The sequence below is a fragment of the Citricoccus zhacaiensis genome (assembly GCF_014645315.1).
Lineage (GTDB): Bacteria > Actinomycetota > Actinomycetes > Actinomycetales > Micrococcaceae > Citricoccus > Citricoccus zhacaiensis.
This window is the reverse complement of sequence record NZ_BMLQ01000005.1, coordinates 56,397-113,159: the sequence shown is the minus strand read 5'-3', so window position 1 is coordinate 113,159 and position 56,763 is coordinate 56,397. Positions and strand designations below refer to the sequence as shown.

Sequence of the window (56,763 nt, the reverse complement as noted above, 5' to 3'; positions counted from 1 at the left end):
GGAGGCCCTCGCGAAGATCAGGTCGCCAGCCAGGATGGCCACCGAGTTGCCCCACACCTGGTGGGCGGCCGGGGCGCCGCGGCGCACGGGCGCCTCGTCCATGACGTCGTCGTGATACAGGGTCGCCAGGTGTGTCAGCTCCATCACGACGGCGGCCGAGCGGACCTCCGCGGCCACCTCGCCGACCTGCCCCGCCCCGACCCCGGCCTCGCCCAGCAGCGAGGACAGGATGGTCAGCAGGGGTCGGATCCGCTTGCCGCCGGCCTCCAGCAGGTGCCGGGAGGTGTGGTCCGCCAGCTGGTCCGCATTGGTGACGGCCTCGGAGAGTTCGTGCTCGACCTGCTCGAGGGCGGTGGTGACCACGTCGAGCAGGTCGCCGTGCTCCGCGAGGGTCTCGAAGCCGGCGGGCAGGACCAGCCCGCCGACGGGGACACCGGGAAGGCCGGCGAGGTCGTCAGCGGGGACGCCGGAGGTGACGCCGGTGGAGACGTCAGCGCGGGATACGGGCTCGGGTGAAGTCACCGGGCCAGCCTAACCAACGTTGGCCGGGGTCGGCGCATCCGGGTCGGGCCGCAGGGCGGCCCCCATCGTCGTGGCGGTGGGGACCACGGACTCCAGCAGCCGCACCACTCGGTCCACCGGCGCGGTGCCCCTCTCGTCCACGAGGTTGGCCATGACCTGCACCACGGAGCGCAGCAGCGGCTTGACGCGCATGCCCGTGGCCAGGGCGGCCTTCAGCACGGCGGGGTGGCCGATCAGTTCGGCGAACCGGCTGCCGAGCGCGAAGTGCCCACCCCAGGTCTCCTGGGTGAGCACCGGATACCGGGCCAGCTCGGCCTCCCGGCCGGCCGCCGTCGGGCGCTGAAGGGCCGTGACGGCGAGGTCCGCCGCGATGCGGGCGGCCTCCATGGCGAAGGAGATCCCCTCGCCGTTGAAGGGGGAGACCATGCCGGCCGAGTCCCCGACGAGCAGCATGCCGGGCACATGCTGGGGCGTGCGGTTGAAGCCCATGGGCAGGGCGGCCCCGAGGATCCTCGAGGTGCGGGTCTCCTCGGACAGTCCCCAGGTGGCGGTCAGCGCCCCGGACCAGTCCTTGAGGATGGAGCGGTAGTCGAGCTTGCCGAACTGCGGGGAGGTGTCCAGGATGCCGAGGCCCACGTTCACGGTGCCGTCCCCCAGCGGGAACAGCCAGCCGTAGCCGGGCAGCAGGTTGCCCGCGGCGTCCGGCAGCTGCAGCCAGGACTCCATCCAGTCGTCGCCGTGGCGCGGGGCGCCCTCCGGGATCGAGTAGTAGGCGCGGACGGCCACGCCCATGGGACGGTCGTCCCGCTTGGCCAAGCCCGCGGAGACGGCGGTGCGCGTGGAGTTGCCGTCAGCGGCGATGACGATCGGGGCGTGGAAGTCCTTGAACTCGCCGGTCTTGCGGCCGCGGCCGTCCAGCAGCTCGGCACGCAGGCCGTTGACGGTGCCGTCCTCGGCGCGCAGCACGGTGGTGACGGAATGGCGTTCGAGGATGGTGGCCCCGGCCGCGCGGGCGTGCTGGGCCAGGAGCTCGTCGAAGTCGTGGCGGGTGCGCACCAGGGCGTAGTCGGGCCACGTCTGCGTGGACGGCCAGGGGACCTCCACCGCGCGGCCCTCGGCCACCAGCCGCAGCCCCTTGATGTGCTGCCACCCGTCCTCGGCGGCGTGCGGGATCCCCATGAGGTTCATCTCCCGCACCGCCTGTGGGGTGAGCCCGTCCCCGCACACCTTCTCGCGTGGGTAGGCCGTCTTCTCGAGCACCGTGACCTCGATGCCGGCGTTCGCCAGATGCCAGGCCGCCGTGGCCCCGGCCGGGCCGCCGCCGGCGATGAGGACTTGGGTCTGGGCGGGTGTCGTTGCGCTTTCCACCCCGCCATTCTCCCAGAGCACCGGCGCGCACCGGCCCAGGGCACTGACGGTAGGCTTGACAGGTCATGAACAACCCTGGATTCACGGCGCCCGCACCCCGATTGGCGTCCTGCACGTATAGCGCCCCCCTGCCCGGCGGGAACGGACTGGCTGATCTCCTGTCCACCGGCTCGGAGTGTGCCTGGATCCGCTTCGGTGAGGGCATGGTCGGCCTGGGAACCGCCGCCCGCTTCGCCACCACTGGACCCGGTCGTTTCGAAGCGGCCCGCCACTGGTGGATGGCCGCCACGGAGGCCGAGGCGGCTGAATCAGGGGCTGCGGACCGGAGCACCGTGCCCGACGACGGCCTGCCCCGGCGCTCCCCGCTCGCCTTCGCCGCGTTTGCCTTCGCCGACGACAGTCCTGTCGACTCGGTCCTCGTGGTCCCGGAGTTCGTCGTCGGCTCGGCCCAGGGGCGGTCCTGGCTGACCTGGCAGGTGGACCTCGACTCCCCCTGTTACGCCGAGAAGGCAGCCGCCGGCTGGCGGCCGGACCGGGCCGGCGCCGAACGGCGGCTGGGCGCGCTGCTCGCCGAGGCGGCCGGCCGGCGGCCGAACCGCGCCGGCTCCCCCGCGGGTACCGGGGCAGGATCCGCGGCAGACGGACTCGGACTCACCGACGGGGTGCTCTCCCAGGACGGGTACCGGGCCGCCGTCGTTCGCGGGGTGCGGCAGATCGAGGCCGGAACCCTGACGAAGATCGTGCTGGCCCGCGACGCCGTGGTCAGCTCCGCCGATCCCGTGGACGTCCCACAGGTGCTGCGCACCCTGGCGGTGCAGTACCGGGACTGCTGGACCTACGCCGTGAACGGCCTGATCGGCTCGACCCCGGAGATGTTGGTCAAGGTGGACGGGGACGTCGCCCGGGCTCGTGTGCTGGCCGGGACCCTGGACCGTGATGGGGCACCGGTCGGAACGGACGGGACCGACTATGCCCGTCAGCTGCTCACCGACGACCCCAAGCAACGCCACGAACATCGGCTGGCCGTGGACTCCCTGACGGAGCGCCTCGAGCCCTTCACCACCTCCCTCGAGGCCCCGGACGAGCCGTTCGTCCTCGAGCTACCCAACGTGTGGCATCTCGCAACTGACGTCACGGCACGTCTCGTGGGGGCGGAGGGCGCACGGCGCACGGGGCCCGGCGCGCTGGCACTCACCGAGGCGCTGCATCCCACGGCGGCCGTGTGCGGCACCCCGCGCGAGGCTGCCGCCACGCTCATCAACCGGCTGGAGTCCGAGGACCACGGGCTGGACCGCGGACTCTTCGCCGGACCGGTGGGGTGGCTGGACGGCAATGGGAACGGCGAGTTCGGGATCGCCCTGCGTGGGGCCGTCGTGGAGGACGATCACACCGTGCGCCTCTACGCCGGCTGCGGGATCGTGGCGGCCTCGGACCCTGAGGCCGAGCTGGCCGAGACCCACGCGAAGATGCGGCCCATGCTGCAGGCGCTGGGGCTGCGGGCCTGATCGCCCGCCCCACCACCACCCCCGCATCACGGCCGCAGTTGGCGTCGAGACACGCCGATGAACACCACAGTTGGCGCTCTCGTGATCGGGGTCAGAAGGTCGCGCGGACCGCGGCCTCCACCTGGCCGCGGACGCGGGGACGGGCGGAACGGTCCGAACGCAGCTCGAGCACCCGGCGGCCCGGGCCCGGGCTGCCACCGAGGGTGGACAGCAGGTCGTCCTCGCTGTCCACCGGGATCCACTCCAGGCCGTAGGCGGCACACAGGGCGCGCACCTCCACGTCCTGCGGGGTGCCGAAGAAGCGCTCCACCACCTCGGCCATGCCCTCGCGCTGGGCCACCAGGCCGTGTTCGAGCCCGGCGAAGATCGCCCCGCCCGCGTCATTGACCACCACGATGTCCAGGTCCGGTTCCCGCTCCCCCGGCCCGACCAGCAGGCCCCCCACATCATGGAGCAGGGTCAGGTCACCGCACAGCAGCACGGTGCGCTGGCCGGTGCCCAGCGCGACGCCGGAGGCCGTGGAGACCGTGCCGTCGATGCCGGCGAGCCCGCGGTTGGCATAGACGATGGACTGCGGCACCGTGGGCGGACGCCAGGACAGGTCCACGTCCCGGATCACCGAGGACGAGCCCAGCACGAGGGGGCCACGGACAGTGCTGGCCACGAGTTGGCTGGTGCGCAGCGCGCCGGGCCGGCCGACCTCGTCATGCCGGGTCGCCAGGGCGTCGTCCAGCGCGGCCTGCGCGCGCACCCCGGCCTGCTGCCAGTCCGTCAGCCATCCGGCGGGGCCATGGCCGGCGACGACGGCCAGCTCCCCCAGGTCTTCCACTGGACGTTCGCGGCGGGCACCGGGCTCGAACCAGGCCACCGGCTCGGGCTGGTGGAACGCCGTGGCCAGGTCGGCCCGGGCCAGGAGTGCGGAGACCTGCCGGGTCAGGGTGGGCCGGCCAAAGAGGATGACCTGCTCGATCCGGGCGGCCAGCGGATGGGAGTCCTCCCCCAGCCCGCCGGCGGACCCGAGGAGCCACGGGTAGGCGCCAATGGCGTTGTGGCCGAAGCGGGCGTTGGAGCTGGGCTCGGCGAGCAGGGGCAGGCCGAGCGCGTGCGCGAAGGCGGCGGGCAGGGGTCCGGACCCGTGGCCGGCCACCACCACGGTGCGGGACTCGTGCAGCTCGGAGACGTCCAGGTCCAGCTGCTCGGTCAGGTCCATGGGGTTCACCCGGACGGGGCCGGCGGGCTGGCCGGTGACCTCACCGACCCACGCCTCCGCGCCGGCGTCGTCCTCGGCCGGGACCAACGGCTCCCGGAACCGCAGGTTCAGGTGGATGGGGCCAGGTGCGGACTCGCGCACGGCGACCCCCGGCACGCCGGCGAACCCCTCCACGTCCTCGGTGTCGAAGCCACCGGCCGCGAGCAGTGCCCGGGAGACCACGGAGGCCAGGTGCTCCCGGTGCCGGCGCAGAGCGGTGGTGCGCGGATGGGCGTCTGCACCGGAGACCTCGGCAGCCTCCGCGGCCAGCCAGTCCGGGACCTCGTCCGGGTCCACCTCCGGGACGGTGTCCCCGCTCAGGGTCTGGGCGAAGCGCACATGCAGCGGGAAGAGCCCCTCCTGGCAGGTGGTCTGGTTGGCACCGGTGCCCTGCAGCTCCTCCGGGCGGTCAGCTGTCAGCGCCACCAGCTGGATCCCCGCGTGATCGGCTTCCATGAGGGCCGGCAGCAGGTTGCCCACGGCCGTCCCAGACGTCGTCACCACACCGACCGGCCGCCCCGAGGCCAGGGCCAGCCCCAGCGCGGTGAAGGCAGCCGAGCGCTCGTCGATGCGCACGTGGAGCCGGAGCCGGCCGGCCCGTTCGGCCTCGGCGAGGGCATAGACCAAGGGCGCGGAACGGGAACCGGGGGCGATCACGGCCTCGCGCAGGCCGCCGTCGACCAGCGCTGCGGTCACGGTCCGGGCCACCTGCAGGGCGTCCAGGGCCGGATTCAGGGTGGGCGGGTGATCCGGGGTTCGCTCCATGGTCCTCATCCTACGGAGGAAGCCTGAGTGGGAGGTTAACTCCGGTGCTGGTCTGGCTGGTCTGGCGGGACTGGCTGGTCCCTGAAACGCACCGTGACGCCACCCCCGTCACCACCACCGGCGTGGAGCCGGGCGTGGCTTCGGGGGGTGGCGTCACTCTGCGCGCCGCGGGTCAGCGGCCGTTGTTGCCCGTGGTCGAGAAGACCTGGACGACGGCCGGGCGCGGGACGGCGACCCGGTCCCCCTTCAGCGGGCCCTCCGGGACGAAGTCCGGGAAGTAGGAGGTGTGGGCCCCCCAGTCGCCGCCCTCACCGGGGTGCTGCACGGCCACGAACACGGAGTTGTCCTGATCGTGGATCACCGGGCCACAGGTCTCGGCATCGGCCGGCACCGCCAGGAACTGCTCCACGCGGCCGCGGTTGCGGCCCTCGAGGGAGACCTTGTGCAGGGCGTCCGAGTAGCCGATCTTGCCGGGCTGACCGTCCGTGGAGACCCAGAGGTTGCCCTCGGAGTCGAAAGCCAGGTTGTCCGGGCAGGAGATCGGTGAGACCTGGTCTGCCGGGAACCCGGAGAAGTACACCGAGTCGGATTTCGCCGGATCGCCGGCGAGCAACAGGATGTTCCAGTTGAAGCGCTCGGAGGCGTGGTCGCCGCGGCGTTCGATCATCTCGATGACGTGGCCGTCGCGGTTGCCGCCATCTGCCTTGGCCACCGGGTTGGCCTCGTCCACGCCGTCGAGGGTGCGGCCGGAGTTGTTGGTCAGAGCCAGATAGATCTTGCCGGTGACGGGATTGGTCTCCATGTCCTCCGGGCGGTCCATCTTGGTGGCGCCGACCTTGTCACCGGCGAGCCGGGTGTTGACCAGCACCTCGTCCACGGTCATGTCCGGGACCAGCGACTTGTCGTTCTTCACCAACGGGATCCAGCGGCCCCAGCCGTCGAAGTCGCCGTCCGAGGGAACGGCACCGGTGCCGTCGATCTCGGAGGCCGGGGAGTTGCCGGAGTACTGGGCGACGTAGAGGGTGCCCTCGGAGAGCAGGGTCATGTTGTGCTTCTTGTCGCCCTTGCGGTACTTCTGCTTCGAGACGAACTTGTACACGTAGTCATGGGCCTGGTCGTCGCCGGAGTAGACCACGGCGTGGCCGTCCCGGGAGATGACCGCGGTGCCGGCCTCATGCTTGAAGCGGCCCAGGGCGGTGTGCTTGACCGGGGTGGACCTCGGGTCCTCCGGGTCGATCTCCACGATCCAGCCGAAGCGGTTGGCCTCGTTGGCGTAGCCCTCGGTGTTCAGGTTGAAACGCGGGTCCACGGTCTCCCAGCGACGCGAGGTCGGCCCGGGCGAGATGCCGATGCGGGTCTGTTCCGGGGCCCCGGTGCCCACGAAGTACTGGTCGAAGTTCTCCTCCCCGGAGAGCACGGTGCCCCACGGGGTGGTGCCGCCGGCGCAGTTGTTCAGGGTGCCGAGCACCTTGGTGCCGGTGGTGTCGTCCTTGGTCTTCAGCAGGTCCGAACCGGCGGCCGGGCCGTCCACGGTGAACAGGGTGGAGCCGGTGATGCGGCGGTTGCGGCGGCCGCCCCGGACGTACTCCCACTTCTGGCCCTTGCCGCCGCGCTTCAGGTCCACGATCGAGAGCCCGTGGGCCTCGATGGCGGCCTCGATGACGTCCTGCGGGTTGGACTTGCGGTACTCCGGGGAGAACATGATGTTCTCGTTGGTGTACTCGTGGCTGTTCACCAGGAAGCCGGTGCGGTCGTTGCCGCCGTCCGAGAAGACATCGAGGTAGTCCGAGTTGTAGCCGAACTGCTTCGCCTGGGAGGCGCCTGTCTGGTTCTCCAGGTCGAATTCCGGCGAGTCATCGAACAGCGGGTCTCCCCAGCGGATGATGGCGGCCCAGTCGTAGCCGGACGGGACGGTCATGGCGTCCACGGTGCGCTCCACCGGGGCGATGGCCTCGAAGGGCAGCTTCCCGCCGCCCGTGGGGTGGAACCCGTTCGCGGCCTGGGCCACGGGGGCCTTCTGCAGTGCGGTGGCGCCGACGACCACGGCGGCGGCGAGGCCACCGCCCAGCCCGAGTGCGGCGCGTCGGGAGATCGCGGCGTTGGCGATGTCCCGGAAGTGCGGGTTGTCCGAGGTGTTCGGCACGGGGTGAGAACAGGCGCTGCCGCACTTGAGTTCACAGGTGATCGGCAGGCGGTTGCCGCGAGTGTGCCCGACCATGGGCAGGTGACGCTTCAGCATGGGTTTCCCTCTTCAGGTGGTGACGGTGGCGTTCACAAGGCCTTCACAGCCTGGCCTCGTCAATCCGCCGTCCGGTCACCGCCCGGTGACGTCCCGGTGAACACTGGGTGAGGTGTATTTAGGTCATGCCCGTGCCACTCAATTCGCCGTCGGGTGCGGTCAGGTCGCGGACAGCACCCCGTGGGCCTGCACCAGGCGTTGACGCCACCACTGTTGCCGGCCCTCGTCCGCACGCAGCCGCGCCAGGGCCGCGGGGTCGGGGACGGGGCGGGCACGCGAGGCACCGGACGCACCGGAAACACAGGAAGCCAGCCGGCCGGCGTCGGGAAGCCAACGCGGGACCACCACGTCCTCGGTGAACAGCGCCACGGTGCCCAGTCCGCAGGCGTAGGGCAGCGCGGGCAGGCTCGCGGCGAGCGCCACGCCGGCAGCGATCCCCACGGAGGTGTCCAGGGCGGAGGACACGACGGCGTCCAGGCCGGCCGCCCCGACGATGCCCAGGGCCCGCCGCACCCCGCCGAGGGGCTGGACCTTGACCACCACGAGATCCGCCGCACCGGCCCGGGCCACGGCGAGCGGATCCGTCTCCCGGCGCACGGATTCATCGGCGGCGATCCGCACCGGCGTCCCCGCGGCGTGGAGCGCCTCCCGCAGCCGGGCCAGCCCCTCGATCCCGGCCACGGGCTGCTCGGCGTACTCGAGTCCGTGCTCGGCGAGCCGCTGCAGGGCGGCGAGCGCCGTGGCGTGATCCCAGCCCTGGTTGGCGTCGATCCGCAGCGCCGCCCCCGGGCGCAGGCGTCGGACCTCGGCCACGCGGGCCACGTCCTCGGCCACCCCCTCGGGGCCGGTCCGGCCTGATTCCGCGACCTTCACCTTGACGGCAGGCACCTCACCGAAGGAGTCCAGCACCCGCCCGACGTCGGCCGCGGGCACCGCGGGTACCGTCGCGTTCACGGGGACCCAGTCCCGCACCGGCGTCGGCCAGCCCTGCCAGCCCGCCTCGATCGCGGCGGCCAGCCAGCGCGCGGACTCCTCCGGACCGTACTCCGCGAACGGGGAGAACTCCGCCCAGCCGGCGGGTCCGTGCAGCAGCATGGCCTCGCGCACGGTGACGCCGCGGAAGCGGGTGTGCATCGGCTGGGCCACGACGACGGCGCCCTCCAGGAGCTCGCCCACCTCCGGCAGCCGCGTTCCGTCCAGCAGGGGCGGGATCTCGGCGTGGGCGCCGACGGAGCTCCGGGAACCGAGGGGGTCGCGGTGTCGGTTACTGGATTCAGTCACCCCGCCAGTCTAGGAAGGCCAGCGGATCCGGCTACACCGCGGCGAAGTAGCCGAACTTGCGCGCCACGGACACCGCGCGGGCGTGATCGCCGAGGACGGACTCCAGGGCGTCGACCACCGAGGCTGTGGTCTCCGGGCGCAGGTTCCAGTCCTCGTCGAACGGGTCGTCCCAGCGCGCCCAGGCGTTGCCGGTGGCGGTGAGGGCCAGTGCCATCTCCTCGACGGAGCCGAAGGTGGCCTCGGGCTCCTCGAGACGGTCCTCCCAGCCGTCCTCACCCGGTGCGGTGAGGATCTTGCCGGTCAGACCGTCCAGGATGAAGGGGTCGGGGCCCTGCTTGGCCACCACGGTCCACTCGTCGTTCCAGTCCACCAGCAGCGCGCCGGTGCGGGGGTTCCAGCGGTAGCCGGCCTGTTCGTCCCAGAGCCGTTCCAGCGGGAAGAACAGAAAGGGCAGGCCAGCGGTGTCGATCTCGATCCACTCCGGCCCGACCTCCCGGTAGAACCGGGCGAGTTGGGGCGCCAACGGCGACTCCCCGGCCCAGTCGAGGGGTTCCTGGCGGCTCAACGGCCCGAAGACGGACAGGGCATGACGGACCGTAGCCAGCTCGGGAGTGGGACCCGCAAGGTGTGACATGGCCCCTACAGTAAGCCGGAACCCACACCTACGGTCCAGCATCCGCTGACCCCGGGATGACGATTCGGCGAAGAACACCCGACTCTGAGGTGGACGGTCGAGTGATGACCGCCACGGCCGGATGTTCGGAGTCCTCCCAGCCGTGTGGACCACAATGGCGTGCATGTCCCCTGCTGTCTCCGACCCCGCGGGCGCCGGCACCGGCCCTGGCCGGCGCGTCCGTGCTGCCAGTGCTGCCGGTGCCTCCGGCGCCGCCCGAGCCACCGTGTTGCTCCGGCCGGCCCGCAGCACGTGGGCCTGGGTACTGGCCGCCGCGGTGACCGCCGCGCTGCTGCTGTTGGTGTACTGCGTCTTCGTGACCACGCAGACCGGCCAGCTGGCCGAGTTCATGGCCCTGGAAGCGGCCACACACCGGCTCGAGGGGCTGCGAGGGTCCACCCTCGCCGTGCTCAACCGGCTGCCGGAGATCGTGGGCGTGGCCGGCGTCGGGGTGTTCCTGGTGTTGACGGTCTACCGGCGGCGCTGGTTCGCGTCCCTGGTGGCGGCGATGGCGTTCGGCGCGGCGAACCTGACCACGCAACTGCTGAAGAACTGGGTGCTGGTGCGCCCGGACCTGGACAACGGGGTGCCGTACTACACGGGTAATTCGCTGCCCTCCGGCCACACGACGTTCGCCGCGGCCGCCGTGGTGGCGGTGTTCCTCATGGTCGCCCCGCGGTGGCGTCCGTTGACCGCCGCCGTGGGGGCCGTGTTCGCCACCGCGGTGGGGGCCGGGACCTACATCGAGACGTGGCACCGCCCCGCGGACATGGTGGCGGCGTACCTGGTGGCCGCGTTCTGGGGGCTGGTGGCCGGTTACGTGATCCTGCGGAACGGGCCCGACTGGAACATCCGCGGCACCCGGTCCGCCCGCCACCCGCATCCTGGCGGACACCCTCTCTGGGATGCGGCCCTCTGGGCCGCCGGTGCCGCGATGCTGCTGGGAGCCTGGTGGGGTTTCGAGTCGGCCGGGGGCACCGCCGCCCTGACCGCCGAACCGGACTGGAATTCCGGCTGGCACTTCCTCTACGGCGTGCTGTTCGCCACCGGTCCGGGGCTGCTGGTCTTCGCGGCGCTCTCCGGCTTCTTCCGCTGGCAGTCCGGGCGGCGCCGGCTGGCAGCACCACGTGACTAACGGGCCACCAGGTCCGCCACCGAGCCGGGCCCCTTGGGGAGCGAGCGGGCGAAGATGACGGCACCGGTCGCCGCGATCGCCGCCACCGCCCAGATGCCGAAGGCCAGTCCGGCCAGCCCCGTGACGGCGGAGAGCACCGCCGGTCCGGTGAGCATGCCGACATCGGACAGCTGCCGCCACAGCGCCAGGAACTGGGGCCTGCCCTCCGGCGGCGAGTAGTCGGCTCCGAGCGTCATCACGATCCCGGAGCCGAAGCCGTTGCCCAAGCCCACCACCACGGCCACCGCGGCGAACCACCACGGGGATCCGGTCAACGGCACCAGTGCCGTGCCCAGGGCCAGTCCGGCCATGCAGGACACGGCCACCACACGGCGTCCCCGGCGGTCCATGAGGAACCCCGAGGGGTAGAACATCACCAGGTCGGCCAGCCCCGTGAGCCCGTAGACGGCCGAGGCCGCCGCTGGGCTCAAGCCGAGTTCCGTGGCCCACAGCGGGATCACCGCCGAGCGGCTGGCCCGCGCCGCGGACAGGCACATCACGCCGATCCCGGCGGTCAGCAGCACCCGGCGGTGCCGGCGCGCCAGCCACCGCATCGTGGGCCGGGGGCCCGGCCCGGTGGTGGCTGAAGGAGCGGGCACTGCGGTGGGCGAGGCGGGCTGGGAGCTGCCGGCCGGCGTCGTTCCCGGGACGGGCAGGTCCTTGATGGTGAAGCTCATGCCGGCGGCGAGCACCATGGCCGCCGTGGCCACCACAAAGGCTCCCTGCAGGCCCATGACGGTCTGCAGTCCGGCCCCGAGGAATGGCCCGGCGAACATGCCGATGCGGATGGTGCCGCCGAGGGTGGACATCGCCCGGGCCCGGTGACTGCCCGGGACGGCCACCGCGAGGTAGGACTGGCGGGCGAGGTTGAAGCCGGCGCCGGCCATGCCCACGATCACCAGGCCGGCGAGCAGCAGGCCGAGCCCGGTGTGATCCGCCACCGGCAGCCATCCGGCCACGGCGGCCAGCGTCACCAGGGCGCCGACGGATCCCACCCAGGCGGAGACGATGATCGTGGTGCGTTCGCCGGCACGGGAGGCCAACCAGGCGGCCGGCGCATTGGCCAGGAGGGAGCCGATGCTGACCAGGGTGACCGACGCGGCCGCCAGTGCCAGCGAGGCGCCGAACGCCGTGGCGGCGGGGGCCATGGCCGGCATGATGGCGCCGAGGCCCACCGCGTAGACGGCCGAGGGCGCATAGATCTGGAAGGCCTGTTCCAGCGGTCCGCCGCGGAACCCCCCGAATCGGCGACGCCGGCGCTCGGCTGCGGACATGGCTCGCCTTTCGCTGGATTCGGGAGCCACGCTACCGGAGCACGTCAGCCCGGCCGGTCAAGGGACCGGCCGGGCCAGCGCGGGACGGGCCTAGTCGAAGGACTCCGCGGTCTCGTAGCCCTGCCCGTTGTACTTCTGGACCACCACGGTGGACACGGCCGGCTGGCCGTCCTCGGTGGTGTTGACCGAGGTGCCCTCCAGCATCAGCGGGGCCTGCAGGTCCTCGATGCTGCGCAAGGCCTCCATGAAGTTCTCCCGGGTCGGTTCGGTCATGTTCTTGAAGGCCTCCTCCAGGGTGGCACCGACCATGTAGCTCCACATGCAGTGCGGGAAGTCCGGCGTGGTCGTGTACTCGGCGGCGTACTGCTCGAGGTTCTCCAGGAAGGTCACCACATCCTCGTCCTCGGCGAAGGCCGGGCTCTGCGGCGCCTTGGCGAAGGACACCGAGTAGAAGCCGTCCTCGGCGTCAGCGGCGGCCGGCTCGAGGATGGCGACCGGGCTGGAGGTGTTGGACGGCAGGAACCAGCTCGGGGACCAGCCCAGCTCGCGGCTCTTCTCGATCGAGGAGATCACGAGCGGGGTGATGGACATGGCGTTGAAGAACACGTCCGCGTCCGTCCCGGCGAGTTCGGTGAGCTGGGCGTCGACCGAGGTGTCTGTGGCCTCGTAGGTCAACTCCGAGACGATCTCGATGTTCTCCGAACCGGAGATGGCCTCCTTGAAGCCCTCGACGTAGCCTTCGCCGTAGTCGTCGTTCTGGGACAGGATGGCGACGGTCAGGTCCCCGTCGGAACCGGCCAGCAGTTCACCGAAGGCCTCGCCCTCGTTCTGGTAGATCGGCACGAAGCCCAGCTGCCAGGGGCTCTCGGTCTGGTCGCTGAAGATGGGGTCGCCGGTCTGGACGAGCACCTGGGGGACCTCGGAATCGATGGCGGCCTCCCGGTAGGCCCGGTTGGTGGGCGTGCCGAGGCCGGAGGTGAAGGCGAAGACGTCGCCCTGGTTCTGCTGGAAGTTGGACAGGGCCTTCTGCGGATCGTAGGTGTCATCGAACGCCTCGATCTCCACCGTGCGGGTCTTACCGTCCCCGAACTCGATGCCGCCGGCCTCATTGGCCGCGCCCATGTACGCGGCCAGGCCGGCCACCGTGCAGGTGCCCGGGCCGGCCGTGCCGCCGCTGAGCGGGGTGGTGACGCCCAGGGTGATGGCCTCGTCCGTGATGCCGGGGCTGGCTGCCGCGCCGCCGCCGTCTCCACCGCCGTCCGATCCGCCGCCGTCAGAACGGCCGCATCCGGACAGGGCCATGGCGGCGACGGCGCCCATGGCAACGGCACTGAGGACCTTCTTCTTCAGGATCATGGCGAGTCTTCCTTTACTGACGCGGTACTGGGTGGGGTAGTGGATGAAGTACTGGGAGAGGTGTTGGGTGGAGTACTGGGCGATGGGTCGGATGATGGCGCTGACGCCTCTGGGGGTGAGGAAGCTGGGGGCGACGAGCGTGATGAGCGGCCGGTCCAGCGGCGCAGCACCCGGGGCAGGCTGGCGATGCCGCCGGGCAGGATGAACAGCACCAGCAGCAGGATCGCGCCCTGGATGAGTGAGGTGAGCGTGGGGGCCACCTCGTTGGTGAAGTTGGGGACCAGCACGTAGTAGATGCCACCGATCAGCGAGCCGATGATGCTGCCGGCGCCGCCAACCACCATGGCGGCCAGCAGGCTGATCGAGTGGTGGAAGGCCAGGGTCTCGGGGGACGTGTACTGCACGACCACCATGTAGAGGAAGCCGCTGACACCGCCGACCATCGAGGCGATCGTGAAGGCGAGGACCTTGTACCGGTAGGGCGAGATGCCCATGGCCCCGGCCACGGCCTCGTTCTCCTTGACGATTCGGAAGGCCCGGCCGTACTTGCCGCGGACCAGGTTGAAGACCAGCAGGAAGGAGATTCCGCCGATGGCCAGCACGAGGTAGTACTGCCACTGGTCGTTGGCCAGCCCGGTCCAGTCGGGCGCGGAGGAGAACCGGGCGGAGATGCCCTGGGAGCCGCCGGTGACATCGCTGAGCCGCTTGGCCAGGGGGACGCCGATGATCGGCAGGGCGATGGTCACCATGGCGATCGCCAGTCCCCCGAGGCGCGCTGCCGCCAGGGCCACGATCAGGCCGACCACGCCGGGGATGACGACGGCGGCGAGGAACACCAGCGCGATGTTCCAGCCGTTCTCCACCCCGTAGGCGGTGACATAGGCGCCGAGGCCCAGGAAGAAGATCTGGCCCAGGGAGACCTGCCCCGTGTAGCCCATGATGACGTTCAGGCCGAGCACGGCGACGGCGAAGACGCCGATCCGCGCCAGCGTCTGGTTGACGGGGATGGGCAGCAGCAAGGGGGCCACCACGAGCAGCACCACGGCCACCAGGGCGAGGGTGAGCTGGAACCACGGCGTCCGGAGCAGTCCGGTCTTCTGCGCGCCCATCAGACTCGCACCACGGTCTTGCGTCCGAACAGACCCTGAGGCCTCAGCAGGAGGACCACGAAGAGCAGGATGAACGGCACGGCGATCTTCAGGTCATGGCCGATGATCGGCACGTAGACGGCTGCCAGGTTCTCCAGGACGCCGATCAGCCAGGCGGCGACCACCACCCCGACAGGGCTGGTGATCCCACCGAGGATGACGGCGGCCAGCGCGTAGACAAGGGTGGTGTCCAGCATGCCCGGGGTCAAGGAGAGCCGCGGTGCCACGAGGGCACCGGCGACCGCCCCAAGGGCGGCGGCCAGCCCCCAGCCGACCATGAGCAGCCGCCCGACCGGCAAGCCCGCGAAGGACGCGGACTGCCGGTTGTCCGCCACGGCCCGCAGGGCCAGGCCCAGCTTGGTCTGGCGGAACAGCAGCTGCAGCAGGACCATGATCCCGGCGATCGCCAGGAAGGTGCCGAAGGACCGCCAGCTGATCGCGGCACCCAGGAACGTGAAGGCCGAGGACGGGAACAGGGAGGGGAACTGCAGGTTGTTGTAGGACCAGAGCCACCCGCAGATGCCGGTGAGCAGGGTCAGCAGGCCCACCGTGACCACCACCTGGGTGTCCTCCGCCCGGCCCATGAAGCGGCGCATCAGGAAGCGTTCGATCAGTGCCCCGATGATGAACGAGGCCGCCACGGAGAGCAGGATGGCCACGATCAGGGGCAGCCCCAGCCCGAGGAAGGTGAAGGCGAGGTAGGCCGAGAGCACGGCCATGCCGCCCTGGGCGAAGTTGATCATGCCGGTGGACTGGTTGACCAGGACGATCGCCAGCGCGATCGCCCCGTAGACAGAGCCCATGGCGAGGCCGTCGACCACCAATTGGATGAAGGTTCCCATCATCAGCCTCCCAGGTATGCCTTGCGGATCTCGTCACGGCCCTTGAGCTCCGCCGAGGTTCCGCTCAGGACGCTGCGGCCCGTCTCCAGGACGGTCGCCGTGTCCACGATCGTGAAGGCGAGGTTGGCGTTCTGCTCCACGAGCAGCATGGCCACCCCGGTCTCCTCCCGCAGCACCCGGATCGCGTCATAGACGGTCTTCGCGGTGCTGGGGGCCAGCCCGAGGGAGGCCTCGTCCAGCAGCAGGAGCTTGGGTCGGGCCATGTAGGCGCGGCCCACGGCCAGCATCTGCTGCTCGCCTCCGGACAGGGCCGAGGCGTTCGAGGTGTAGCGCTCCTGCAGGTTGGGGAACAGCTCCAGCAGGTGGTCGATGTCCTGCTGGATCCGCCTGCGGTCCTTGCGCAGGTACGCGCCCACCTGGAGGTTCTCCTTGACCGTGAGGTTGCCCAGGGTCCCGCGTCCCTCCGGGACGTGGGCGATCCCGAGGGCGGCGACCTCATTCGGCTTCCGGCCGCGGAGGTCCTGGCCCTCGAAGCGGATCTGTCCGCCGGTCCTGACGGCGCCGCTGATGGCGCGCAGGGTGGTGGTCTTCCCCGCGCCGTTGGCGCCGAGGATGCCCACGGCCCCCCGCTCGGGGACGCTCAAGGAGACCCCGTGGAGCACTTGGACGGGGCCGTAGTGCGCCGTCAGGTCCGTGATCTCAAGCAGCGTCATCGCCGATACCGTCCCTCGTGTCCGTACTGTCGTTGCTGTCCATGCTGTCCTTGCCCAAGTACGCCTCGATCACCCGGGGATCGGACTGGGCCTGACACGCGGTGCCCTCCATGAGCTTGCTGCCGTGGTTCAGCACGACCACCCGGTCTGCCAGGGCGGAGATCACCCCCATGTGGTGTTCCACGATCACGAGCGTGATCTCGCCGGCGGCCTTGAGGCCGTGGATGGTCTGGATGAACGAGTCGACCTCGCCGTGGGACAGCCCGGCGGCGGGCTCGTCCAGCAGCAGCACCTGCGGCCGCGCCATCAGGGCCCGGCACAGTTCAACGCCTTTGTGCAGGCCATGGGAGAGTTCGTCCGCGCTGCGGTGCGCAGCCCAGCCGAGGCCGAGCTCCTCCAACCGGTCCAGCGCCTCGGCCCTCAGTTCGCGTTCGCTGCGGACCATCGGCGGCAGGCGCACGGCCCACGACGCCGGCCCGCCGGGCAGGCGCGCGTGTCCTCCCAACAGCACGTTGTCCAGGACGGTGGACTCCAGTTGCAGCGCCGGATGCTGGAAGGTCCGGGCGAGGCCGTGGCGGGACATGCCCGCCGGCCGGGTCTGGCTGATCTCGGCATCGTCGATCCGGATGGAGCCGGAGCTCGGCCGGTAGTGGCCGGAGATGCAATTGAACAGGGAGGTCTTGCCCGCGCCGTTGGGGCCGACCAGGCCGAGGACCGTTCCCGGTTCCACGGTGAAGCCGACGTCCTTCAGGACGGTCACTCCGCCGAAGTGGAGGTTGACATCCGCCAACGTCAAACGTGCTGCCATGTGCCCACTGACTCTTCCGGTGCAGGGTGAAGGGAGACACCACTCCCGTGGGAGTAGCGCAGACGGGCGAGGCCAGAGGGGGGTGATCCGGATCACAACCGCGTCTGGCTTGGATCGTAGGCGCATCCGGGCCGGATTGCCAACAATATTGGTGGCAATCAGGGGGACCGTGCCCGTTTCGTGACGTCCGGCCGAAAATCCCGTCGCCTGTGATCTCCCGCACAAGGCCAGCCTCAGAGCCTGCATGCCCACCTCGGCACCAGCCCGTCGCCGCTAACATGTCCTCCATGCCTTCGCCAGAGTCGCCCTCCTCCGCACTGGACACCGTGAACTCCGTGGACAGCACGGACACCCCTGGATCGACGAACGCCCTGGACCGGTTCTTCCTGATCTCCAGACGCGGCTCCACGGTGGCCCAGGAGATCCGCGGCGGCCTCGCCACGTTCCTAGCGATGAGCTACATCATCGTGCTCAACCCCCTGGTCCTCTCCGGCCCTGACGCCAACGGGGACACTCTCGGCATCGCCCGGGTGGCCGCGGTGACGGCGCTGGTGGCCGGCATCTCCACCATCGCCATGGGTGTGTGGGCCCGCCACCCCTTCGCCCTGGCCGCCGGCCTGGGCGTCAACGCGCTCGTGGCCATCACGGTCGCCACCACCACCGGGATCACCTGGCCCGCCGTCATGGGCCTGGTGGTGATCGCCGGGCTGGTCATGGTCCTCCTCGTGGCCACCGGCTTCCGGCAGGCCGTGTTCAATGCCGTCCCGGACGCCCTGAAGACCGCGATCGTGGTTGGCATCGGCCTCTTCATCGCCCTGATCGGCCTGGTCAACTCGGGCTTCATCCGCCGGGTGCCCGATGCCGCCGGGACCACCGTGCCGGTCGGGCTGGGGACCGGCGGGGAACTGGAGGGCTGGCCGGTACTGGTCTTCGTCGTCGGGCTGCTGGTGACCGCCGTACTCGTGGTCCGCAAGACCCGCGGCGCCATCCTCATCGGGATCGTGGTGGCCACGGTGCTGGCCAACATCCTGGAGGCCGTCTTCCACATCGGCCCGTCCGTGGACGAGGCGGGCAACGCCAACCCCACCGGCTGGTCCCTGGTGGCACCCTCCTTCCCCGAGTGGACCGCGCCGGACCTCTCCCTCGTGGGCCGGGCCGATCTCCTCGGCGCCTTCACCCAGGTCGGCCCGCTGATGGCACTGTTGCTGGTCTTCGCCATCCTGCTGTCCGTGTTCTTCGATGCCATGGGCACCTCCGTGGGCCTGGCCCGGGAGGCCGGCAACGTCACGAAGGACGGGGACATCCCGCACCTGAACCGCGTCCTCATGGTGGATGCCCTGGCGGTGTCTGCCGGCGGCGGCGCCTCCGGCTCCGCAAACCAGATCTTCGTGGAGTCCGGCACCGGCATCGGCGAGGGCGCCCGCACCGGCTTCGCCTCCGTGGTCACCGGCGTGCTGTTCCTGTTGGCGATGTTCCTGACACCCCTGATCTACCTGGTGCCGTTCGAGGCAGTGGCCCCCGCCCTCGTGGTGGTCGGCTTCATGATGGCCACCCAGGTGGTCCAGATCGACTGGGCGGACTGGGGTGCCGCCCTGCCGGCCTTCCTGACCTTCATCCTGATGCCGTTCACCTACTCGATCGCCAACGGCATCGGCGCCGGCATGATCGCCTACGCCGTGATCCGCACGGCGCAGGGCCGGGCCAAGGACGTCCACCCGCTGCTGTGGGTGGTGGCGGCGGCCTTCGTCGTCTACTTCGGCATGGGCGTCTTCCGCGGTCTACTCGGGTTGTGACTGCGGTTGTGACGCACTCCACAGTCACCCTGCGGTACGGTCTGAGTCGTTAAGAACCATTAACCCAACCAACCGCACCCCAGGAGCACCATGGAGTTCACCGACCGCACGTTCCTCGTCACCGGAGGGGCCTCGGGCCTCGGCGCCGCCACCGCCCGGGCCCTGCTCGCCCGGGGCGCCCACGTGGTGGCCGCCGACCTCAAGGGCACGCCCCCCGAGGGCGCCGTGCTCGTCGAGACCGACGTGACGGACCCCGCGCAGGTGGCCCACGCCGTGGAGGTGGCGGGCCAGCAGGGCGGGCCGCTGGCCGGCGTCGTGAACTGTGCCGGTATCGCCACCGCGGAGAAGGTGCTCGGCAAGCAGGGGCCGCATGAGCTGGAGTCCTTCGCGCTGACCGTGCAGATCAACCTCGTCGGCACGTTCAACGTGATCCGTCTGGCCTCCGAGGCGATGGCACAGAACGAGCCCGGGGAGGACGGCGAGCGCGGGATCATCATCAACACCGCCTCCGTGGCGGCCTTCGACGGACAGATCGGCCAGGCCGCGTACTCGGCCTCCAAGGGCGGCGTGGCCGCCATGACCCTGCCGATCGCCCGCGAGCTGGCCCGCCACGGCATCCGCGTCATGACGATCGCCCCGGGCATCTTCTGGACCCCCATGATGGCGGGGCTGCCCGAGGCCGCGCAGGAGTCGCTGGGCCAGCAGGTCCCGTTCCCGTCCCGCCTCGGCCAGCCGGAGGAGTACGCAGAACTGGCCCTGCACATCATGCAGAACCGGATGCTCAACGGGGAGACCATCCGCCTGGACGGCGCCATCCGCATGGCCCCGAAGTAAACTCCTCAGCCGAGAGCGGACCGCCCGCCCCCACACCCGGGGCCTGCGGTCCGTGCTGTTGAATGGCCTGTATGACTTCCGCGAGCTCCCAGCAGACCAGCACGGATACCACGACGCCGGCCGGCGTCTCCCAGCCCCCGGTGGCCGAGGCGCGGCCCGTGGCCCGCACGCACCACGGGCACACGTTCACCGACGACTTCGACTGGCTGCGAGACAAGGAGTCCGACGAGGTCATCGCGCACCTCAACGCCGAGAACGCGTACACGGCATCCGTGACGGCGGACCAGGAGCCGTTGCGCGCGGCGATCTTCGGGGAGATCAAGGCCCACACCGTGGAGACCGACCTGTCCGTGCCCTCCCGCAAGGACGGCTGGTGGTACTTCGTGCGCACCGAGGAGGGCCAGCAGTACGCCACCCACTGCCGCGTGCAGGCCACCGACACCGGCGACCGGCTGGCCGACTGGACCCCACCGGTGATCGAGCCCGGCGTGCCGGTGGCCGGCGAGCAGGTCATCCTGGACGGCAACGCCGAGGCCGAGGGTCAGCCCTTCTTCTCCCTGGGCGGGATCGCCGTCTCGCGGGACGGGAACCTGATGGCCTACGCCGTGGACCACGCCGCAGACGAGCGCTTCACCCTGCGCATCCGGGACCTGCGCACCGGTACGGACCTGGCGGATGAGATCCCCAACGTGTCCTACGGGCTGGTGTTCGACGCCACCGGCACCCGGGTGTTCTACACCGTCCCGGACGACTCCTGGCGCCCCTACCGGATCCTCGCCCACACCCTCGGCACCGGCGTGGAGCAGGACCAGCTGCTGTTCCAGGAGGACGATCCCGGCATGTGGTCCGGCCTCGGACTCTCCGCGGACCGTACCGAGTTGCTGATCTCCGTGGGCAACTCGGAGATCGCCGAGACGCTCGCCCTGGACCTGCCCGACTCCCCCGACGAGCCGCTGAGCGAGTTGCGGATGCTGGTCTCCCGGGACCTCGGCCTGCTGCACGACGTGGACCCGGTCACCCTGGACGGACAGCGTCACTACGTGATCGTGCACAACAAGGACTTCTCCAGCGAGGACGAGGAGCACGGCCCCACGCCCGCCCCGAACAACATGGTGTCCCTGGCCGCCCGGGACACGGTGACGGATCCGCGGTTCTGGCGCACCGTCGTCGGGCATTCCGCCACCACGAAGGTGGACGGCACCGCCGTCACCGCCACTCATCTGGCCCTGGGCGTGCGCCGGGAGACGACCCCGCGCACCCTGGTCATGCCGCTGGCCGGCCTCGGGACCGCGCAGCAGGCGGCCCCGGTGGAGCCGGACTTCGGCGAGGAGCTGTACTCCTGCGAACTCGGGGGTGCTCCCTTCGACTCGCCGTTCCTGCGGCTGGGCTATTCCTCCTGGGTCACGCCCACCCAGGTCCTGGACTACGAGGTCGACGGCTGGGAGAACTCGGGCCGGCTGCACCTGCGCCGGCAGGTCGAGGTCCCGGGCTATGACCCGGAGCAGTACCTGGTGGAGCGCTGGTGGGCCCCGGCCGAGAGCGCCGCAGGGGACGCCCGCAAGGCCGCCATCCCGCTGACCGTGATCCGCCGCCAGGACACCGAGTGGGACGGCTCGAACCCGTGTGTGGTCTACGGCTACGGCAGCTACGAGATGTCCATGGACCCGGGCTTCACCGCGGCGCGGCTGTCCCTGCTGGACCGGGGCGTGGTCTACGTGGTGGCGCACGTGCGCGGCGGTGGCGAGCTGGGCCGTGGCTGGTACGACCACGGCAAGAAGCTGCACAAGAAGAACTCGTTCACCGACTTCGTGGACGCCACCCGCTTCGTGGCCCAGTCCGGCTGGGTGGACCCGGACCGGATCGCGGCGATGGGCGGTTCCGCCGGCGGACTGTTGATGGGCGGCGTACTGAACCTGGCCCCCCAGCTGTACCGGGCCTGCGTGGCCCAGGTGCCGTTCGTGGATGCGCTGACCTCCATCCTGGACCCGGATCTGCCGCTGTCCGCCCTGGAGTGGGAGGAGTGGGGCAACCCCATCACCGATCCCGAGGTCTACCGGTACATGCAGGAGTACACCCCCTACGAGAACGTGCGTGCGGTGGACTACCCGGCGATCGCCGCCGTGACCTCCCTGAACGACACCCGGGTGCTGTACGTGGAACCGGCCAAGTGGGTCCAGCAGCTGCGCCGCACCGTCACCTCGGACCAGACCACGCCGCTGGCCGAGGGCGGTGCCCCGATCGTGCTCAAGACCGAGATGGACGGCGGCCACGGCGGCGCCTCCGGCCGGTACCGGGCCTGGGAGGACCGGGCCTGGGACTACGCCTTCCTGCTGACGGCCCTGGGTGCCACCGAGCTCCGCGCCTGATCAGCTCAGCCGCGATCGGGCGAGTCAGGTCGAGGTGTCAGTCCCGGTCCCGCTGGCGGACCGGGAGCGTGCCGGGCACCACGAGCCAGGTCAGGGCGGCGGCCAGCACCGGCACCCCGATCACGAGGACGGCGAGTTGCAGCCACGGGATCCACTCGACGGAGTAGAACTGCACGGCTCCGATCCCGATGACCGCGACCGCCCCCACGGGTACACCCAGCAGGGTGCCCAAGAGGGCACCGGTGAAGGTCTGGGCGGCCACCATCGACTTCCGGGTGCGGGGATTGGCGCCGATGGAGGACAGGACGGTCTGGTCACGCCGGGCGTCGGCCAGTGCCAGCCCCGTGGTCATGCCGGCCACCGAGATCACCAGCAGCGCGGTGGCCCCGGCGATGCCCCACAGCAGCGACTGCATTCCACTGCCACCCTGGAACATCGAGGACAGCCAGAGGTCCTCCGATCCCAGGACGTCACTGGCCAGGGCCTGCTGCTCCTCCGTGACCGGTTCGGCGAACCGTGCCAGCACCCCGTCGAGCACCATGGACTGGTCCATGCCGGCCAAGGCGGTGACCGGGATGATGGCGATCGGCTGGTCTCCCTCGAGTTCGGGCGCCACCACGGCGTCCAGGGTCACCGAGTGCTCCGCTTCCCACAGGACGTTGCGGCCCTGGACGGCGCTGAAACCGGTGGTTCCGGCCATCGGATCGCCGCTGGCCTCCATCTCCTCGATCCAGCTCCGGTCCTCCTCCCCGAGCTCCACACCCGGCACCCTGCTGACGTCCATGGTGAACTCGCCCAGGGTGATCCGGCCGTCGGCGTCCACGTACTCCGGGTCGAAGACCACCGCCTGCCCGGACCGCACGGCCGCCAGCGCGTCCTCATCCCCGCCGAACATCGGCAGCGGGACCGTCTCGGGGCGCAGCGGGTCGACCACCATGATGCTCGTCAGCGGGTCGGGGTCGAGGGGGCTGCCCATCATCCCCGCCTGGATCCCGCAGCTCACGCCGTCCGCGCGGGACATCGCCTGCCCGGCCTCATCCACCGCCAGGCGCCGGCCGTCCACGGTCGGCCCATCCGGGATGGGGATGTGGCAGCTGGAGCCCTCCGGATACAGCGGCAGGAGTTCGAAGCAGTCGGCCGCGTAGTCCACCGCGCAGGAGGACCGCGGCCGGTGGACCTGCCACTGCTCCACCATCCGGGGTGCTCCCGGAACGGCGGAGAGCCCCTGCAGCTCGTTCACCACGCCTCTCGCGCCATCGGTGTACAGGCCGAGGTCATCGGCCGTGGGCGCCTCACCATCCTCCGCGTAGCTGGCCTCCTGGTCCAGCGCGCGCTGGATCTCCGCCCGGTCCTGGACCCAGACATAGCCGGTGTCCGCCGTCGGCGCGCCCTGCCGACCACCGTCAAACCCGTGGGCCGTCATGGCGACGGAACACAGCACCGCAGCCCCGACGGCTGTGGCGGCCACCACGGCAGCCGCCACCGGCACGGTACGGGTCCTGTTCCGGTGGGCATCGCGTGCCGCCATCCGTAGGGACACCGGCAGCCGCCCACCCAGCCGCGCCAGTCCCGTGATGGCCGAGGGCAGCAGCATCAGCATCCCGAGCAGCAAGAGCACGGCCGAGCCGACGAACAACAGGGCCAGCAGGCCCAGGAGGCGATAGAGATCCCCGATGGTAGGCAGTGCCATCCCGACGACCATGGCCCCGGCCGCGATCAGCACCCCCGTGCCCACCAGGACCAGTCCGGCCACGAACAGACGGCGGCTCACTGGCCTGCGTTCTCCGGACGCTCCCTTGATGGCAGCCCAGGCGTCCTGCCGGGCGGCGGCCCGAGCCGGGATCCAGGCGGCGACGACGGCGCAGGACAGCCCCAGCACTACGGCGAGGATGACGACCCACCAGGGCACATGGGGGCCGTAGACCAGCACATGCCGGGTATCAGCGGCCCACAACAGCCCCAGGGCGAGGGCCACGCCGAGCAGGGCCGCGCCGAAGGCACCGGCCAGTCCGCACCAGAGTCCAGAGAACACCATGGTCTGACGCAGGGTGGCGGGCTCCGCGCCGGTCACGGAGAGCAGGGCGGTGGCCCGCCGCTGCTGGCGTGCCCCGACGGCGAAGGCCGCTCCGGCCAACAGCCCCGTCTCAGCCAGGGCCAGGACACCGATGAACACCAGGGGAAGGTAGATCATCCACCTCTGGGCCGAGGACCACATGCTGTCGAACGTCTCCCCGATCTCGCCGGGGTTCTCCATCACGGGGGCGAAGAGGACGCTGAAGCCCGCCTCGTTGAAGGCGCGGTAGGCGGCATAGTCATCCGGCACGTCGCCCGTGAGGTAGGCGGTGACTTCGCCGGACGCCTCGAAGGCCGCTGCGGCCGCGGATCCGGCGGGAACGTAGAGCACGGGATACCCGTCCTGCAGCGGCAGGATCAGGTCCATGGCCGAGGCCCACTGGTGGGTGCGATCCAGCTGGGTTCCGCTGATGGCCAGACTGATCGGGTCAGTCGAACCGGCCGAGCCTTCACTGGGCAGCTCCAGTTCGACTCGATCCGTGGGCGCCGCCTCCAGACCTCGGGCCTCGGCCCTCTCGTTGGCCGCGTCCAGTTCCTTCAGCAGGCCGGGGCTGGCCATGGCCTGCCCGTCCCCGGCGAGAGACCCGTCCAGCAGCTGGAACCGGCGATCCTCGCCCTGCAGGTCCGGACGGCCGAAGTCGGCGACGATGATCTCCACATCCACGCTCGAGCCGGGCACCTCGAGGGCACCACTGGCGCTCGTCACGAAGGTCGCCTCCGTGCCCGCCGGGACCGCGTCCTGGAGGGAGCAGCCGGCGGCCGGCTCGGCACTGGGCCCTGCACTGGACCCTGCACCGGAACCGGCGGCGGGAGCAGTGCTGGACTCAGTGCCGGACTCAGTGCCGGCCGGGCAGACCGGCCAGTCCTGGGCCGCTTGTTCCAGGGCGTCCAGGTCGATCGAGGCCCCGTAGGTGCCGTCGGCCGCGTCCTCCGCGTTGATCGCCCCGTACGGGTCGGTGGGCGACTGCAGGTCCGACTCCGAGAACTCCCCGGGCGCCAGGTAGCCGTCGAACCCCCACAGCCACTGCCGGTGTTCCTCGGCCGGGGTCGGTAGCGAGGTGGAGGCCGTGATCACTGAGCCGAAGGCCACCCCGAACACGGGCAGACCGATCAGCAGCAGGATCAGCAGGGTCCGCCAGGGGTGGCGGCGCAGGTCCCGTGCGGCCATGCGGGCCGCGGAGCGCCGGGAGCCCGCCGCGGCACCCGGGCGGGGCCCGACGTCGGCCCGGGCACGCTGACCCTCGGGTCCGGCGGCGGGTCCAGAAGGTCCAGCAGCACCGACAGAGCTGGCTGCCGGGGTCACGTCCGCGCTCACCGGATAGGGTCCGCGAGCAGGGAGTGGGGATCGTTCTGGGCGGTGGCCTGGTCCACCACGCGGCCGTCCCGCAGGAAGACCACGCGGTCCGCCCAGCCGGCATGCCGGGCCTCATGGGTCACGAGCACGACGCCGGCCCCGGCGTCCGCGCGGCGGCGCAGCACCGCCATGATCTCCTCGCCGGTGACGGAGTCCAGGGCACCGGTGGGTTCGTCGGCGAGGATCAGCGCCTTGTCCCCCACGATGGCCCGGGCGATGGCGACGCGCTGCTGCTGGCCGCCGGAGAGCTCGTCGATGAACCGGTTTGCCAGATCCTCGATGCCGACCTGGCGCAGGGCGTCCTTGGCCTGACGCTGCGCCTTGGCCGGCTTCACGCCGTCCAGTTCGAGCGGTAGGGACACGTTCTCGGTGGCATTGAGGGTCGGGATGAGGTTGTAGTCCTGGAAGACGTAGCCCACGGCGCGGCGCCGCAGCCGGGCCCGCTCTGCCGTCGAGAGCGCGCTCAGCGGGGTGCCGCGGACATAGATCTCCCCCTGACTGGTGGAGTCCAGTCCACCGGCGAGGGCGAGGAGGGAGGACTTGCCCGAGCCGGAGGGGCCCATGACGGCCACGAACTCTCCGGCGTTGACCGTGAGGTCGACCTCTCGGAGAGCCGCGACCACGGTAATGCCGTCGCCGTACACCTTGGAGACCTGGTGGAGTTCCAGGATCTGGCGGGGCGGCATGCCCTGCGTGACCGGGCGGACCGTCGGCTCCAGGGGATGCTGGGGGATGCTGTGCCGTGCCACGCCGGTCACCGGTCTTTCTGCTGGGAGGAGGTGTGGCGCCGCGAGGTGCCGGCCGTCGTCGGGACGGCGGTCCGGGAAGGCATCGCGGCTGGTGCGGGGGCTGACACTGCGGCCGGCACCGCCGGCAGCTGGCCGGAGCGGGCGGCGCGCAAGACGGCGGCCTCGCAGTGGTCGAGCCAGCGGATCTCCGCCTCCGCGGTGAAGATGAGGGATTCCAGGACGAGCAGGCCGGCCAGGTCCGCCGGGCGCGATTCCCCGCCGGTGGACCGTTTGGCCCGGGTGACGTCCTGCAGGGCCCGAAGCGTGGCCGAGCGCTGAGCCTGGATGACGCGTTCCACGTCCACGCCCGGGGTGGTCACGGCGATCGCGAGCTTGATGGCCAACTCGTTGCGCGGGGGGTTCGAAGGGCGCGAGGGCTGGGCGAACCAGTCCTCGGTCTCGGCACGGCCGGCCTCGGTGATGGCGTAGATGCGGTGGCCCGCGCCGTCGTCGCCCTGGTCCTCGATGAGACCGTCGCGCTCCAGCCGGTCCAGCGTGGTGTAGACCTGACCGATGTTCAGCGGCCAGGTGCTGCCCGTCCGCTCCTCGAACTCGGCGCGGAGGTGGTACCCGTAGCGCGGGCCCTGGGTGAGCAGGGCCAGCAGGCTGTGCTTGACGGACATGGATTCTCCTGGACTGAACGAACTCGTGGGGGTCGAACGCCGGAGCCGTCACACGCAATGGCCTACCGGGTATGCACACTCAGTATGCATACCCGGTAGGTCCGACGGCAAGTAGGAGAATCAGCCGCGCAGTTTGGCTCGCACCGCATCCACCTCGGCGGGCGTCACGCCGTGGGCGGTCAGGAGATCAGCCACGGCATCAGCATCGGGCAGCGAGGAGGCGAACTCCTCCAAGGCCTCGATCCGGCCGGAGAGGAACGCGTCGAGCTCCGTACCGTCGAGGTGCCGCTCGTGGGGATGGGGCACGGGGCTGATGCGGTGCCATTCGTTGATGCCGCGAGCGCCGGCATCGTACTGGGGTCCGACCAGGTCCCGGCGGCCGGCGAGCAACAGCAGCAGGGTGACCACCAGACCGGTCCGGTCCCGTCCGGCCGAGCAGTGCAACACCACCGAGCCGGGCGCGGCGGCGATGGCCGTGAACACGGCGGCCACACGGTCCGGGAAGTACCGGAGCGTGGCCGGATAGTACTGCGGATGGTTGGGATAGGGCGCCCCGTCGGCCAGCGCGGGGGCCAGATAGTCCTCATAACCGTCATGCGTGTGATCCTCCACGGGGCGGTGCAGGATCTCGATGCCGGCATGGGCCTCCTCGGACACCTCGGGATCGGTGGGGCGGCGCTGGCGCTCGGGTGCGCCGCGGAGATCGATCACCGTACTCACGCCGTCCCGGCGCAGTTGCTGCCACCCGTGATCCGTCAGCCATTCCTGCCGTCCCATCCGGTAGATCCCGCCCAGGACACGGCGGGCGTTGACGGCCCCCTCCCAGGTCACGGGGCCCGTGACATCCTCGCTCATGCATCCCACTGTGCCACTCTCGGCCACTTTTGCCGCCCCCGGTGCCGGCCGTGATGCACCTCACTCAGATTTGACCTACCCCCGACCGACTCGGCTACGGTCGATTGTCTGCAATCCCAGGTGGGCTTCCGGGTCAGCATTCCGGGGCCGTCCTCACCGGACTCGACTCCGGCGCCCCTGGTCCTCCCTCCCCGGGAGAGACCGGGCCTCACGCCCGATCGGCCCTGGAACACCCCTGGCGGGGTGAACCGCACCAGGAAGATCACCTGTGTCTGAAACAGAGTCCCATCCCTCGGTAGTTCTCCCCTCTGGCTCACCCCAGACGGCCCTGCAGTCCGGGCAGCCCCGGCGGCGCAACCGCTTCTCCAGGCCGACCCGTCCACCGCGGAAGAGGATCCCGGCCGCCGCCATCCGCAAGGCCACGGCCGCCTCGGCCCTCGGCAACGCGACGGAGTGGTACGACTACGGCGTCTACGCGGTGGCCACCGCCTACATCACGCAGAACTTCTTCCCGGGCGAGGGCGGCATGCTGCTGACTCTGGCGACGTTTGCGATCTCCTTCCTGGTCCGCCCGATCGGCGGCCTCGTCTGGGGTCCGCTGGGCGACAGGATCGGCCGCAAGGGCATCCTCGCGTTGACCATCCTGATGATGTCCGGTGCCACGTTCCTCATCGGCGTGCTGCCGACGTTCGAACAGGTCGGCGTCTTGGCCCCGGTCCTGCTGATCGTGCTGCGCATGGTCCAGGGCTTCTCCACCGGCGGCGAGTACGGCGGTGCGGCCACCTATATGTCCGAGTATGCCCCGGACCGCCGCCGCGGCTTCCTCGGCTCGTTCCTGGAGTTCGGCACCCTGGGCGGCTTCGCCCTGGGCACGGCGATCATGCTGCTGCTGGAGCTCCTCCTCTCCCCCGAGCAGATGTCCTCCTGGGGCTGGCGCCTGCCCTTCCTGCTGGCCGCCCCCATGGGCCTGATCGGCTTCTACCTGCGCTCCAAGCTGGATGACACCCCGGTCTACGAGGAGATGAACGGCTCGGCTTCCGGGCACACCGAGAACACCGCGCACGACGCCGGTGCCCCGGCCGACGCCCCCACCGCATCGGCCGCTTCGGCCGCCTCGGCCGGCCTAGCCACCGCGGACGGCACCCCGGCGAGCGAGACTCCAGCGCCGCCGTCGTTGCCGGCGCTGTTCCGCGAGCACTGGAAGCCGATGCTGGTGATGACCGGGCTGGTGATCTCGGTGAACGTGGTCAACTACACGCTGTTGTCCTACATGCCGACCTATCTGGAGCAGCAGATCGGCCTGCCGGCCGCGGCCGGGCTGATGGTCATCCTCATCGGCGAGATCGCCATGATGGCGCTGATGCCGTGGGCCGGCGGCCTCTCGGACCAGCACGGGCGCAAGCCGTCCTGGTTCTTCTCCCTGGGCGGGCTGATCCTGCTGGCCATCCCGATGTTCATGCTGATGGGCATGAACTTCGGACTGGCGATCCTCGGCTTCGCTGTGCTGGGCCTGCTGTACATCCCGCAGCTGTCCACGATCACCGCGACGTTCCCGGCCATGTTCCCCACCCAGGCCCGGTTCTCCGGCTTCGCGATCACCTACAACATCGCCACATCCCTCTTCGGCGGCACCGCCGCCCTGGTGAACGAGTGGGGCATCGGCGTGACGGGCGATGTGCAGTTCCCGGCGTACTACATGATGGCCGCCTGCGCGGTGGGCTTGGTCTGCGCCTGGTTCATGCGGGAGACCGCCGGTGCCTCCCTGCGCGGCTCCGAGGTCCCCGGTTCCATCGGTTCCGCCGTGGTCCCCGGTTCCCCGGCCGAGACGGCCCTCGAGGAGGGGCGCCAGCCCGAGCAGCGGACCATGGACGAGGAGCAGATGCTCACCCTGGCCGCCGAGGCCCGCGAGGCCGCCGCCACCGGCGCCGGCGGCGTGGCCATGCAGACGGACGGAACCGGTGCCGGAGTCGCTGGGGCCGACACAGCCGGGGACCCCGAGGACGGCGCCCGGGCTGGTGCGCCCGTTACCTGACGCTGGGTCAGGGATCCGTTGAGTCTGGACCTTTTCACGCGGAGACCCCCGTCTCGCGTGAAAAGGTCCAGACTCATGTGCGAGGTCCGGCTGCCTCCGTCTGGCTAGACTCGGCCGGGTGAACGGACAGCAGACGCCCCAGACCCCGACCGATCCCACCTCCGCAGCTGCTCTGCCGGAGAAGGTGTCGGACCTCTTCGACCCGCAGCACTGGCGGGTGGTGAACGGCTTCGACTTCGAGGATCTCACCTACCACCGCCAGGTGGAGCGGGACGCCTCCGGGGCGATCGTGCGGGACCTGCCGACCGTCCGCATCGCCTTCGACCGCCCGGAGGTCCGCAACGCGTTCCGTCCCGGCACCGTGGACGAGCTCTACCGGGCGCTGGACCACGCCCGCATGACCACGGACGTCGGCTGCATCCTGCTCACCGGCAACGGCCCCTCCCCCAAGGACGGCGGCCATTCGTTCTGCTCCGGCGGCGATCAGCGCATCCGCGGCCGGGACGGCTACCGCTACGCCGAGGGGGACACCGCCGAGACCGTGGACCCGGCCCGCGCCGGCCGCCTGCATATCCTCGAGGTCCAGCGGCTCATGCGGACCACGCCCAAGCCGGTCATCGCCGTCGTCAACGGCTGGGCGGCCGGCGGCGGGCACTCCCTGCACGTGGTGGCCGACCTGACGATCGCCTCACGGCAGCACGGGAAGTTCAAGCAGACCGACGCCACGGTGGGTTCCTTCGACGCCGGCTACGGCTCCGAGCTGCTGGCCCGCCACGCCGGCCAGAAGAATGCCCGGGCCATCTTCTTCCTTGGCCGCGAGTACTCCGCCGAGCAGATGGTGCAGATGGGCGCAGTCAACGAAGCGGTGGACCACGAGCGCCTCGAGGAGGTGGCCCTCGAGTACGCCGCGGACATCAACCGCCAGTCCCCCCAGGCCATCCGGATGCTCAAGTTCGCCTTCAACATGGCGGACGACGGCATGGCCGGTCAGCAGGTCTTCGCCGGCGAGGCCACCCGCATGGGCTACATGACGGACGAGGCCGTGGAGGGCCGGGACGCGTTCCTGCAGAAGCGGGACCCGGACTGGTCCAACTTTCCGTACTACTTCTGAGCGGCCGAGCGTCTCAAAGTGCGTTCCGTACGTGCGTTTAAGGATCCGTCAGATCCGTCCAACATCACCCCGCATGCCGTCGGACCCGAAATTCAAGGCCCTTCCTGACCGCCGCCCACTCGGCCGCAACCACAGAGTAGACGGCAGTGTCGCGAACATAGCCGTCGCGCTGGGCCTGTTGGCGGAGTACTCCGTCGAGCTTGGCGCCCAGCCGCTCGATGGCGCCGCGGGATGGGTTGTTCATCCAGTCGGTCCGGAACTCGACGGCGGCCACTCCCCACACGTCGAAGGCCTGTGTCATCATCAAGAGCTTTGACTCGGCGTTGGTCCCCGTGCCCGAGACGGAAGCGGCATTCCAGGTGGCTCCGATTTCCAGACGGGGAATGTTGTGGTCCACGTTCAGGAACGTCGTCATGCCGATGAGAACACCGTCGGACAGCCGCCGCGTCGCATAGGGAACCATCATGCCGGTCTCCTGCAAGCCCAGCCTCCGGTCGATCTCTGCCGCCATGCCCTCCGGAGTGGGAACATTCGTGTACCACAGCTCCCATTGCCGCCCGTCTGACACAGCCGTGCGCAAGCCCCGCGCATGGTCCACTGTCAGGGGTTCAAGGCCAACGAGTCGGCCGGTCATCGCAACCGGGCCTATGGTGCGGCTGGGCGTGATCATGGACCGATCCTAGTGTGGTGCCCCATGCCCTCGGGGTTACACCGCGCCGCCACTGGCTAGACTCGATCCGTGCCTGTGACCCCTGCCGACCTCGACCGCGCCCAGCGTGCGCTGACCGCCGCCCTGGACGGCTCTGGGCCGCCGGTGGAGTTCACCGCGGACGGCCGGGTGCTCCCCCGCCCCGAGGCCACCGATCCGTCGCGCGGCGGTGCCAAGGGGACGGTCGCCGTCGTGCGCACCTCCGGCTCCACCGGGACCCCCAAGCAGACCCTGCTCACGCGCGAGGCTCTGGCCGCCTCGGCCGCGGCGACCGCCAGGCGGATCGGCGGCGAGGGCCAGTGGCTGCTGGCCGTGGGCCTGCACTACGTGGCCGGACTGGCCGTGCTCTCCCGCTCCATCGCGGCCGGCACCACCCCAATCCCGATGGCCCCCGGCCCGTTCACACCGCAGTCCTTCGTGGAGGCCGTGGACAGGATGGAGCGCGGCACTGGTTTCCGCGCCGTGTCCCTCGTGCCCACCATGCTCTCCCGCCTCCTGGTGCCCGATGCCGGCCCCGGAGCCTCGAACCCTTCGGGCGCGGGCTTCGCCGGGGCCGCCGTGGACGCCCTGCGCACCTTCGACGCGATCCTCATCGGGGGTGCCCGCCTGCCGGACCGGGTCCGGGAGATCGCCGCGGAGGCCGACCTGCGGATCCACCTGACCTACGGCATGTCCGAGACCTGCGGGGGCTGCGTGTACGACGGCGTCCCCCTGGACGGCGTCACCGCCGACCTCGTCGGGGAGGACGTGCCGCGGCTTCGCCTGGCGGGCCCCATGGTCGCCGCCGGTTACCTCGACGACCCGGAGCGCACGGCCGCCCACTTCGGCGCCGGGTCCTTCCTGACCGAGGACACCGGCACCGTGGCCCCGCACCCGCGGCGTCCCGGGCAGCAGCTGCTCTCCGTGACCGGACGCGTGGATGATGTGATCAACACCGGCGGGGTCAAGGTCTCCGCCGCCCGGATCCAGCAGGTCCTGGAGTCCCTCCCCGGGGTCCACGCCGCCTTCGCCGGCGGGGTGCCCGACGACGAGTGGGGCCACCGCGTCTGTGCCGCCGTCGCACTGGCGCCGATACCTGCCCGGCCGGGGGCCGGCGTCGTGGGCCATCCCTTCAGCGAGGCCGCCGCCCGGGACGCGATCCGGGCCGAGCTGGGACCGGCCGCGGTCCCCAAGGACTGGCTGGTCCTCGATGAGCTGCCGCTGCTGCCAAATGGCAAGACCGATCGGCAGGCACTGCTGACCCGCTTCACCCCCACCCCCTGACGTTCCGGAAGGACCACCCCATGGCCACAGCCGCCCAGTGGATCGAGGGCGCTCGCCTGCGCACCCTGCCGATGGCGATCGCACCCGTGCTCATCGGCTCCGCCGCCGCCCACGCCCTGGGCGGCTTCCACCTGGGCCGGGCCCTGCTGGCGCTGCTGGTCGCCCTGGCCCTGCAGGTCGGGGTGAACTACTCCAACGACTACTCGGACGGCATCCGCGGCACCGACGACGAGCGCGTGGGACCGATGCGGCTGACCGGCTCGGGGGCGGCACCGGCCCGCACCGTCAAGGCCGCCGCGTTCGCCTGCTTCGGCCTCGGCGCCCTCGCCGGCCTGGCCCTGGTGGTCTGGGCCGGCACCTGGTGGCTGATCGCCGTCGGGGTGCTGGCCATCGCGGCCGCCTGGTACTACACGGGCGGCAAGAAGCCGTACGGGTACATGGGCCTGGGCGAGGTCTTCGTGTTCATCTTCTTCGGGCTGGTGGCGGTGCTCGGCACCACCTACACCCAGGCGCTGGCGCTGTCCGGGCCCGCCTGGGCGGGCGCGGTGGGCTGCGGGCTGGTCTCCACCGCGCTGCTGATGGCCAACAACGTCCGGGACATCCCTACCGACCGCGAGACCGGCAAGATGACGCTGGCGGCCCGGCTCGGGGACGCCCCCGCGCGCTGGTCCTACGTGGTGATGCTGGCCGTGGCCGTGGCGCTGCCGCTGTTCTTCACCGGGCAGCACCCCTGGCTGTGGCTCGTGCTGCTGACCGCCGCGGTGGCTGTGAAGCCCTCCCTCACGATGGTCCGGTCCACCGAGCGCCGGGAGCTCATCCCGGTGCTGAAGCTGACCGGGATCCTCGGCCTGGTCTACGCGGTGCTGTTCTCGGCCGGGTTGGTGCTGTAGCGGCTCAGGCTACTTGCCCTTCGGCTCCCACGGACCCGCATCGGAACCCGGCTCGAAGTACCGGCCCTCGGTGTAGGAGTCCTCGGCGTCCGCATCAGCCTGCTCGGACTTGAACTGCTCCCGCTTCCCCCGGCCCTCCCAGGCGCTGGCCACGTCACTGCCGGCGCCGGTGCGCAGGTCGTTGAAGAAGAGGTAGCCCGCGGCCAGCGCGATGACGGCCGCCGCGATGGTGGAGAAGATCCATCCGAGTCCGAGCAGCATGCAGGCGCCCCAGACCACGAAGAAGACGGCCAGGCGGATCACGGCATACTTGAAAACTCGCACCACGGCAGTCTACCGGGATCAGCAGGCGCACGATCGGCGCGCAGTCAGCCGGTTTAGCTGTGCCGGCACCGGTCCGTAGACTGGAGCCATGCCCCGCTTCCTCATCCCCCTCGGCATCGTCGCCGCCGGCCTCATCATCTATTCGCTGATCGAGTGCCTGATGACCCCGCGGCACCAGGTGCGGGCCATGCCGAAGGCCGTGTGGATCCTGATCATCGTGCTGGTCCCGCTGGTGGGTGCGCTGCTGTGGCTCTTCCTGGGCCGGCGTCGTGGGTCCTCGAGCGGCGGTGGCACCGCCGGCGGCCCGGCCCGTCCCCAGCGCCCGCAATCCCCTGACGACGATGCGGCCTTCCTGCGCCAGCTCGACGTCCAGCGCAAGCAGGCCGCACGCCAGGCCGAACTGGACCGCCGCGAGGCCGAACTGAAGGCCCAGGAGAAGCGGGAGCCGAAGGACAACGGCACCGGCGAGTCCGGTGGGTCCAACACCCCCAAGCCCGACGGCGGCGCCGACCAGTCCTGACGCCCCGCCCCGGGTGCCCGGCACCGTGGCGTGAACCGGGGCGTGAACCGCGATGGGGAGTTGTCCCCATCGCCGTGTCCCGTCATCGGTGTGAGGCTGAGGATCGTGGCACACGACATCCAGCCCGAGGGCATCCACTCCACCCTGGTCCGGGTGGCCGGAGACGGACAGATCCTGGACACGGCCGCCGTGACGGCCCGCTCGGCCGGGGATGACCTCTCCGGCGCCTTCGGCACGGCATCCACCGCGCAGACGGCCTTCTCCGTGTTCTGGACAGAGTGCTCCGGCACCGGTGAGCGCCTCTCGAATCTGATCCTGCACCAGGCCTCCTGCGTGGCCGATGCCGCCGAGGCCTTCATCGAGTCCGACGGCACCATGAGTTCCGACGGCCGATCGGCCATGGGTTCCCTGGCGGACATCACCGCACCCGCGGACGAGGGGTGATCCGCAGACCATGACCCTTCCCACCTTGGGGACCTACCCGGCGGTCGAGTCCGCGTGGGACACGCTCAGCGATGCGGCCGCGGACCTGAAGGCGGAGTCGAAGAACGTCCAGGAGTCCATGGCGGATGCCCAGTCCTCCTGGCAGGGGCTCCGAACGTGGTACCGGCATGATGACACCGAGGAGGCGGTGTGGACCGGGCTGGCCCCGCTCGAACCCCATGCCGAGGACTGGGCCGCCGCGCTGGCGTCCGCCAAGGAGGCCGTTGACGACTTCGTCGCCACCGGCAGGCCGCTGCAGACCGAACGGGAGGCCCTGGACCAGGAAGAGCCTGGGCTGTCCTCGCGCCGCAGTGCCGCCCTGTCCTCGGACGATGAGGCCGAGGTGGAGGAGGTCCGGGCGGCCATCCTCGCCTTCAATGAGCGGGCCACCAGCCTGACGACCGATTGGGCCAACGCCCAGGAGACCTTCGAGGCGGCGATCGGGGCCATCTCCATCGGCACCACGGAGGGGCTTCCGATCGTCAGCGTCTCCCGGGACGCGGAGACCCTGGACTGGGCGGCCATGACCAGCGAGTTGGACTCGATGTTCGGTGAGCTTGATCCCCGGAGCATCTGGCGGGATCTACGGGGCCTGACCGAGGAGGAACTGCGGGATTGGCTCGAGGCCAACCCAGAGGCGGCGCGGGCTCTGGCGGAGAACGAACTGCCCGGGAACCCGATCCCCGGTTCGGCCGAGGAGACCATGATCGAGGCCATGGCGGATGATGCGCAGCTCAGCGAGGACGGCATCGCCGGCATCCGCGTGGCCTGGCTGGGCCTGGAGGACCACGAACGCGAGCGCCTGATGCTGTTGTTCCCGGGCGTCATCGGCAACCTCAACGGCATCCCGCTGACCACGCGTGGGCGGACCAACCAGGTCACCGTGGCCGGACTGCGGGAACAGACACGGGAGCGGCTGGACGCGCACAACGGGGACAGGCCCAGCAACGGTCCCGGAGCAGCCAGCGACCGCCTGGAGTGGGAAGCCGAACAGGCCCGGCTCGGGACCGTGCTCGATGGCCTGGACCAGGCCTGGGCCGCCTACGCCCTCGACCCCCATCCCACCGACCCCGACGCGGCCGCCGGCTACACGACCCTCTTCGTCTCCACCGACGGCGCCGGCCAGATCGCCACCATGCGCGGGGAGCCCTCGACCAGGACCACGAGCCTCGCGGTTCTCGTCCCCGGGACGGGCACGACCATGGCCAGCGTGGAGGGCCACAACACCAGCCTCCGGAACATCGACGGGAACGACCCCGTCGGAACCGTCTCGATCTATTGGCAGGGTGCGGACCTGCCCCAGTCCCTCATCCGGGACAATGCCACCGCGCACTACAACGAGGCCGGTGCCCCTCTCCTGGCGGCCTTCGACATGTCCACCGACCTGGACTTCCCTGCGGATGTCCGCAGCACCTATGTGGGCCATAGTGCCGGAGGCTCGATGCTGGGCACCGCTGAGCGGGAGGGCCTGGACTCGACGAACATCGTCTACGTGGCTCCGGCAGGACAGGGCAACAATGTCGGTTCACCGCAGGACACCGCCAATCCGGACGCCCATCGCTATTGGATCCAAACCAATCAGGACCCCATCTCCCTGGCCCAGGGACTCGGCGGAGGTGCCCACGGACGGTCCTGGTGGGAAGGATCGGACATCGACGGCCACATGGGCGCCATCCGCCTCGAGTCCGGCTTTCTGCGCGACGGCACCGACACCATCATGGGCGAGGGCGACGGCCTGACCGGCGGCCACTCCAGTTACTTCGACCGGGGCTCGGACAGCGCCCTGAACCTCTCCGGGGTCATCCAGGGAACCGAGGTGTCGCTCTACCTCGAACCGGTCTACCACCATGGCTACGGGGGATCCGGCTACTTTGAATACCCCTTGGCCACCGACCGCGACCGGTACTACGCGGACGGCCTGCCGACCACACCGGTCTCCGACCTGGAAGACTGAGGCCATGAGGCCGAATCGACCACGTACTCTGGCGGCGGCCGGTGCCCTCGCCCTCGCCGCCCTGACCCTCGGAGGATGCATGAACACGCCAGGAACGGGCGACTCTGATGCTGAACGGACGTCGACGGCCCGGGGAGCTCTGATCGAGGAGCTCATGCCCGGGCTGGTGCGGGCCGCCGGCTGGGACACCTTGAGCAATCTGCGTGAACGCAGTTGCACTGACTCGCCGGACCCGGAGCGGGCCGCCGCCTCGACTCGATGGTTTGCCAGCTCAGGCCGAGGCGACGTCAGGCGGGCGGAGGCCGAGTCTGTCACGGAGGCCGTGCGGGAGCATGCGGAGTCCACGGGGTGGACTCCCCACGAATCGACGGGTGGTCCGCGTCTGCTTTACGCGGCCTCCCGGGATGACCTGACCCTGGTGGTCCGCTACGCGACCACCGCGGATGAGGGCCCGCTCAGCGTGGAGATCTCGACGCCGTGCCTGGACATGCCCTCAGGGCACACCATGACCCGATCCGAACTCGATCCCCGATACGGGTCCTCGGACCCGATGTACCCCAACGACGACCGCTCCGAATTCACGAACGAACAGGTCAAGCAGCTCCCGGAGCCGGAGCCCCTGCCGGAGTGACCTCTACTCCGGGATGCCCGCGTAGGAGTGCAGGCCCGGGAAGTAGGTGTTGACGATGGTGAAGTTGAAGACCAGGCATGCGAAGCCGATGATCGAGAGCCAGGCGGCGCGGTCCCCGGTCCAACCGCGGGTGGCGCGGGCGTGCAGGTATCCGGCGTAGACCACCCAGATGACGAAGGTCCACACCTCCTTGGTGTCCCAGCCCCAGTAGCGGCCCCAGGCGGCCTCCGCCCAGATGGCGCCGGCGATCAGGGTGAAGGTCCACATCACGAAGCCCACGGCGTTGATGCGGTAGGACCAGTTCTCGAGGCTGAAGGCGGACGGGACCAGGCGCATGAAGGCGGGCTTGCCCTCGCCCCCGGTCCGCAGACGGGCCTCGCGGCGGTGCTGGAGCAGCTGCAGCACGCTCATCGCGCAGGTCAGGCCGAACAGGGCGGAGGCGAGCACGGCCACGGAGACGTGGATGACGATCCACGGAGACTGCAGTGCCGGCTGCAGGTGGGCGATCGGGGTCGGGAAGCCCATGGTGGCCGCGCACATCATCACCACGACCAGCCCGGAGACGAAGGTGCCCAGGAAGCGCAGGTCCTTGCGGATGAGGAACAGCAGGTAGACCGCGGCGACCAGCAGTGCGCCGGTGGTGCAGAACTCGTACATGTTGCCCCACGGGACCCTGTTGGCCGAGACACCGCGGGCGATCACGGCGAAGGCGTGCAGCAGCACGCTGATGACCATCAGGGCCACGGCCACGTTGGCGGCCGGCCGCCGCGTGGTGCCCAGGTACGCCATGTCTTCGTCCACGAGGTTCTGATCGGTGTTCCCCGCACCGGTCTTCTCCCCCGTACCCCCGCGGCCCGTGACGGTCGCGGAGGAGCCGGCTGCCGGCTCCTGGCCCACGACGCCGGCCCCCACCAGCTGCTCGCGGCGCTGCGCCGCTGCGGAGGCATCACCGGATGCCCCGGACTCGGCGGCCAGTTCGGCCTCGAGGATGCGGATCGTCTTCGACGAGGTCGCCATGTCGATGGCGAACACGATGAAGGCCGCGGCGTAGACCAGCGCAGCGATCAGCATGAACAGGTCGCTGTAGCTGGCCAGCTGCAGGTTGATGGACTGCATGGGTTACTCCGGTCGGTTCTCGGTGGCGCCGGTGGTCCCGGCGGTGGATGATGCTGTCTGGCGGTTGTCGGGATCGTCCTCCGGGGCGACCACCGGCCAGGCCTTCTCGAACTGGCGGCGCAAGGAGACGTTCTCCTCGCGCAGCCCGAAGTCCTCGCCGCGGGCGAGCAGGCCGTACTCCACCATGGTGGACCCGTCAGGGCCGGTGGCGCTACGGACCCAGACACGGCGGCGGCGCACGAACAGGCTCACGCCCAGGGACACCAGGGCCAGGACGGCGAAGAAGCCGACGCCCCACTTGCCCGGATCGTGGTGGATGTCCAGGCCGACGTACCGCTGGACGCCGTCGAAGCTGATGGAGCCCTTGCCCTCCGGCAGGTCGTAGGACTCCCCCGGGCTCAGCGTGATGCCGCCGGACTCGAGGTCCCGGTTGTTCAGCTCGGTGAGGTTGTCCGTGTCCAGCACGTACACGTTCTGCGGCTCGCCGTCATCCAGGCCGAGGTCACCGTAGTACGAGTTCAGGTTCAGCTCGGGCTCGTACAGCTCCGGGTCGATCGAGACGGCCACGCCGTCCTCCCCGGTGTAGGCCGTCGGCAGGAAGAAGCCGACGAAACCCAGCTGCTCCGGTTGAGCATCCGGGGCCTTGATGACCATCAACGAGGTGTAGAGCTGATCCTGGACCTGCGCGACGACGGGTCCCTGGAACGCGATGTCCCCATTGCCGTCCCGGACGGTGACCTCCGGGGCGTAGCCGTTGCCGACGAGGTAGACGCGGGTGCCGCCGATGTCGAACGGGTGGTTGACCTTGAGGTCCTGCTGCGTCGCCTCGCCGTCGGTTCCCTCCTGGACCGTCATGTGCGCGGTGAAGTCCAGGGGCTGGCCGTAGTGGGTCTCCGACTCACGGTCGAACACGGCCTCGAAGCCGTCCAGGGTCATCGAGAACGGCTCCAGCCGGTCCTCGGAGAAGGCGCTGCCGGGAGTGAAGGAGTCATAGGCCACGAGGGTGTTGGCGAAGCCCTCCCCCTCCACGATGATCTTCTGCCCGGAGTAGCTCAGGAGGCCACCGACGGCCATGAAGGCCAGCACACCGATCAGGGACAGGTGAAAGAAGATGTTGCCGATCTCCCGCACATAGCCGCGCTCGGCACCCACGGAGGCGCCGCCGTCGGGCTCCTCCCGGATGTCGGTGCGGTAGCCGCGCTTCTTCAGGATCCGTGCGGCCTCGGCCACGGCGTCCCGGGGAGACGGTCCGGTGGACTCGAGGACCACCTTGCCGTACTCGGGCAGGCGGTTCAGCCGGCGTGGGGTCCGCGGCGGGGCGGAGCGCAGGTCCTTGGCGTGCTTGGCTGCGCGCGGCAGGACGCAGCCGATCAGGGAGACGAACAACAGGATGTAGATGGCGGAGAACCAGACGGACGAGTACACGTCGAACATCTGGAAGCGGTCCAGCCATTCACCCTGGACGGGGTTGTCCTCGAGGTACTGGTTGACGATCTCCGGACCGGCCGGGCGCTGCGGGAACAGGGAGCCGGGCACGGCGGCCACGGCTAGCAACAGCAGGAGCATCAGCGCGGTGCGCATGGAGGTCAGCTGCCGCCAGGCAAAGCGCAGGGAGTCCTTGAAGCCGAGCGCGGGGACGGCAACATCCCTGCGGTCTTCACGCTGGCGGTTCTTCCCGCCCGACTGGGCCTCCTCGGCCCGGGTGGCCCGCAGGTTGTCTTCTTGACTCAAATCGGCAGCCTCACTTCGTTGGCGAACCAGGTCTGCAGCTGGACGACCCAGGAGTTCCACAGCCCGGACACCATCAACGCGCCGAGCACGATCAGCAGCCCGCCACCGAAGCGCATCACGGCCACCCGGTGCCGGCGGAAGAAGGCCATGGCACCCATACCGCGGCGCAGGCCGAGGGCGATGAGCAGGAACGGCAGGCCCAGGCCCAGGCAGTAGATGAACGCCAGCAGCGCGCCCTTGCCGGGGTTGGTGGAGCCGGCGGTGGACATGGCGAGGACGGCGGCCATGGTCGGGCCGATGCAGGGCGCCCAGCCCAGGCCGAAGGTCACGCCGAGCACCGGGGCACCCCACAGCCCGGCCTTGGGCTGGAGGTGCAGGCGGCGGTCCTGCTGCAGCCGGTCGAGCCCGCCCATGAACACCACACCCAGGACCATCACCACCACGCCGAGCACTCGGGTCAGCCATTCCCCGTCACCCTGCAGCCAGATGGTGACCTGGGAGAACACGATGCCCACGAGCACGAACACCGCGGAGAAGCCCAGGACGAACAGGGCGATGCCGAGGAGCATGCGACCACGCTTCTGGTCCTGCAGGTCCGCGCCGGTCAGTCCGGTCACATAGCCCAGGTAGCCCGGCACGAGCGGCAGCACGCACGGCGAGAGGAAGGAGACGAGACCGGCCAGCAGGGCGATGGGCACGGCCAGCAGCATCGAGCCGTCCATGACGATCTCGGCAAAGGGATTGTTGACAGTGGTGGTGCCGGTGGCGGTGGCGATGGCGGCCTGCAGCATCGGGCGGCTCAGGCCTGCTCGTCGGCAGGGTCGGCCGGTTCATCGACAACGGTGGCGATCAACGTCTTGAGCGTGGAAAGCTCCGCGACCCCGAGGATGCGGGCCGAGACGCGGCCCTGGCGGTCCAGGACGATCGTGGTGGGCACGGCCTGCGGCGGGACATAGTCCGTCATGGCCAGCAACACCTGGCCGCCGCGGTCCTCCAGCGAGGGGTAGGTGATCCCGAAGTTCCGCTCGAAGGCCTCGGCGGTGCCGGCGGTGTCCCGCACGTTCACGCCTACGAACCGCACGCCCTGCGGCTCCCACTCCTCATGCAGGGACTGCAGGTCCGGGGCCTCCACACGGCACGGGGCGCAGGCCGCGTACCAGAAGTTCAGCACCACGGGTTCCCCGAGCCAGTCCGAAGAACGGACGGATTCACCGGAGAAGGCGGTGGATGCGAACTGCACGGGTTCGCCGCGGTCCTCGGCGGCGATCTCCAGCACGGAACCGTCACCGGCGATGTAGTTCTTGCCGTCCGCGTTCCCGGCCTGGGCGGCCAGCGGGTCCTCGGTGGAGCAGGCCGCCAGCAGCGGCAGGGCCGCCAGCCCGGCGAGCCCGGCCAGCACGTTCCGCCGGCTCGGGCCGGTCCCGGATCGGGGACCGGAGCCGTGGGCTGGTCGGTGCTGATGTGGAACGGTCATGGCAGCTCGGATACTCCAGTGGGGATTGGGCGTCCGTTGGATTCTACCGCCTGTAGTAGACGCGGGTGGAATCCGGCGTCTAGAGCAACGGGGATGGCCTGGGTGGCCGGGGGCGTATGGAGCGTGTCAGGCGCCCGGCAGGTTGGAGGCGTGGGCCAGCAGGGCGGCGTTGGGCTCCCGGTACTCCACCCGCGGGACGGACTGTCCCCGTTCGAAGTGCAGGGAGGTGACGGAGGTCAGGGTGCACTCGCGCTGGCGTGGATCGTGCCAGAGGGGCCTGCCCTCGGCCGAGAGCCGGGTGACCCAGATGGGCAGCTGGTGGGAGACGACGATCGCCTCGGCGCCCTCTCCCCCGAGTTCCACGGCCCGGTCACGCAGCTCGATGATGCCCTCGCTCATCCGGCTCACCTGGGATCGGTACGGCTCACCCCAGGACGGGCGCATCGGGTTGAGCAGGAAGGGCCAGTGTCGCGGCTTCCAGAGCTGCCTGGCCACCCGCGACCCGCCCTCGAAGTGGTTCGTGGCCTCGATGAACCGATCATCGATGCCCGGCTCCAGGGACAGGGCCTGGCCGATGGGGTCCGCCGTCTCCTGGGCGCGCTGCAGGGAGGAGGAGACGAGCAGGGCCGGGGTCCGCCCGGAGGCGCGAGCCTCACCGGCGAACCAGTCTCCGATGTCCGCCGCCATCCGGTGCCCGAGTTCCGAGAGGTGGTAGCCGGGGATTCGACCGTAGAGGACCCTGTCCGGGTTGTGGACTTCTCCATGGCGGACAAGGTGGACGGTCGCAGAAGGCATGCGTCCATACTGTCAGAATCGGGCGATAGCGTTGACCCAAGACCATTCGACCCGAGAGTCCCGCAGGAAGAGCCCGCCATGAACGAGCAGCATCCCGAACACCCCGAGCAGCCCGAGCAGCCTGAAGCGCCCCAGCAGCCGGGCCAGCAACCGGGTCAGCCCCGAGACGATCGCCCCCAGTACGGCATCCGCCTGACGCCGGAGCAGCAGGCCGAGCACCAGGCCCGGCTGAGCCAGGCTCAGCAGGAACGGCAGGAACGGCAGGCCCAGCAGGGCCAGCATCCGGCCCCGCCCTACGGCCAACCGCCGCAGGGCCCGTCCCCGTATGGCCAGCCGCCGCAGGGGCAGAACGCCTACGGCCAAGCTCCCTACGGTCAGTCTCCCTACGGACAGCACCCCCAGGGCTACTCCCCCTACGGGCAGCCGCCGGCCAACCAGCCCGGCCCGGGGTACGGCTACCCGGGTCAGGACGTCCCGCAGCAGCTCGGTCCGATCACCAAGCCGAGCACGATCGACCGGTCCTATTGGCTGATCCTCGCGGCCGGCCTCGCGTTCCTGGTCATCGAGCTGTTCTCCCTGTTCTCGCCGAACATGGGGCTGACCCCAGAGATGCTGGACCTCTACCAGGAGCAGATGGATGCGGCCGGCGTGGCGATCGAGATGGAGTCATTCCTGGCCTCGGTGCGCATCTTCGCCGTGGTCTTCACGGTGCTCCTGGTGGTGCTGTACTGGCTGATCGCCACCGGTATCCGCCGCGGCTCCAACGTGGCCCGGATCTTCGGCACGATCTTCGCCGTGCTCTCCCTGACCTCCGTCTTCGGCCCCGGCCTCATCTACGTGGCCCTGGGAATCGCCGGAATCGTCTTCGCCTACCTGCGCCCCTCCAGTGAGTACCTCCGCGCCAAGGCGTGGGAGAAGGCCATGCGCCGCTAGACCTCCCGCACCTCCCGGTCAACCGCCCCGGCGGGCGCCGCTACTGCCGCAACTCGGCCTGGTGGAAGGCCAGGATCTGCAGTTCGGTGGACAGGTCCACGGCACGCACCGTCACCCCGCGGGGCACCACCAGGTCCACGGGGGCGAAGTTCAGCAGTCCCCGGATCCCCGCCGCCACCAGACGGTCGGCCACGGTCTGCGCGACGCCGGCCGGCACCGCCATGATCGCCAGCCTCGCCCCGGACTCGGCGACGCTTCCCTCCAGCTCCTCGAGCGGCCGGACCACCACGGAACCGCGCCGCTCCCCGACCAGGCGGGGGTCGGCGTCGAGCACTGCGCACAGGCGCATCCCGCGCTCCCCGAAGCCGGCATACCCGGCCAGCGCCGAGCCGAGGTGCCCGGCGCCCACCAGGACCACGGGTTGGTCCTCCACGAGGCCCAGGGCCCGGCTGATGGCCTGCTGGAGCGCGGCCACGGGATAGCCGACCCCGCGTCTGCCCAACTGGCCCAGGCTGGACAGGTCCCGGCGCAGCACTGCCGAGCTGACCCCGGTGTGCCCGGCCAGGTCGGTGGAGGACACCCGAACGGTCCCGGCCCGGGCCAAGGCGGACAAGGCGCGCAGGTAGCCGGGCAACCGGGACACGGTGGGCCGGGAGAGGCCGGACCCCGGACCCCGGTGGTGACCGGCTCCGTCGCTGCTCATGGCCGGTCCGCGGTCAGCATCCGCTCCAGGCGGATCGGATCGATGCGCCAGAAGTCCCGCTGCACGCCGTCCACCATCAGGACGGGAATCTCCTCGGCATGCCGCTCGGCCAGGTCAGGACGCCCGGCGATGTCCACGGCCTGCCAGTCCACCCCGAGCCGGTCACAGACCTCCTCCACCACGGCCAGCGCGTCCGCGCACAGGTGGCAGCCGTCCTTGACGAGGAGTTCGACGGCGGGGACGGCACGGGGGCCGGAGGCTGGTCGGGGTGCTGGCGGGGGCTGCATCTCAGTCATCCGCTCCATCGTAGGCCCGGCGGAGGTTCGACAGCTCCGAGCGGCTTAAACAGCTCCGGGGCCGTCCTGCCTTGCGGCGGGACGGCCCCGGATGCAGCGAAACCTCGCGGTGAAGCGCCTACTTCTTGTTGCGGCGCTGGTGGCGAGTCTTGCGCAGTTGCTTGCGGTGCTTCTTCTTGGACATCCGCTTGCGGCGCTTCTTGATCACTGAACCCATAGGGAAACCTCTTGTGTGGTTGGTGAATCCGCAACAGACGCCTGTTGAAGATCCGTACATCTTTGGTCAAAAACGTTCCCTAACACCTTACCCTGCACTCGGGTGTGGCAACGAACCGGGAACATCGGCCGGCGTCAGGACCGGCCAGAATGCCGGCACAGGGACCGGCAGACATCAGGTGTGGCAGGCGAGGTCAGGCGTGCCGGCCATCCGTGCCGGTGGCCCGGTGGTCCGTGGCGCCGGTCTGCAGTATCTGCTCGACGGCGGACTCGGGCACCCGGTAGGAACGGCCGAAACGCACAGCGGGGAGCTCGCCGGCATGGATCATCCGGTAGACGGTCATACGGGACACACGCATCATCTCGGCCACCTCTGTGACCGTCATGAAGCGCGTGTCGGCGAAGTTACCGGCATCAACCACTTGCGTTCCCCATTTCCACTGCCTTGCTTCGAACTGTCTCGATCTGGCGGCACAGTACATCTGCCGCGCCAGGCGTGGCATTCTCAGACATCCTATCGAACACACGGTGCACTCGTGTCACCACAGGCACACCTACAGAGCATACAACGGCGTGTCAGTCGAACCAGGGATCCAGCCCATGATAGGGAAAGATCTCCTTCCGGGTCGCCATGATGGTCTGGTCGACGGGGTCTGAGGGATCGTAGCCGACCTCCCAGGAGCGCCACCAGACATCCACCCCGTCCGACATGGTGTCCGGAATTCCCGCCATCTCGTTACCGGGGCCCCACCCGGCGGCCCGTGCGGCGTAGTCGCGCCATTCCTGCGGGATGACCGTGCTGGTCCGGAGCGGCTGCCCGGTGGCAGCGGCCACCAGATGCGTCCAGGTCCGCGGGACCACGGAGAAGGGACTGTAGCCACCGCCCCCGGTGGCCAGCCATCGGTCCCCGGCGAAGTCGCGGGCCCAGTCGGAGGCGTCCAGCGCCAGTTGGCGCTGGCCATCCACGGACATCCGCAGATTCGTCAGGGGATCCTCCCTGTGGCCGTCGCAACCATGCTGGGTGACCAGTACCTGCGGGTCGAAGGCCCGGAGCAGCTGCGGGACCACGGAATGCGTGGCCCGCAGGTAGCCCGCATCACCGGTGCCCGGTGGGAGCGCCACATTGACGGCGGAACCGAGCGCCACGGGTCCGCCGGAGTCGTTCGCGAAGCCACTCCCCGGGAACAGGGAGATGCCGGTCTCGTGGATGGAGATGGTCAGCACGCGCGGATCGTTCCAGAAGATGGACTCGACGCCGTCACCATGATGGGCGTCCAGATCCACATAGGCGACCCGCCGGGCTCCTCGATCGAGCAGCCGCTGGATGGCCGCGGCGCAGTCGTTGTAGATGCAGAATCCACTGGCCTTGCCACGGCCGGCGTGATGGAGCCCGCCGGCGAAGTTCACGGCATGCAGGACCTCCCCCGACCAGATGGCCTCCGCTGCGGCCACGGAGCCGCCGAGGATCCGGGCTGAGGCCTCGTGGACGTGGGGGAACACCGGATTGTCGTCAGTCCCCAGCCCCCGCTCCAGGTCCTCGGCCGCCTCGCCCGTGCTGACGGCACGGACGGCGCGGATGTACTCGGGATCGTGGACGGAGGCCAAGACCTCGTCAGAGGCCACCTCGGGCTTGATGATCCCCACTCCGGGCCGGTCGAGCAGACCGAGAGCCTGGGACAGCCGGTGGGTCAGGTCAAGGCGTACCGGCGCCATGGGGTGGGCGGTGCTGAACTTGTAGCCCAGCAGCGCCTCGTCCCAGACCACGGCCGTGGCCGTCGGGGGACGGCCAGCGGGGGCCGGGACGGGTGCGGTCCTGGGGGCGCGACTGGACACGGCGCCCGGTGCGGTACCTGGATCGGCACCTGGAACGGTGCCGGTCGCGTCGTTCGGTGTGTTGGTCATCACCACACAGACTATGCTTCCGGCGTCACCACCGGCAGGTGATGACGTCATGGGCGGCATCTCACACCGGATGGTGGATGATGGGATCGTTCGTGACCAGGGACGGAACAGGCGGAACGGAAGGGACGTGATCACCGGCGCATGACCCGGCACCAGCGCATCCCCCGCCCCCGCTCCCTGTCTCGCTCCCTGCCCCGGCCCCAGGCCCGCCGAAAGACCGGAGGCCGGATCCCGACGCCGTCGGGCGGCCGCACAGTCCGCCCACCCTCCGCCCTGAGCAGGGCCTTGTCCCCCCGGGTCGGCCCCCCGGCCGGCGGTCCGGACCGCTCCGGGCTCCGCGAGGTGCTCGAACGCCTCCGGTTGTTCGTCTCCACGGTGGCCGGAGCGTCACCGGCACGGGCCGCGCTGCTGGCCTTCGCCGTCGTCATCCTGGTGTTCACCGCCCTGTTGTCCCTGCCCTTCGCCTCGAGGACCGGGCGCATCACCGCCTTCCACGACGCCCTGTTCGTGGCCACTTCCGCGGTTTCCGTCACGGGGTTGACTCCGGTGAACACGGCGGAGCACTGGAGCTTCGCCGGGCAGCTGGTCATCCTCGTGGCCATGCAGATCGGCGGGCTGGGGATCCTCTCCATGGCGGCGCTGCTGACGTTGGCCGTGTCCAAGCGGCTGGGCGTACGGTCCAAGCTGATCACGCAGGAGGGCATGACCACCGGCCGGATCGGGGAGGTCGGGGCCCTGCTGCGCGTGGTGGTCGGCACCACGTTCTTCTTCGAGGCGGTCCTGGCGGTGGTGCTGGTGCCCCGGTTCGTGGTGCACACCGGCTCCTGGGGTGAAGGGCTGTGGAACGGGATCTTCTACTCGGTCTCCGCCTTCAACAACGCCGGCTTCACCCTCCACACGGACGGGTTGGAATCCTTCATGCACGACCCGTGGATCATCTGGACCCTCATGGCCGGGGTCTTCGCCGGTGCCCTGGGCTTCCCGGTGGTCATGGTGCTGATGCAGCAGCGCTGGCGGTGGTCCCGGTGGAACCTGCACACCAAGCTGACCGTCACCACCACCACCGCCCTGGTGCTCGGCGGGGCCCTGCTGATCGGGATCTTCGAGTGGTCCAACCAGGCCACGCTCGGCCAGTTCGGGGTGGCCGAGCGCCTCCAGTACTCGCTGTTCGGCTCGGTGATGTCCCGGTCCGGGGGCTTCTCCGTCTATGACATCAACGAACAGTCGCCCGAGACCCTGCTGCTGACGGACGCCCTGATGTTCGTGGGCGGCGGTTCGGCGTCCACCGCCGGCGGCATCAAGGTCACCACCCTGGCGGTGATGTTCCTGGCGATCGTGGCCGAGGCCCGCGGCGACCGCGAGGTCACCGCCCATGGGCGCACCATCACCCCGGGTTCGGTCCGTGTGGCCATCTCCGTCCTCGCCCTGGGCGCCACCCTCATCCTGGTCGGCACCATGGCCCTGGTGGCCATCAGCGACGAGTCCCTGCAGCGCCCGCTGTTCGAGGTACTCAGCGCGTTCGGCACGTGCGGGCTGACCACGGGGCTGACGGCCGAGCTGCCGCCGTCGGGCAAGTACGTGCTGACCGTCCTGATGTTCGCCGGCCGTGTTGGTACGATCACCTTCGCGTCCGCGCTGGCCCTGCGTCAGCGCCGCATCCTGTTCCGGTACCCCGAGGAAAGGCCGATCATTGGCTGAGAACCGTCCGGATCCCCACGCCCCGGTGCTGCTGATCGGCCTGGGCCGCTTCGGTTCGGCCGTGGGCGAGCAGCTGGTGGCCCAGGGCCGCGAGGTCATGGCGATCGAGCGCGACGCGGCCCTGGTGCAGAAGTTCGCCGGCACGCTGACGCACGTGGTCGAGGCGGATGCCACCGATCTCCAGGCGTTGCGCCAGCTCGGCGCCCAGGAGTTCGCCACCGCCGTGGTGGGCGTGGGTACCTCGATCGAGTCCTCCGTGCTCATCACCGTGAACCTGGTGGACCTGGGCGTAGAGCACATCTGGGTCAAGGCCATCACCCCGGCCCACGGCAAGATCCTGCGCCGGATCGGCGCGCACCACGTGATCTTCCCCGAGCACGACGCCGGCGTCCGGGCCGCCCACTTGGTGGGCGGGCGCATGCTGGACTTCATCGAATTCGACGACGACTTCGCGATCGTCAAGATGTACCCGCCGGCAGAGGCCGTGGGCTTCACCCTGGCCGAGTCGGACATCCGCGCCAAGTACGGGGTGACGATCGTGGGCGTGAAGACGCCCGGCGAGGACTTCACCTACGCGCAACCGGACACCAAGGTCGGGCCGCGGGACACGCTCATCGTCTCCGGGCACACCGACCTGCTGGAGCGCTTCGCCTCCCGGCCCTGAGCGTCAGGACCCGTATTCGCGGCTCATCGCCTGACCGCGGGCGGCAGAGGCCCGCATGCCCCGGGCGATCAGGTCGGCGAGCCCGGAGTCCAGGAACGAGTTGACCGCGGCCTCCGTGGTGCCGTGGGGGCTGGTCACCGCCCGGCGCAGCGCCGCCGGGTCCACCTCCGGCTCCGCGAGCATCCGGCCAGCTCCGGCGACGGTGGCGCGGGCCAGGTCCTTCGCCAGGTCCTCGTCCAGGCCCATTCCCGCTCCCCCGGCGGCCATCAGCTCGGCCAGCAGGAAGGCGTAGGCGGGCCCGGACCCGGAGACGGCGGCCACGGCGTCGAGCTGGGACTCCTCGACCTGGTACACGGAGCCGGAGCCACGGAAGAGCCCGGCGGCCAGGTCCACGTGGTGCTCGGTCACGGCGGTCCCGCCGGCCAGCCCGACCACACCCATGCCCACCGTCAAAGGCGTGTTCGGCATGGTCCGCACCACCGGCTGCCCCTCGGGCAGGTTCGCCTCCATGGCCGCCAGCGGGATCCCGGCGGCCACGGACACCACCACGGTGCCGGGGCGCAGGGCGCCGTGGATCTCCCGGCACAGGGCCAGGATGTCCTTCGGCTTGACCCCCAGGACCACGAGGTCCGCCCCTGCGGCCGCGGTGCGGTTCGCGTCGGGATCGGACTCGGTGGCGGCCACGGTGACCCCGTAGCGCTCCTGGTTCTCCCGGGCCCGCTCGGCGGAGTGGCCGGTGGCGCGCACGGAGGCGGCGTCCGTTCCGGCCGCGAGCATCCCGGCCAGGATGGCGCCGTTCATGTTCCCGAGTCCGAGCAGGGCGATCTTCATGGAAGGGGGGACCTTTCGACGGTGTCTTGATCGGTGTCTTGATCGTGGTCTGGATCTCCCCCGGAGGCGGAGCGGGCGGCACCGGCGGCGAGGTGGTGGCGGGCGAACTCGAGCGAGTAGATCAGCATCTCCTCGCGCTCCCCGGCATATTTCGTCTTGCGGGTGCCGACCTCCACGCACACGGCGCCGTCCCAGCCGGTCTCCCCGAGGTATTCGATGCACTCGGCCACGGGCTGGTCCCCGTCACCGGGGAGCATGTGCTCGTCCTTGCCGTTGGCGGTGCCGTCCGTGAGGTGGACATGGCGCAGCCGCTCGCCGAGGGAGCGGAACGCGTCGAGTGAGTTCTCCTGGGCGATGGCGGCGTGGGAGAAGTCCCAGATGACGTAGTCGTAGTCCTCCGGGACCGGGTCCCAGTGCGGCAGGTACATCGTGGCCTCGCGGCCGCCGGCCCGCCACGGATACATGTTCTCCACACAGATCAGCACGCCGGTGGCGTCCATGATCTGCCGGATGCCCTCGGCGAAGCCGGAGGCGTAGTTGCCCTGCCACCGGAACGGCGGGTGGGCCACCACCACCTCGGCTCCGACCTCACGGGCGAGGTCCGCGCTCTTGGCCAGCTTGTTCCAGGCCGAACCCCACACCTGCTGGGTGAACAGCAGCGTCGGGGCGTGGATCGAGTGGATCGGCATGCCGTGCTTCTCGGACAGCCGGTTCAACTTCACGGGGTCCTGGGACCACGCATTGTGCGTGACCATGACCTCCACCCCGTCGTATCCGAGGTCCTCGGCCATCGCGAACACGTCCTGTGTGCCCAGCGGGAACACGGAGGACGAGGACAGGGTCACCGGGATCTCAGCCGGTCCAGTCACTGGTCACCCCCACGGAGAAGCCGGGCAGCATCGGGTCCGGGTTGAGGTAGACGTTCCCGACGCCCGGAGTGGTCTCCCGCCCCAGGATGCCCTCCTGGACCAGGGCGTCCAGCCGGCGCATGATGAGTCCCTCGCGCAGGGCCCAGGGGCAGATCTCCACCTGGGTGACACCGAACGCGTCCATCGCGGCCTCGGCCACCATGCCGCCGGCGAGCATCTGGGCGGCCCGCACCTCGGATACCCCCGGCAGCCTGGCCCGTTCCCTGGCCGTCATCGCGGCCATCCGGTTGACCCACAGCGTGAGGTCCTCTCGCCGGAGGTGGCGCTTGACGAACGGTCCGGCGGCCAGGGGTGCCGCGCCGGTGATGCGGGCGAGCGAGCGGAAGGTCTTCGAGGTGCCCGTCACCAGCACGGGCGCCGTCATCAGCGGGAATCCCTCGGCCGCCTCGGCGATCGTGGCCTTGATGTGCTTGCGCAGCTTCTTGGTGGACTTCGGCGTAGGCGGGTCCGCGGGCAGCCAGTCCCGGGTCAGCCGGCCGGCTCCGAGCGGGATGGACACGGCATAGCTGGGCAGCTCATCCGTGCCGTAGGCGATCTCGAAGGATCCGCCGCCGATGTCGAAGTTCAGGATCGAGCCGACGTCCCAGCCCTGCCAGCGGCGCACCGCGAAATACGTCATCGCGGCCTCCTGATCACCGGAGAGCTCGGTGAGGTGCACGGAGGTCTCCCGGGTGACCCGCTCCAGCACCGCCGCGCCGTTGCCGGACTCCCGGATGGCGGAGGTGCAGAACGCGATCATGTCCTCGGCACCGTTCGCCACGGCGAAGGCGACCGCCTCCCGGATGAAGGTCACCAGCGCATCCTGGCCGGATTCCTTGATGCGTCCGTCCTCGTCCTGGTGGTCGAGCAGGGACAGGGACCGTTTGTGGTCGGCGAACGCCGAGGGACGCGCGCCGGGATGCGCGTCCACCAGCAACAGGTGGACGGTGTTCGAACCGATGTCCAGCACACCCAGGCGCATGGTGTCCGCCTTCTTCTTCCGCTACTTCTTGCCCGACTTGGATGCACCGGACGTGGACTTCGAGCGAGCGGCCGGCTTGCGGGCCGGCTTCTTCGCCGGCCCCTTGGCACGCTTGTCCGCCAGCAGCTCATAGGCCTGCTCGGCCGTCAGCGACTCCGGGTCCATGGCCCGCGGCACGGTGATGTTCGTCTCGCCGTCCGTGACGTAGGGACCGAAGCGGCCATCCTTGACCACCACCTTCTTGCCCGACGTCGGGTCCTCCCCGAATTCGGCCAGCGGCGGCTTCGCTGTCCCGCGCCCGCGCTGCTTGGGCTGGGCGTAGATGGCCAGGGCCTCCTCCAGCGTGATCGTGAAGATCTGCTCCTCGGATTCGAGGGACCGCGAGTCCGTTCCCTTCTTCAGGTACGGGCCGAAGCGGCCGTTCTGCACGGTGATGTCCACGCCCTCGGCGTCCTGGCCGAGCACGCGCGGCAGGCTCATCAGCTTCAGGGCGTCCTCGAGGGTGACGGTCTCGATGGACATCGACTTGAACAGGGAGCCGGTGCGCGGCTTCTCCTTGGCCGGCTTCTTCTTCGGCTTGGGCTTGCCGTTCTTGTAGTACTCGGTGGGCTGGGCCTCCATCCAGGCCGCCAGCTCCTCCTCGGTCATCTCATGGATGACCTCGGTGACGTAGGGGCCGAATCGGCCGTCCCTGGCCATGATGGTGCGCCCGGTCGCCGGGTCGGTCCCCAGCTCGCGCTCGGACGGGCCGGCGGTCGCGAACAGCTCCTCGGCCTTCTCCGCGGTCAGCTCGTCCGGGGGCAGGTCCTCGGGGACGTTGGCGCGCTCCGGATCGGTGCCCTCCGGGGATCCCGCCGGGATGTCCTTCTCCAGGTAGGGGCCGAACTTGCCCACGCGCAGCGTGATGCCCTCGGCCACCGGGATGGAGTTCACGGCGCGGGCATCGATGTCACCGAGGTTGTCCACCACGGCCTTGAGGCCCTCGGCACTGGACTCGGCACCGAAGTAGAAGTGCTGCAGCCAGGCCTCACGCTGGAGTTCGCCGGCGGCGATCCGGTCCAGATCGTCCTCCATGCGGGCCGTGAAGTCATAGTCGACGTACTTGCCGAAGTGCTCCTCGAGCAACCGGATCACGCTGAAGGCCGTCCAGGACGGGACCAGGGCGCTGCCGCGCTTGGTGACATACCCGCGGTCCATGATCGTGGAGATCGTCGGGGCGAAGGTCGAGGGACGGCCGATCTCCCGCTTCTCCAGCTCGGCCACGATCGAGGCCTCCGTGTACCGCGGCGGCGGGGAGGTCTCATGGCCGGAGGCGATGACGTCCTCACCGGTGAGAGACTCACCCGAGGCCACCTCGGGCAGGCGCTTGTCCTTGCCGTCCTTACCGTCGCTGCCGGCGCCACCGGAGGCGCCCTCGGCCGGTTCGGAGCCGGCGTCGCGCCCCTCCTCGTAGGCGGCGAGGAAACCGGGGAAGGTGATGACGGTGCCCGAGGCGCTGAACCCGGCGAGCCGGCCGGCCATCTCACCCGAGGAAGCGGTCTCCAGCGCGGTGCCGGAGAGCTTCACGGTGGCGGTGTAGCCCTTGGCGTCAGCCATCTGGGAGGCGATGGTGCGCTTCCAGATCAGCTCGTAGAGGCGGAACTCGTCCGCGCCGAGGGATCCGGAGACCTGGCCCGGGGTGCGGAAGTGGTCACCGGCGGGGCGGATGGCCTCGTGGGCCTCCTGCGCCGAGTCGTTCTTCGCCTTGTAGATCCGCTTGGCCTGCGGGATGGAGTCCGGGCCGTAGAGCTCGGTGGCCTGCCGGCGAGCCGCGGTGATGGCCTCGTCCGAGAGCATCACCGAGTCGGTACGCATATAGGTGATGTAGCCGTTCTCATACAGCCGCTGCGCCACCTGCATGGTCACCCGCGAGGAGAACCGCAGCTTGCGGGAGGCCTCCTGCTGGAGCGTGGAGGTGGTGAACGGGGCGGCCGGACGGCGCGTGTAGGGCTTGTCCTCAACCGAGTCGACGGTGAAGGTGGCTCCCTGCAGCCCGGCGGCCAGGGCGGTGGCCGTGGCCTCGGTGAGGGTGGCGACCTTGCCGGCGGCGGACTTCTTGAGCTGGCCGCGGTCGTCGAAGTCGCGGCCGGTGGCCACGCGCTGGCCGTCCACCGTGTTCAGGCGCGCGGTGAAGGACTCGCCGGCGTCCTTGCCCTCATTGGCGGTGAAGGTGCCGTCCAGGTCCCAGTACGACGCCGGCACGAACGCCATGCGCTCGCGCTCGCGTTCGACGACCAGGCGGGTGGCGACGGACTGCACGCGGCCCGCGGACAGACCCTGACGGACCTTGCGCCACAGCACCGGGGAGATCTCGTAGCCGAAGAGCCGGTCGAGGATGCGCCGGGTCTCCTGGGCGTCCACCAGGTCCGCATCGATCTCGCGGACGTTCTCGAGACCGCGGGCGATGCCCTCCTTGGTGATCTCGGTGAAGGCCATGCGGTACACGGGGACCTTCGGCTTGAGTTCCTGCAGCAGGTGCCACGCGATGGCCTCACCCTCGCGGTCGGCGTCCGTGGCGAGGTAGAGGGCGGAGGCGTCCTTGAGCAGCCGCTTGAGGTCGGCCACGCGCTTCCGCTTGTCCGGGTAGACCACGTAGTACGGGTCGAAGCCGTTGGCGGTGTCCACGGCGAACCTGCCGTAGGGGCCCTTCTTCATGTCCGCCGGAAGGTCCGACGGCTGCGGAAGGTCCCGGATATGACCCGCCGATGCGTCCACCACCCATCCTTCGCCGAGATACTTGGCGATGGACTTGGACTTGGCGGGGGACTCCACGATGACCAGTTTCGTTCCGTCACCGGAGGAGGTGGTCTTCTTGGACGTCTTCTCAGACACTCGGGCTCCTTTTCGTCGCCGGGCGGGGAACAGGTCCACTGGGCCCGGCTGGCTCAGTGGATGGCCGCCTGTGACTTCCAGGCGGACCGCCCGGTGCCCTACTAATGTAACGGCACCGCGCCCCCGGTCCTTGACCGTCGGCGCGCCCCGGGCTCCCGATCAGGCGTGACCGGGGGTTTCCGGGACCGAGTCTGCCAGAACAGAGACGAGGTAATACACGCGTTCGGCGTCCACCGAGCGCTCGGAGGCGGGATTGAGCTCCTCGAACTCGTCGATCAGCTCGGCGAGGCGGCGCTGGAACTCGGCGCGCTGCTCGGCGTTGACGAACACCATGCCGGTGGACAGCACCGGGGGCCGGCGCCGGCCGGGCTCGTGGACGCCGATGTCCCGTCCGTCCAGGGGCGCATTGGCGTCCCGAGCGGTGGCCACGGCCTCCTCCGCCGCCTGGCGCAGGAGCTTGTCCTCGGCCTCTCGGCGGGCCACCTCCTTCATGATCCGGTCCCGGAAGGTGTTCAGCTGGACGTCGATGAACGCCTGCTTGGAGGCCGGGGTGTGGTTCAGGGAGTCGACGAGCAGCGAGTAGCCGGCCGCCTTCCAGCGCCGCTCACGGCCGTCCCCCTCCGAAGGCGAGCGTTCCACGAAGCCGTATTTCTCCAGGGCTCGCAGGTGGTAGCTCATGGCCGAGGGGGTCAGTCCGCATCGGGAAGCCAGTTCGGTCGCGGTCCGGGTGGACTGCGAGGCGTAGAGCTCCTCCAGCGCCTCCAGCCGGGCCTCGTGGGCCAGGGCCCGGATGGCCTGGGGATCGGAGATGACCACCGGCCGTCGGGCGGCCGGCACCGTTCCGCTCCCGGGGGTCGGAGCGGTGTCTAGTTCAGTCATGGACCAAGATTCTAGGCAGTTCTTTCAGATTTAGCGTGTCCTCGTTCACATTCCGGACGGTATCGGTGCGGTAACGGTCAGGAATCCGTCCGTGAGCAGCTCGGCCACGGCGGCCACCAGGGCCCGCTCCCCCGCCTCGTCCAGGTCCAGCAGTCCGGCCACCGCACCGGTCAGCTGCCCCACCGAGAACTCGCCGTCCGCGGCGGACAGGAACCCGGCGGTGGCGGTGTCCACGTGGGCCGTCCGCCGGAAACCGCCGCCCTGACGGGCCAGGATGATCTCCGGGTGGTCGGAGCCGAAGCGCTGGTGGCGTTCCTCGGTGACATCGCCGGGGACCGTGACGTGCAGCTCCCGCAGTGCGCTCAGGTCTCCGGTGCCTGCTGTATCTCCTGTATCTCCTGTAGCTCCGGCGACCAGGTCCCAGCGGTCCACCGTCTCGCCCCAGGCCGGCCCCAACGGCTGCTGCAGCTCGGATTCGAGGACCTCGGTGCGGATCCGGCCGGCCCGCGGTGCGGCCGGGCGGCGCAACCACACGTACCCGAACCCGACGGCGGCCACACCCCGTTCTCCGAAGTCCTCCAGGTAGCGCCGGTACCCCGCCGTGTACTCCGCGGGGTCGAGCTGCTCCGAGGAGTCCTGCAACCAGGTCTCGGCGTAGCCGGCCGGGTCCAGCAGGTCACGCTGGATGAACCAGGCGTCGACGCCGGACGGCACCCAGGAGCGCGGGCGCACCTCCCAGTCCGGCAGCTGGGGGCTGGCGGCCCCGGCCACGCGGTCCGGTGCGCTGTCCATGGCGCTGTCCGTGGCGTGATCCGTGGTGTCGCCTGGGACGCTGTCCGTGGTGCTGTCCGAGAGGCCGTGGATCTCCCAGTTGCCGAGCATCTGCGCCATGCCGCCAGGCTCGAGGTGCTCCGGCAGGGTGGCGACGAGCTCGGCCAGCAACCGGTCCCCGGGGCGGCCGCCGTCCCGGTACGTGTTGATCCCATCCCCGACCTCCCCGGTGAACCGGTCCGGCTCCGACCCCGAGCGCGGGGTGATGACGTAGGGCGGGTTGGAGACGACCAGGTCGAAGCGGTGGCCGGCCACCGGCTCCAGCAGGTCCCCCTGCAGCAGGGTCACGCGCCCGCCGAGCGTGAGGGGGAATCCGCTGCGGGAGCCCTCCGATTGACCGTCCGGCCCCCGGGCTTCTGTCTGATCGAGGTCCAGTTCTCCGGTCAGGTCCAGGCCGAGGGCCTCGGCGTTGA

50 protein-coding genes (2 of these 50 running past the window's edge) are annotated in these 56,763 nt (G+C 70.3%); 16 read left to right on the top strand and 34 right to left on the bottom strand.

The genetic code is table 11. The features are described from left to right. Together IEX49_RS09640 and IEX49_RS09635 are read right to left on the bottom strand one after the other, a co-directional pair. Window positions 1-417, bottom strand: the 5' portion of a protein-coding gene (locus IEX49_RS09640) for a polyprenyl synthetase family protein (protein WP_229672538.1). It extends 615 nt beyond the left edge of the window; the window shows 417 of its 1,032 coding nt (coding positions 1-417); the start codon lies at window positions 415-417; its stop codon lies beyond the left edge, outside the window. Between the two features lie 114 nt (window positions 418-531). Continuing rightward, window positions 532-1,890, bottom strand: coding sequence for a geranylgeranyl reductase family protein (locus IEX49_RS09635; protein ID WP_188805960.1), 1,359 nt, complete (start codon window positions 1,888-1,890; stop codon window positions 532-534). 65 nt (window positions 1,891-1,955) lie between these two features. On the opposite strand from IEX49_RS09635, the gene IEX49_RS09630 reads away from it, so the two are divergent. Further along, the gene (locus tag IEX49_RS09630; RefSeq protein WP_188805959.1) at window positions 1,956-3,395 is read left to right on the top strand and encodes an isochorismate synthase; all 1,440 of its coding nucleotides are present in this window, start codon (window positions 1,956-1,958) and stop codon (window positions 3,393-3,395) included. A 91-nt stretch (window positions 3,396-3,486) separates the two neighbouring features. Here the strand turns inward: IEX49_RS09630 and menD are convergent, their stop codons facing one another. The 4 genes from menD to IEX49_RS09610 all read right to left on the bottom strand — a co-directional run bounded on the left by menD (window position 3,487) and on the right by IEX49_RS09610 (window position 9,563). After that, window positions 3,487-5,409: a 2-succinyl-5-enolpyruvyl-6-hydroxy-3-cyclohexene-1-carboxylate synthase gene (gene menD / locus IEX49_RS09625; protein WP_188805958.1), complete on the bottom strand. Its 1,923-nt coding sequence runs from the start codon at window positions 5,407-5,409 to the stop codon at window positions 3,487-3,489. Window positions 5,410-5,581: 172 nt separating this feature from the next. Further along, window positions 5,582-7,648 carry a PhoX family protein gene (locus IEX49_RS09620; RefSeq protein WP_188805957.1) on the bottom strand — a complete coding sequence of 689 codons (2,067 nt, stop codon included), beginning with the start codon at window positions 7,646-7,648 and terminating at the stop codon, window positions 5,582-5,584. A gap of 159 nt (window positions 7,649-7,807) precedes the next feature. Next, window positions 7,808-8,860, bottom strand: a complete 1,053-nt coding sequence (locus IEX49_RS09615; RefSeq protein ID WP_188806136.1) for an o-succinylbenzoate synthase — start codon at window positions 8,858-8,860, stop codon at window positions 7,808-7,810. Between the two features lie 100 nt (window positions 8,861-8,960). Beyond that, window positions 8,961-9,563 (bottom strand): hypothetical protein, encoded by a 603-nt coding sequence (locus IEX49_RS09610; protein ID WP_188805956.1) that lies wholly within the window; start codon window positions 9,561-9,563, stop codon window positions 8,961-8,963. Window positions 9,564-9,726: 163 nt separating this feature from the next. Here IEX49_RS09610 and IEX49_RS09605 point away from each other — a divergent pair, with 163 nt between their 5' ends. Then, a complete protein-coding gene (locus IEX49_RS09605; RefSeq protein ID WP_188805955.1) occupies window positions 9,727-10,737 on the top strand; it encodes a phosphatase PAP2 family protein in 1,011 nt (336 codons plus the stop codon). On the opposite strand, the gene IEX49_RS09600 is transcribed toward IEX49_RS09605, so the two are convergent. The 6 genes from IEX49_RS09600 to IEX49_RS09575 all read right to left on the bottom strand — a co-directional run bounded on the left by IEX49_RS09600 (window position 10,734) and on the right by IEX49_RS09575 (window position 16,917). Further along, the gene (locus IEX49_RS09600) at window positions 10,734-12,050 is read right to left on the bottom strand and encodes an MFS transporter (protein ID WP_188805954.1); all 1,317 of its coding nucleotides are present in this window, start codon (window positions 12,048-12,050) and stop codon (window positions 10,734-10,736) included. The two genes, IEX49_RS09605 and IEX49_RS09600, sit on opposite strands and share 4 nt — an antisense overlap. A 90-nt stretch (window positions 12,051-12,140) precedes the next feature. Next, on the bottom strand, window positions 12,141-13,406 hold the full coding sequence (locus tag IEX49_RS09595) for an ABC transporter substrate-binding protein (protein WP_188805953.1): 1,266 nt from the start codon (window positions 13,404-13,406) through the stop codon (window positions 12,141-12,143). Continuing rightward, window positions 13,403-14,515 (bottom strand): branched-chain amino acid ABC transporter permease, encoded by a 1,113-nt coding sequence (locus IEX49_RS09590; protein ID WP_188805952.1) that lies wholly within the window; start codon window positions 14,513-14,515, stop codon window positions 13,403-13,405. The genes IEX49_RS09595 and IEX49_RS09590 overlap by 4 nt, the downstream gene beginning before the upstream one ends. After that, a complete protein-coding gene (locus IEX49_RS09585; RefSeq protein WP_229672509.1) occupies window positions 14,515-15,399 on the bottom strand; it encodes a branched-chain amino acid ABC transporter permease in 885 nt (294 codons plus the stop codon). The genes IEX49_RS09590 and IEX49_RS09585 overlap by 1 nt, the downstream gene beginning before the upstream one ends. Next, window positions 15,399-16,109 carry an ABC transporter ATP-binding protein gene (locus IEX49_RS09580; RefSeq protein WP_188805950.1) on the bottom strand — a complete coding sequence of 237 codons (711 nt, stop codon included), beginning with the start codon at window positions 16,107-16,109 and terminating at the stop codon, window positions 15,399-15,401. Before IEX49_RS09580 ends, IEX49_RS09585 begins: the two co-directional genes overlap by 1 nt. Beyond that, window positions 16,096-16,917, bottom strand: coding sequence for an ABC transporter ATP-binding protein (locus tag IEX49_RS09575; RefSeq protein ID WP_188805949.1), 822 nt, complete (start codon window positions 16,915-16,917; stop codon window positions 16,096-16,098). Before IEX49_RS09575 ends, IEX49_RS09580 begins: the two co-directional genes overlap by 14 nt. A gap of 287 nt (window positions 16,918-17,204) precedes the next feature. Here IEX49_RS09575 and IEX49_RS09570 point away from each other — a divergent pair, with 287 nt between their 5' ends. The 3 genes from IEX49_RS09570 to IEX49_RS09560 all read left to right on the top strand — a co-directional run bounded on the left by IEX49_RS09570 (window position 17,205) and on the right by IEX49_RS09560 (window position 21,910). Beyond that, window positions 17,205-18,710 carry an NCS2 family permease gene (locus IEX49_RS09570; protein ID WP_229672503.1) on the top strand — a complete coding sequence of 502 codons (1,506 nt, stop codon included), beginning with the start codon at window positions 17,205-17,207 and terminating at the stop codon, window positions 18,708-18,710. A gap of 90 nt (window positions 18,711-18,800) precedes the next feature. Next, window positions 18,801-19,544: an SDR family NAD(P)-dependent oxidoreductase gene (locus IEX49_RS09565; protein WP_188805948.1), complete on the top strand. Its 744-nt coding sequence runs from the start codon at window positions 18,801-18,803 to the stop codon at window positions 19,542-19,544. Window positions 19,545-19,615: 71 nt separating this feature from the next. After that, a complete protein-coding gene (locus tag IEX49_RS09560) occupies window positions 19,616-21,910 on the top strand; it encodes a S9 family peptidase (RefSeq protein ID WP_188805947.1) in 2,295 nt (764 codons plus the stop codon). A 37-nt stretch (window positions 21,911-21,947) separates the two neighbouring features. On the opposite strand, the gene IEX49_RS09555 is transcribed toward IEX49_RS09560, so the two are convergent. From IEX49_RS09555 to IEX49_RS09540, 4 genes are all read right to left on the bottom strand, one after another. Further along, window positions 21,948-25,298: an FtsX-like permease family protein gene (locus IEX49_RS09555; RefSeq protein ID WP_188805946.1), complete on the bottom strand. Its 3,351-nt coding sequence runs from the start codon at window positions 25,296-25,298 to the stop codon at window positions 21,948-21,950. Continuing rightward, on the bottom strand, window positions 25,295-26,023 hold the full coding sequence (locus IEX49_RS09550; protein WP_188806134.1) for an ABC transporter ATP-binding protein: 729 nt from the start codon (window positions 26,021-26,023) through the stop codon (window positions 25,295-25,297). The genes IEX49_RS09555 and IEX49_RS09550 overlap by 4 nt, the downstream gene beginning before the upstream one ends. Window positions 26,024-26,091: 68 nt before the next feature. Further along, window positions 26,092-26,748, bottom strand: a complete 657-nt coding sequence (locus tag IEX49_RS09545; RefSeq protein ID WP_188805945.1) for a PadR family transcriptional regulator — start codon at window positions 26,746-26,748, stop codon at window positions 26,092-26,094. Between the two features lie 120 nt (window positions 26,749-26,868). Next, a complete protein-coding gene (locus tag IEX49_RS09540; RefSeq protein WP_188805944.1) occupies window positions 26,869-27,603 on the bottom strand; it encodes a tyrosine-protein phosphatase in 735 nt (244 codons plus the stop codon). Between the two features lie 268 nt (window positions 27,604-27,871). Between IEX49_RS09540 and IEX49_RS16825 the strand changes: the two genes are divergently transcribed. Together IEX49_RS16825 and IEX49_RS09530 are read left to right on the top strand one after the other, a co-directional pair. Next, window positions 27,872-29,635 (top strand): MFS transporter, encoded by a 1,764-nt coding sequence (locus IEX49_RS16825; protein ID WP_373286713.1) that lies wholly within the window; start codon window positions 27,872-27,874, stop codon window positions 29,633-29,635. A 118-nt stretch (window positions 29,636-29,753) separates the two neighbouring features. Further along, window positions 29,754-30,746: a 1,4-dihydroxy-2-naphthoyl-CoA synthase gene (locus IEX49_RS09530; RefSeq protein ID WP_229672501.1), complete on the top strand. Its 993-nt coding sequence runs from the start codon at window positions 29,754-29,756 to the stop codon at window positions 30,744-30,746. 64 nt (window positions 30,747-30,810) lie between these two features. Here the strand turns inward: IEX49_RS09530 and IEX49_RS09525 are convergent, their stop codons facing one another. Beyond that, window positions 30,811-31,416 (bottom strand): GNAT family N-acetyltransferase, encoded by a 606-nt coding sequence (locus tag IEX49_RS09525; RefSeq protein WP_188805943.1) that lies wholly within the window; start codon window positions 31,414-31,416, stop codon window positions 30,811-30,813. A 69-nt stretch (window positions 31,417-31,485) separates the two neighbouring features. On the opposite strand from IEX49_RS09525, the gene IEX49_RS09520 reads away from it, so the two are divergent. Together IEX49_RS09520 and IEX49_RS09515 are read left to right on the top strand one after the other, a co-directional pair. Next, window positions 31,486-32,718 carry an AMP-binding protein gene (locus IEX49_RS09520; protein WP_188805942.1) on the top strand — a complete coding sequence of 411 codons (1,233 nt, stop codon included), beginning with the start codon at window positions 31,486-31,488 and terminating at the stop codon, window positions 32,716-32,718. A 20-nt stretch (window positions 32,719-32,738) separates the two neighbouring features. Then, a complete protein-coding gene (locus IEX49_RS09515) occupies window positions 32,739-33,608 on the top strand; it encodes a 1,4-dihydroxy-2-naphthoate polyprenyltransferase (protein ID WP_188805941.1) in 870 nt (289 codons plus the stop codon). A gap of 9 nt (window positions 33,609-33,617) precedes the next feature. Here the strand turns inward: IEX49_RS09515 and IEX49_RS09510 are convergent, their stop codons facing one another. Then, window positions 33,618-33,932 carry a DUF4229 domain-containing protein gene (locus tag IEX49_RS09510; protein WP_188805940.1) on the bottom strand — a complete coding sequence of 105 codons (315 nt, stop codon included), beginning with the start codon at window positions 33,930-33,932 and terminating at the stop codon, window positions 33,618-33,620. A gap of 88 nt (window positions 33,933-34,020) precedes the next feature. Between IEX49_RS09510 and IEX49_RS09505 the strand changes: the two genes are divergently transcribed. From IEX49_RS09505 to IEX49_RS09490, 4 genes are all read left to right on the top strand, one after another. Next, a complete protein-coding gene (locus IEX49_RS09505) occupies window positions 34,021-34,452 on the top strand; it encodes a PLD nuclease N-terminal domain-containing protein (RefSeq protein ID WP_188805939.1) in 432 nt (143 codons plus the stop codon). 105 nt (window positions 34,453-34,557) lie between these two features. After that, complete coding sequence (locus tag IEX49_RS09500; protein ID WP_188805938.1) at window positions 34,558-34,896, top strand: hypothetical protein; 339 nt, start codon at window positions 34,558-34,560, stop codon at window positions 34,894-34,896. Between the two features lie 10 nt (window positions 34,897-34,906). Then, complete coding sequence (locus IEX49_RS09495; protein WP_188805937.1) at window positions 34,907-36,889, top strand: alpha/beta hydrolase; 1,983 nt, start codon at window positions 34,907-34,909, stop codon at window positions 36,887-36,889. Window positions 36,890-36,893: 4 nt separating this feature from the next. After that, entirely contained in the window at window positions 36,894-37,520 is a 627-nt protein-coding gene (locus tag IEX49_RS09490) for a hypothetical protein (protein ID WP_188805936.1), read from the top strand. Between the two features lie 3 nt (window positions 37,521-37,523). Here the strand turns inward: IEX49_RS09490 and ccsB are convergent, their stop codons facing one another. The 5 genes from ccsB to IEX49_RS09465 form a co-directional block, all read right to left on the bottom strand. Then, window positions 37,524-38,636 (bottom strand): c-type cytochrome biogenesis protein CcsB, encoded by a 1,113-nt coding sequence (gene ccsB, locus IEX49_RS09485; protein ID WP_188805935.1) that lies wholly within the window; start codon window positions 38,634-38,636, stop codon window positions 37,524-37,526. A 3-nt stretch (window positions 38,637-38,639) separates the two neighbouring features. Next, window positions 38,640-40,367: a cytochrome c biogenesis protein ResB gene (gene resB, locus IEX49_RS09480; protein ID WP_188805934.1), complete on the bottom strand. Its 1,728-nt coding sequence runs from the start codon at window positions 40,365-40,367 to the stop codon at window positions 38,640-38,642. Beyond that, the gene (locus tag IEX49_RS09475; RefSeq protein WP_188805933.1) at window positions 40,364-41,158 is read right to left on the bottom strand and encodes a cytochrome c biogenesis CcdA family protein; all 795 of its coding nucleotides are present in this window, start codon (window positions 41,156-41,158) and stop codon (window positions 40,364-40,366) included. Before IEX49_RS09475 ends, resB begins: the two co-directional genes overlap by 4 nt. Window positions 41,159-41,166: 8 nt before the next feature. Beyond that, complete coding sequence (locus IEX49_RS09470) at window positions 41,167-41,841, bottom strand: TlpA family protein disulfide reductase (RefSeq protein WP_188805932.1); 675 nt, start codon at window positions 41,839-41,841, stop codon at window positions 41,167-41,169. Between the two features lie 126 nt (window positions 41,842-41,967). Further along, window positions 41,968-42,636, bottom strand: coding sequence for a histidine phosphatase family protein (locus IEX49_RS09465; RefSeq protein ID WP_188805931.1), 669 nt, complete (start codon window positions 42,634-42,636; stop codon window positions 41,968-41,970). Between the two features lie 78 nt (window positions 42,637-42,714). Between IEX49_RS09465 and IEX49_RS09460 the strand changes: the two genes are divergently transcribed. Further along, a complete protein-coding gene (locus IEX49_RS09460) occupies window positions 42,715-43,569 on the top strand; it encodes a hypothetical protein (protein ID WP_188805930.1) in 855 nt (284 codons plus the stop codon). A 40-nt stretch (window positions 43,570-43,609) separates the two neighbouring features. Here IEX49_RS09460 and IEX49_RS09455 read toward each other — a convergent pair whose 3' ends face one another. The 5 genes from IEX49_RS09455 to IEX49_RS09435 form a co-directional block, all read right to left on the bottom strand. After that, window positions 43,610-44,272, bottom strand: a complete 663-nt coding sequence (locus IEX49_RS09455) for a redox-sensing transcriptional repressor Rex (RefSeq protein WP_188805929.1) — start codon at window positions 44,270-44,272, stop codon at window positions 43,610-43,612. Continuing rightward, window positions 44,269-44,568, bottom strand: a complete 300-nt coding sequence (locus tag IEX49_RS09450; RefSeq protein WP_373286711.1) for a glutaredoxin family protein — start codon at window positions 44,566-44,568, stop codon at window positions 44,269-44,271. Before IEX49_RS09450 ends, IEX49_RS09455 begins: the two co-directional genes overlap by 4 nt. Window positions 44,569-44,686: 118 nt before the next feature. Beyond that, complete coding sequence (locus IEX49_RS09445) at window positions 44,687-44,785, bottom strand: 30S ribosomal protein bS22 (RefSeq protein WP_009882927.1); 99 nt, start codon at window positions 44,783-44,785, stop codon at window positions 44,687-44,689. Between the two features lie 193 nt (window positions 44,786-44,978). After that, the gene (locus IEX49_RS09440; protein WP_229672499.1) at window positions 44,979-45,170 is read right to left on the bottom strand and encodes a helix-turn-helix domain-containing protein; all 192 of its coding nucleotides are present in this window, start codon (window positions 45,168-45,170) and stop codon (window positions 44,979-44,981) included. 190 nt (window positions 45,171-45,360) lie between these two features. After that, window positions 45,361-46,686 (bottom strand): acetoin utilization protein AcuC, encoded by a 1,326-nt coding sequence (locus IEX49_RS09435; protein ID WP_188805928.1) that lies wholly within the window; start codon window positions 46,684-46,686, stop codon window positions 45,361-45,363. Between the two features lie 141 nt (window positions 46,687-46,827). On the opposite strand from IEX49_RS09435, the gene IEX49_RS09430 reads away from it, so the two are divergent. Continuing rightward, window positions 46,828-48,384 (top strand): TrkH family potassium uptake protein, encoded by a 1,557-nt coding sequence (locus tag IEX49_RS09430; RefSeq protein ID WP_188805927.1) that lies wholly within the window; start codon window positions 46,828-46,830, stop codon window positions 48,382-48,384. After that, the gene (locus tag IEX49_RS09425; protein WP_115932016.1) at window positions 48,377-49,048 is read left to right on the top strand and encodes a potassium channel family protein; all 672 of its coding nucleotides are present in this window, start codon (window positions 48,377-48,379) and stop codon (window positions 49,046-49,048) included. Before IEX49_RS09430 ends, IEX49_RS09425 begins: the two co-directional genes overlap by 8 nt. Before the next feature lie 3 nt (window positions 49,049-49,051). Here IEX49_RS09425 and proC read toward each other — a convergent pair whose 3' ends face one another. From proC to IEX49_RS09395, 6 genes are all read right to left on the bottom strand, one after another. Beyond that, complete coding sequence (gene proC, locus IEX49_RS09420) at window positions 49,052-49,879, bottom strand: pyrroline-5-carboxylate reductase (RefSeq protein WP_188805926.1); 828 nt, start codon at window positions 49,877-49,879, stop codon at window positions 49,052-49,054. Then, window positions 49,876-50,748 carry a sugar phosphate isomerase/epimerase family protein gene (locus tag IEX49_RS09415; RefSeq protein ID WP_188805925.1) on the bottom strand — a complete coding sequence of 291 codons (873 nt, stop codon included), beginning with the start codon at window positions 50,746-50,748 and terminating at the stop codon, window positions 49,876-49,878. The genes proC and IEX49_RS09415 overlap by 4 nt, the downstream gene beginning before the upstream one ends. Then, the gene (locus IEX49_RS09410) at window positions 50,732-51,769 is read right to left on the bottom strand and encodes a Ppx/GppA family phosphatase (protein WP_188805924.1); all 1,038 of its coding nucleotides are present in this window, start codon (window positions 51,767-51,769) and stop codon (window positions 50,732-50,734) included. The genes IEX49_RS09415 and IEX49_RS09410 overlap by 17 nt, the downstream gene beginning before the upstream one ends. Window positions 51,770-51,790: 21 nt before the next feature. Next, window positions 51,791-54,640, bottom strand: coding sequence for a type I DNA topoisomerase (topA, locus tag IEX49_RS09405; protein WP_188805923.1), 2,850 nt, complete (start codon window positions 54,638-54,640; stop codon window positions 51,791-51,793). A 159-nt stretch (window positions 54,641-54,799) separates the two neighbouring features. Continuing rightward, window positions 54,800-55,519, bottom strand: a complete 720-nt coding sequence (locus IEX49_RS09400; protein ID WP_188805922.1) for an ArsR/SmtB family transcription factor — start codon at window positions 55,517-55,519, stop codon at window positions 54,800-54,802. Between the two features lie 45 nt (window positions 55,520-55,564). Beyond that, window positions 55,565-56,763 carry the 3' portion of a DUF7059 domain-containing protein gene (locus tag IEX49_RS09395; protein ID WP_229672498.1) on the bottom strand. It continues 727 nt past the right edge of the window, so the window shows 1,199 of its 1,926 coding nt (coding positions 728-1,926); its start codon lies beyond the right edge, outside the window; the stop codon is at window positions 55,565-55,567.

What these genes read in the sequence shown, in the direction of transcription:
- IEX49_RS09475 (WP_188805933.1), bottom strand. Translation starts at nt 41,158, where the DNA reads ATGCTGCAGGCCGCCATCGCCACCGCCACCGGCACCACCACTGTCAAC.
- IEX49_RS09570 (WP_229672503.1), top strand. Translation starts at nt 17,205, where the DNA reads ATGCCTTCGCCAGAGTCGCCCTCCTCCGCACTGGACACCGTGAACTCC.
- IEX49_RS09445 (WP_009882927.1), bottom strand. Translation starts at nt 44,785, where the DNA reads ATGGGTTCAGTGATCAAGAAGCGCCGCAAGCGGATGTCCAAGAAGAAG.
- IEX49_RS09605 (WP_188805955.1), top strand. Translation starts at nt 9,727, where the DNA reads ATGTCCCCTGCTGTCTCCGACCCCGCGGGCGCCGGCACCGGCCCTGGC.
- IEX49_RS09430 (WP_188805927.1), top strand. Translation starts at nt 46,828, where the DNA reads ATGACCCGGCACCAGCGCATCCCCCGCCCCCGCTCCCTGTCTCGCTCC.
- IEX49_RS09575 (WP_188805949.1), bottom strand. Translation starts at nt 16,917, where the DNA reads ATGGCAGCACGTTTGACGTTGGCGGATGTCAACCTCCACTTCGGCGGA.
- IEX49_RS09435 (WP_188805928.1), bottom strand. Translation starts at nt 46,686, where the DNA reads ATGACCAACACACCGAACGACGCGACCGGCACCGTTCCAGGTGCCGAT.
- ccsB (WP_188805935.1), bottom strand. Translation starts at nt 38,636, where the DNA reads ATGCAGTCCATCAACCTGCAGCTGGCCAGCTACAGCGACCTGTTCATG.
- IEX49_RS09540 (WP_188805944.1), bottom strand. Translation starts at nt 27,603, where the DNA reads ATGAGCGAGGATGTCACGGGCCCCGTGACCTGGGAGGGGGCCGTCAAC.
- IEX49_RS09565 (WP_188805948.1), top strand. Translation starts at nt 18,801, where the DNA reads ATGGAGTTCACCGACCGCACGTTCCTCGTCACCGGAGGGGCCTCGGGC.
- IEX49_RS09590 (WP_188805952.1), bottom strand. Translation starts at nt 14,515, where the DNA reads ATGGGCGCGCAGAAGACCGGACTGCTCCGGACGCCGTGGTTCCAGCTC.
- IEX49_RS09630 (WP_188805959.1), top strand. Translation starts at nt 1,956, where the DNA reads ATGAACAACCCTGGATTCACGGCGCCCGCACCCCGATTGGCGTCCTGC.
- IEX49_RS09515 (WP_188805941.1), top strand. Translation starts at nt 32,739, where the DNA reads ATGGCCACAGCCGCCCAGTGGATCGAGGGCGCTCGCCTGCGCACCCTG.
- IEX49_RS09545 (WP_188805945.1), bottom strand. Translation starts at nt 26,748, where the DNA reads ATGTCCGTCAAGCACAGCCTGCTGGCCCTGCTCACCCAGGGCCCGCGC.
- IEX49_RS09450 (WP_373286711.1), bottom strand. Translation starts at nt 44,568, where the DNA reads ATGACTGAGATGCAGCCCCCGCCAGCACCCCGACCAGCCTCCGGCCCC.
- IEX49_RS09495 (WP_188805937.1), top strand. Translation starts at nt 34,907, where the DNA reads ATGACCCTTCCCACCTTGGGGACCTACCCGGCGGTCGAGTCCGCGTGG.
- IEX49_RS09550 (WP_188806134.1), bottom strand. Translation starts at nt 26,023, where the DNA reads ATGCCGCCCCGCCAGATCCTGGAACTCCACCAGGTCTCCAAGGTGTAC.
- IEX49_RS09410 (WP_188805924.1), bottom strand. Translation starts at nt 51,769, where the DNA reads ATGCGCCTGGGTGTGCTGGACATCGGTTCGAACACCGTCCACCTGTTG.
- proC (WP_188805926.1), bottom strand. Translation starts at nt 49,879, where the DNA reads ATGAAGATCGCCCTGCTCGGACTCGGGAACATGAACGGCGCCATCCTG.
- IEX49_RS09525 (WP_188805943.1), bottom strand. Translation starts at nt 31,416, where the DNA reads ATGATCACGCCCAGCCGCACCATAGGCCCGGTTGCGATGACCGGCCGA.
- IEX49_RS09460 (WP_188805930.1), top strand. Translation starts at nt 42,715, where the DNA reads ATGAACGAGCAGCATCCCGAACACCCCGAGCAGCCCGAGCAGCCTGAA.
- IEX49_RS09600 (WP_188805954.1), bottom strand. Translation starts at nt 12,050, where the DNA reads ATGTCCGCAGCCGAGCGCCGGCGTCGCCGATTCGGGGGGTTCCGCGGC.
- IEX49_RS09595 (WP_188805953.1), bottom strand. Translation starts at nt 13,406, where the DNA reads ATGATCCTGAAGAAGAAGGTCCTCAGTGCCGTTGCCATGGGCGCCGTC.
- IEX49_RS09490 (WP_188805936.1), top strand. Translation starts at nt 36,894, where the DNA reads ATGAGGCCGAATCGACCACGTACTCTGGCGGCGGCCGGTGCCCTCGCC.
- IEX49_RS09465 (WP_188805931.1), bottom strand. Translation starts at nt 42,636, where the DNA reads ATGCCTTCTGCGACCGTCCACCTTGTCCGCCATGGAGAAGTCCACAAC.
- IEX49_RS09585 (WP_229672509.1), bottom strand. Translation starts at nt 15,399, where the DNA reads ATGATGGGAACCTTCATCCAATTGGTGGTCGACGGCCTCGCCATGGGC.
- IEX49_RS09560 (WP_188805947.1), top strand. Translation starts at nt 19,616, where the DNA reads ATGACTTCCGCGAGCTCCCAGCAGACCAGCACGGATACCACGACGCCG.
- IEX49_RS09505 (WP_188805939.1), top strand. Translation starts at nt 34,021, where the DNA reads ATGCCCCGCTTCCTCATCCCCCTCGGCATCGTCGCCGCCGGCCTCATC.
- IEX49_RS09440 (WP_229672499.1), bottom strand. Translation starts at nt 45,170, where the DNA reads ATGACGGTCACAGAGGTGGCCGAGATGATGCGTGTGTCCCGTATGACC.
- IEX49_RS09610 (WP_188805956.1), bottom strand. Translation starts at nt 9,563, where the DNA reads ATGTCACACCTTGCGGGTCCCACTCCCGAGCTGGCTACGGTCCGTCAT.
- IEX49_RS09455 (WP_188805929.1), bottom strand. Translation starts at nt 44,272, where the DNA reads ATGAGCAGCGACGGAGCCGGTCACCACCGGGGTCCGGGGTCCGGCCTC.
- IEX49_RS09400 (WP_188805922.1), bottom strand. Translation starts at nt 55,519, where the DNA reads ATGACTGAACTAGACACCGCTCCGACCCCCGGGAGCGGAACGGTGCCG.
- IEX49_RS09580 (WP_188805950.1), bottom strand. Translation starts at nt 16,109, where the DNA reads ATGACGCTGCTTGAGATCACGGACCTGACGGCGCACTACGGCCCCGTC.
- IEX49_RS09620 (WP_188805957.1), bottom strand. Translation starts at nt 7,648, where the DNA reads ATGCTGAAGCGTCACCTGCCCATGGTCGGGCACACTCGCGGCAACCGC.
- IEX49_RS09470 (WP_188805932.1), bottom strand. Translation starts at nt 41,841, where the DNA reads ATGACCGTTCCACATCAGCACCGACCAGCCCACGGCTCCGGTCCCCGA.
- menD (WP_188805958.1), bottom strand. Translation starts at nt 5,409, where the DNA reads ATGGAGCGAACCCCGGATCACCCGCCCACCCTGAATCCGGCCCTGGAC.